The following is a 56,428-nucleotide window of genomic DNA, read 5'->3' as shown; positions in this document are numbered from 1 at the left end:
ATCTTGTTCCAGCGCAGCATGCCCTTGGCGCAATCCTGCGTGTAGTCGTCGCGCAGGCGCATGTTGAGCGCGGTCAGTGCCGGTTCGTCGACGCGCTTGATCACACCGTCAACCAGCTTGAGCACAGGATAAGTGCTGTTCTGCAGGCGATGGTCGTCGTCGATCTGGGTTTCCTTGTAACGGCCCTTGATGCCGGCGTTGAAGGCGTTCGCGGCGTTGGTCGAGACCTCCGAGCCGAACAGATCCAGCGACAGCGAGTAGTGCAAGTGCAGCTTCTTCTGGATGGTCGGCAGATCGATGACGCCGAGCGCGCGGACTTTTGCGATGTCGGTGGGATCGGTGATGCCGGCTTCCTTCATCGCCTCGCAGGTGCGCTGCACGACGCGGCTGATGCCGGTCTCGCCGACGAACATGTGATGCGCTTCCTCGGTCAGCATGAAGCGGCAGGTGCGCGACAGCGGATCGAAGCCGGACTGCGCCAGCGAGTGCAGCTGCATCTTGCCGTCGCGGTCGGTGAAGTAGGTGAACATGAAGAACGACAGCCAGTCCGGCGTGGCCTCGTTGAAGGCGCCGAGCATGCGCGGGGAATCCGCATCGCCGGAGCGACGGCGCAACAAATCATCGGCCTCTTCGCGGCCATCGCGGCCAAAATATTTCTGCAACAGATAGACCATCGCCCAGAGATGGCGGCCTTCCTCGACGTTGACCTGGAACAGGTTGCGCAGGTCGTAGAGCGAGGGTGCGGTCTTGCCGAGGTGGCGCTGCTGCTCGACCGAAGCCGGCTCGGTATCGCCCTGGATCACGATCAGGCGGCGCAGCGTGGCGCGGTGTTCGCCCGGGACTTCCTGCCAGGCCGGCTTGCCAAAGTTCTCGCCAAAGGGAATGACGCGGTTTTCTTCCTGCGGCGCCAGCAGGATGCCCCAGCGGTATTCCGGCATCTTCACGTAGTCGAACTTGGCCCAGCCACGCGGATCGACCGAATAGGCGGTGCGCAGATAGACCAGCGACTGCTGGAAACCTTCCGGCCCCATGTCGCTCCACCAGTCCATGTAGCCGGGGTGCCAGCCTTCCAGCGCCTTGAGCACCTGGCGATCTTCACTGAGATTCACGTTGTTGGGAATCTTGGTTGAGTAATCGACGTTCATGAAGTTCATGGCGTGCTCCCTCTGTCTGTCTCGCGTCTGGCTCTGCCGTCATCCTGAGGTGCGAGCGCCACTTGCGCGAGCCTCGAAGGATGCTTGTCTGGCATTCTTTGTTTCAACCATCCTTCGAGGCTCGCTTACGCTCGCACCTCAGGATGACGTCTGTGGTTGTTCTAAACCCGCGTCATATCGAACTGCGCCTTCTGGCCGGTACCGTAGCGGCGCAGCGCGCCGTCTTCGCCGACGGCGTTGGGGCGCTGGAAGATCCAGTTCTGCCACGCGGTGAGGCGCGAGAAGATCTTCGATTCCATGGTCTCGGGCCCGACGAAGCGCAAATTGGCTTCCATGCCGGTGAGGCCGTCGGGCGAGAAAGAAGTGCGCTCCTCGAGGAACACCCGCACCTCGTCGTCCCAGTCGATATCGTCGAGCGCGAAGGTGACGAGGCCGAGTTCTTCGGCCGCCTCGGCATCGAGCGTGGTGCCGACGGTGGCCTCGGCGCGCTCGAGATCGGACGGATCGGCCTGGAAGCGCGACTGCAGCCGCGTCAGGCCGTGGCTCATCGGATACGGCCCGAAATTCATTGCCGTCAGTTCGATGGTCGGCGGGGCGCGGTTGTCGCCCTGCTTCTGGCCGATCAGCATGTAGGAGCGGTCGGCGGCGAACACGAGTTCGGCCAGCGTGCCGACGAAGCAGGAGCCCGGCTCGACCAGCGTCACCAGCGTGCGCGAGGTGACGTCGATGCGCTTGAGCACCCGCTTCCAGTATTGCCTGATCTCGTTGACCAGCCAGTGCGCCTTGTTGGCTTCGAGGAACGCGTCGCAGGCGACGACATTGGCGCGGTCGCCATGCGACTTGAACAGCAGCATGGCGGTCTCGAGTTCGTTGATGCGCAAATGAAGGATCGCATCATCGAGCTCGCGCGCAACCTGCAGCGGCCAGAACGACGCGCCTTGCGCGATCAGGCCGTCGATGTCCGCGGGCGGGGTTTCTTCCGGCGCCTTGATCGAAATGGTGGCGATGCGCTGCGCGCGGTCGATGTCGACGCTGACAAAGCCGTAGCGGATGCCCGCCTCGGTGATGGTGCGGCGGAGCGGCGTCAGCGTGACGCCCTTGCCGGTGCCATTGCGCTTCGAAACGGCGGCGAATTCCCTGGCGCGGTCGGCGACCTTGGCCTCCAGCTTGCTGTTCGGCACGATCTCGTCGACCAGGCGCCATTGCACGGCGCGCTTGCCCTTGATGCCTTCCTCGATGGTGCAGAAATAATCGGCGTGGTCGCGGCGCACCTTGCGCTTGTCGACCACGCGCGTCAGGCCGCCGGTGCCCGGCAGCACCGCGAGCAGCGGCACTTCCGGCAGCGACACGGCGGCTGAACCGTCATCGGCGAGCATGATGTGATCGGTCGCCAGCGCCAGCTCATAGCCGCCGCCGGCCGCGGTGCCGTTGACGACGGTGATGAAGCGCTGCCCGGAATTTTCGGAAGAATCTTCCAGCCCGTTGCGGGTCTCGTTGGTGAATTTGCAGAAATTGACCTTATGGGCGTGGGTGGCGCCCGCCAGCATGCGGATGTTGGCGCCGGCGCAGAACACGCGGTTCTTGCCCGAGCGCATCACCACGACTTTTACTTCCGGATGCTCGAAACGCAGCCGTTGAACGGCGTCCGCCAGTTCGATGTCGACGCCGAGATCGTAGGAATTGAGTTTTAACTGATAGCCCTCGAACAGGCCGGCATTTTCGTCAACGTCCATGGTCAGCGTCGCGATATCACCTGCGACATCAAGCTTCCAATGCCGGTAGCGCGACGGCTCGGTCTGGAAATCGATGTATTTTGCACCGCCCGCGAGGACGCGATCTTCGCCAGCCATTGGGCCACCCTGACGTTTGTTTTGCCTTACCTGATATGCACAATAGTGCATGTTTTTAATCAGGTCCAGCCTAAAACGTCGGAACATGCATTTTGTTTCATGTTCGGTTGACAGCCCCAAAGGCCACCCAATCGGCCTTGGCCAGCTGCGGCCGCGCCAGTTTGGCCTCGATCAGTTCGCTTAAGCCCGCGACCGGAAAGCCGTCGGCAAAACCGTCGCCGCCGGCGTTGCGCATCCCGAGCGCCTTGAGTTCGCCGAGCGCCTCGCCGAGCAGCCTTGCCGCGGCGTGCGGCTTTTGCATGCGCAGGCGCAAATTCGCGGTCGCGATCTGGATGCAGGCGCGCAGCAGGATGCGTTCGCGGCCGCCTTGCGGTGCGGCCGCCCACACCGCCTCAAGGATCTCCTGCGATTCCCAGAAATAGCCGTGGTCGTTGAGCCGCAGCGCGTAACGCAGCGCCGGATGCCGCCCCGGCACATGGCCGCCGAACCGCGACGGCACCAAGGCGGTGATTTGGGCCAGCGTTTCGTAATCGGCGTGGGCCTCGTCAGCCTCACCCGGCACATAGGCCCATCGCGGCAGCGGAAGATTGCCTGTGGGCAGAGGTGGTGCGGTCATCGGGGCGCTGCCCGATGACGGAGAGTCTCAATCAACGCAGGAAAAAATAGCTTAAGCGGCCCGTCCCTGCGAGCCGTCATCGACACGCAACACCGCGTTTGCGAATTCCTGGACCGCATCCAGCGTCGCCCCCGGCGCCTCCCGATGCGGCTGGTGTCCCGCCCCCGGAATCACCGTCACATCGACCGGACAATAGCACTCTTCCTGGGCGATCTCGATCTGGCGCATTGTCCCATACTGGTCATCGGCCCCCTGCAGGATCGCCACGGGAACGCGGATATAGGCGAGGTATTCGGAAATATCCCAATTGCGGAAGGCCGGATCGAGCCAGGCCCCATTCCAGCCATAGAAGGCGTTGTCGACGTCCTGGTGCCAGCGCGCGAGTTTTGCCTTCAGGTCCGAGGTCTCGTAGGCGGTCTTGATCTTGGCGATCGACGCCACCGAGATGTCCTCGACAATGAAATGCGGCGCGATCATCACGACGCCTTCGACGCGGTGATCCTGATGGCTACCGGCATAGATCGCCGCGATCGAGGCGCCATCGGAATGCCCGACCAGCAGCCCGCGGCGAAAGCCGATTTGCGTGAGCAGTTTTGGCAGCACGTCGAGCGCCTCGGTGTGCATGTAATCGACCGGGCGCGGCAACTTCGTCGGTGTGGACGCGCCGTAGCCGCTGCGCGAATAGGCGAACACGCCGGCGCCGGTCGCGGCTTGAAGCTTGTCCGGGAAGTCACCCCACAGGCCGGCCGAGCCGAGGCCCTCATGCAGCATCACGATGGTCGGCGCGTCCGCAGGTGACGGACCGATCATGCGATATTCGAGATTGGCAGTGCCGATGGTGAGGAAGCCGGTGGGGGGAAGGGTTGTCATCGAGTAGTCTCCACTAGCACCGTCATTCCGGGATGCGCTTCTTGGCGCAGGCCCGGAATCCATACTCACGATCGTGGTTATGGATTCCGGGCTCGCCGCTTTGCGGCGCCCCGGAATGACGGCGTTATTTGTTATCGCCATCCCGCAACTTGAACCGCTGAATCTTTCCCGTCGCCGTCTTCGGCAGGCTCTCCACCACATCGATCCAGCGCGGATATTTCCAGGGGCCGATCTTCTGCTTGACGTGCTCCTTCAGTGCCTCATGCAGTCCGTCGGTTTTGGTGTCGGGGCGCAGCACCACGAAAGCTTTTGGTTTCAGCAGGCCTTCCGGATCGGCCTCCGGCACGACCGCGGCTTCCAGCACCGCCGGATGGGTGATCAGCGCGCTCTCGACCTCGAACGGCGACACCCAGATGCCGGATACCTTGAACATGTCGTCGCTGCGGCCGCAGAACGTGTAGCGGCCATCGGCATCCCGGATGTATTTGTCGCCGGTGCGGGTCCAGTGGCCCTCAAACGTTTGCCGGCTCTTGCTGCGCTGGTTCCAGTAGCCTTCTCCGGCCGAGGGCGCGTCGACCAGCAACTCGCCGACCTCGCCATTCGGCACATCGGCGCCGGCTTCATTGACCAGCCGCACGCGGTAGCCGGGCACGGGACGGCCGGACGAGCCGTATTTGATGTCGCCCGGCGCGTTGGAAAGGAAAATGTGCAGGAGCTCGGTGGAGCCGACGCCATCGAGAATGTCGACGCCGAACCGCGCCTTCCAGGCATTGCCGACCGATTCCGGCAGCGCTTCGCCCGCCGAGGTGCAGACGCGAAGCCGCGTGCCGGCGCGCGCATCCTTCAGCGTTTCGTCGTTGAGCATCGCCGCGAACAGCGTCGGCACGCCGAAGAAGATGCTGGGATTATACTTGTTCATCAGCGCGAACATGGTCGCGGGTGTCGGGCGGTCGGAATTGAGCACCGTTGACGCGCCGACCGACATCGGAAACGTCAGCGCGTTGCCGAGGCCGTAGGCGAAAAACAGTTTGGCCGCCGACAGGCCGACGTCGTCCTCGCGGATGCCGAGCACCTGCTTGGCGTAGGTTTCCGCGGTCGCGGCAAGATTGGAATGCAGGTGGCGCACGCCCTTGGGCATGCCGGTGGAGCCGGACGAATAGAGCCAGAACGCGGGCTCATCAGGATGAGTCGCCGCGGTCGCAAACGTGTCGCCCTCGCGCGCGAGTTCGTCGGAGAGTTTTTTGTGGCCGCGCGAATCCTTGCCGGAAACGATCACATGCTCGAGGTCGGGCATCCGCCCGACCATGTCTTTCACGACAGGCAGCAGCGCCTCGGAGACGAACAGCACGCGCGCGCGGCAATCCGCCAGCACATAGGCGTATTGATCCGACGTCAACAGCGTGTTGAGCGGCACCGGCACGATGCCGGCGCGGATCGCGCCGAGAAACACGCACGGAAAATCCACCGTATCGAGCATGATCATCGCGACGCGCTCTTCGCGGCGGACGCCAAGCCGGCGCAGCATGTTGGCGACGCGGCGGCTCTGCCGTTGCAGCTCGCCATAGGTCAGTTCGGAAACGGTGTCAGTGAAGGCGAGTTTGGCGCCGCGGCCTTCGTCGACATTGCGGTCGAGCAGCCAGGTCACCGCATTGTACGAACCGGACGTGCCGCTCACGACGCTCCTCCCAGATTTTAAGAATTATAATTCATATAAAGACCACCGAGCGTGCTTGCTGTCAATCCTCATCGGCATTATGTTTCCGAAACGCGCCGATTTGCAGTCAGGGCTACTTGAGGGAAATGTCCGAAACCAGCGATCCCGAAACCGGCTTTCTCGAGCAGCTCGGCCAGCGCGTGCGCACCATGCGGGCGCTCCGCGGCATGTCGCGAAAAGTGCTCGCGAAGGTTTCCGGCATTTCCGAACGCTATATCGCGCAGCTCGAAAGCGGCAAGGGCAACGTCTCCATCGTGCTGCTGCGCCGGGTGTCGAACGCGATGGGCGCGCATCTGGAGGATCTCATTCCCTCCACCGAGCCGGCCCCAGATTGGGCCGTGATCCGCGATCTCGTGCGCAAGGCTGCGCCGAGCCAGATCGAGCAAGCCAAGAATGTGCTCGCGGGTGGCAGTGCCGCGGCGCATCGGAAAATGGCGTTCGCGGGCATCGCGCTGATCGGCCTGCGCGGCGCCGGCAAATCCACGCTCGGCAAAATGCTGGCGAAGAAGATCGGCTGGAGTTTTGTCGAGCTCAACAAGGAGATCGAGGCGCAGAACGGCTTGTCCGTCGCCGAGATCATTGCGCTCTACGGCCAGGAAGGCTTTCGGCGCATGGAGCAGGCCGCGCTGGGGCAATTGCTGGCGCGTAAGGAGCTGATGGTGCTGGCAACCGGCGGCGGAATCGTTTCCGAGCCGCTCACGTTCGATCTGATCCTGTCGTCGTTCTACACGATCTGGCTGAAGGCGAGGCCCGAAGAACACATGGCGCGCGTGCGCGGCCAGGGCGATCTGCGCCCGATGGCGGACGATCGCTCCGCGATGGCCGAGCTGCGCACCATTCTGGTCAGCCGCGAACCGCTTTACGCGCGGGCGTCAGCCGTGGTCGATACCGCGGGGCTCAGCGTCAACGACGCGGCCGCACGGCTGAACGATGCTGTGGCGCCGATGCTGCACGACGAAGCGCGGATGTTCGCCCGGGGCTGACTGGCTCAAGAACTGCCAGCGTTAACCATGGCCGATTAACCACCGTCACAGTTCCATGCGGCAACACACCCTCTAATAGTGTTACCAAAGCATTAAACGCATGGAACACAGAGCATGTTGGAGCGCCGCAAACTGCCGAGAAGCCGCGTCTATTACGGCGGGATGGTCGCGTTCAACGCCCGCAGCTCGACGCTCGCCTGCGTCGTGCGCAACTTCAGCCAGTTCGGGGCGAAGGTCGAATTCGAGAACGCGGCGCTGATGCCTGACGAGGTGGATTTCGAAATCGAACGCAAAGGAATCTCCTGTTCGGCACGCCTGATCTGGCGCGGTCATCTCGCCGCAGGTCTGGTATTTTCAGGTGCAAGCGAGGCGGGAGGCGTGATTCCGCTGAACTGGGCGCGCAAGCTGCGCGCCAGCGAACGCGCCAACCGGCAGCTGCAGTCGCGCCTCGATCAGCTGCGATCGGAATACTGATGCGATCGACGCGGGATGGAATCGCATGAGTACCGTTGAAGACGATGATGCTCTCCTCCGTGTCGCCGCGCGCATGCCGAAGCGACGGCGGCGTCCGTTTCGCGCGATACTGGCGGTATTGACGGCGCAATACACGATCGTCGCGATCGTCGTAAGCGTCTCGGTCGCGGGCACGCTTCGCTATCTTGTGACACCGCAGATCGTGGCCAAGTTCGAACTGATTGCCGCCGCGCTCAAGCGCTAGATCAGATGTCGGCGGTCCGGCAGACTTCCTCGTGAAACACGAGGTAGCGCTGCGGCGCGATCAGATGTGGCATGTTCTCGCGCCACCATGCGGCGGCCTCGGGACTCACTTTGGCGAGAATTCCGACCGCGGGCGCGGCTGCCACCACATAGCCGGCGACCAGCGCGGCCTGACCGCGGAAAATCGTCGCCCATTGTGCCGGCCATGAATGCGGCCGCGACAATACGCCGAACGCGTGCGATTTCCGGTGCGCCACATAGCGCCTGACCGGCAGGTCGAGACCGACCCATTTCTGGCGCACCCATAGCGGGGCCTCGCCGGGAGGAACGGCGACGATACGGACAGCCCAGTCGGGATTGTTCATTTCAGTTCTCGCGGCATCTGCATCGAGTTCGTGCATGCCGGAGGGAATTGCGTTCACTTGAGATCGCGGAAAAATTCAGTTGTGCGGCCGTAGGGTGGGTAGAGCGAAGCGAAACCCACCGCCGACAGGCGACAAAGATGGTGGGTTACGCTTCGCTAACCCACCCTACGCAGCAAAGCTTACAGCAACATCGACTTCACCGACTCCGCCCCTTCCCGCAGCAACGGCAGAAACCGGTCGATCATCTCATCCGTTGAAACCCGATCGACATGCGCGCCCATGTTGATGGCGGCAATGATGGCGCCGTCGTAGCGGCGAACCGGCACGGAGATCGATCGAAAATGCGGCTCGGCTTCGCGATCGACCAGCGAATAGCCCTGTTCGCGATCGCCGCGCACGGAAGCGAGCAATCGTTTGGGATCGTTCACGGTGTGCGGCGTCATCGGCTCGCGCCGCATGGCGGCCAACCGCGCAGTGAGATCGCCATCGTCGAACTGGCCGAGCATGACGCGGCCGACCGAGGTGCAGAACGCCGGCAGGCGATAGCCGATGTCGAGGCCGGCGGAAAACACCCGCGTCGGACTGCCGCGCGCGATGAACACGACCTCCTCGCCATCGAGCACGGCCAGCGAGCTTATTTCCTGCGCCTCCAGCGCGATGCGGTCGAGCACCGGCTGCAGCACCGTCACCACCTGGCTCGATTGCAGATACGAGGCTGCGAGCGTCAGCACGCGCGGCGTCAGCATGAACAGTTTGCCATCTGAGGTGACGAAGCCGCCGTGCTCGAGCGTGAACAGGATGCGGCGGGCGGTGGCGCGCGGCAGACCGGCGGCGCGCGCCAGATCGCTCAACGTCGCGGGACCGCCAATCGTGCCGAATAGCCCGAGCAGGCGGATGCCGCGGTCGAGGCTTTCGACGAAGTCGGTGACGCGCTCTTCTCCCTCGGCGCGTTTCAGCTTTGGCATTGGCCCTTCCGATTGGAAGCGTTCAAAATTGTGCTTGCCGTCATCTCCAGCCATGGCATAATTCGCCCATTCGTTCAATAGGCGAACAAACTGCCTCCGACGAAAGGGCAATCCGCGATGATGAGCCAGGAAGCGAACGACCTGATCACCCGCACCGGGGCCAAAGACCCCTGCGGAAAACTGATGCGGATGTACTGGCAGCCGGCCGCGCTGGTCGACGAGTTGCAGGGCCCGCGCCCGGTCAAAGCCGTCAAGCTGCTCGGGGAAAATCTCGTGCTGTTTCGCGACGAGAACGACCGCTATGGCCTCATCGACCGCCATTGCGCGCATCGCGGCGCCGACCTCGCGTTCGGCCGGTTAGAGCATGGCGGCCTGCGCTGCGCGTTCCATGGCTGGCTGTTCGACACGTCAGGCCAGTGCATCGAGACGCCGGCGGAGCCGAAGGGCTCGAACCTGTGCAAGGGCATCAAGCAGCGCGCTTATCCCGTGGTCGAGAAGAGCGGCATTCTCTGGGCTTATTTGGGCGAAGACGAGCCGCCGGCGTTTCCGGAGATCGACTGCTTCATCGCGCCCGACAGCCACACGTTCGCCTTCAAGGGCCACATCAATTGCAACTGGCTGCAGGCGCTCGAAGTCGGCATCGATCCGGCGCACGCTTCTTTCCTGCATCGCTTCTTCGAAGACGAGGACACGTCCGGCGCTTACGGCAAGCAGTTCCGCGGCGCTTCCGCAGGATCAGACATGCCGATGACAAAGATCCTGCGCGAATACGACAATCCGATCATCAATGTCGAACATACGGAATATGGCCTGCGGCTGATCGCGCTGCGCGAGATCGACGAGGAGCGCACCCATGTGCGCGTCACCAACCAGTTATTCCCGCACGGCTTCGTCATCCCGATGAGTCAGGAGATGACGATCACGCAGTGGCATGTGCCGGTCGATGACGAGAACTGCTACTGGTACGCGATCTTCACCTCCTACACGACGCCGGTCGACAAGAAGAAGATGCGCGACCAGCGCCTCGAACTCTACGAACTGCCCGACTATAAATCGCGCAAGAACAGGTCGAACGATTACGGCTTCGATCCGCACGAGCAGGTGACCGCAACCTATACCGGCATGGGCGCCGACATCAACGTGCACGACCAGTGGGCGGTCGAATCGATGGGCGCGATCCAGGACCGCACCAACGAACATCTCGGCACGTCCGACAAGGCGATCGTGCAATATCGGCGCCTGCTGCGGCAGGAGATCGAAAAGGTCGGCGGCGGCGAGAAGCCGTTCATGTTCCTCGATGCATCCCGCGCCCGCAGCATTCAGGGCCCGGCCACCATGGACGGCATCGGGCCGACCCGGGGATGGGAAATCTACTGGATGGAAGTCGACGTCAAGCGCCGCCGCGGTGCGCCGTGGGCGGCACCGGTGCCGGGCGAGATATCGGATAAGATACGTCATCTGACGGCGGCCGAGTGATGGGATTGCTGGAATTGAATAGACGCCGAGGTTTCGGTTCACCTCGCCCCGCTTGCGGGGAGAGGTCGGATTGCCTCGGCGATGCCAAGGGCATCGTCCGGTGCGATCCGGGTGAGGGGGTACAGGTCTTTCAATTGACACCAGCTTCGCGGAGAGTCCCCCTCACCCCGACCCTCTCCCCGCAAGCGGGGCGAGGGAGAAGAAAGGGAGTGACGCGTTGAGTTTCGTAGAGCGTCACGGCCTGTGGTCGGCGGAGCAGAAAGACGCGGCGGGCCGCCTGCGCCGCATCGTCGAGGAGCAAAAGCTCGAAGTGATCCGGCTGTCGTTTCCGGACCAGCACGGCATCCTGCGCGGCAAGACGCTGGTCGCAAGCGAGGCGCTGGCCTCGCTGGAGAGCGGCTGCTCCATCACAACGACCATGCTCGCCAAGGACACCTCGCACCGCACGGTGTTTCCGGTGTTCACATCCGGCGGCGGTTTTGGCATGCGCGAGATGGAGGGCGCCGCCGATGTATTGATGGTCGCGGATCCCACCACGTTTCGCGTGCTGCCCTGGGCGCCCACGACAGGCTGGCTGCTGTGCGACATCCATTTCAGCGATGGCCGCCCGGTGCCGTTCGCGACGCGAAACCTCTATCGCGGGGTGATCGATCAACTCGGCCAGCGCGGCTATGATTTTGTCGCGGGCCTCGAAGTTGAGTTTCACATCTTCAAGCTCGAAGACGCACACATGGCGCCGGAAGATGCCGGCCAGCCCGGCCAGCCGCCTTCGGTGAGCTTGCTGTCGCACGGCTATCAATATCTGACCGAGCAACGCTACGACCAGATGGAGCCGGTGCTGGAAATCATCCGGCGCGACGTGCTGGCACTCGGCCTGCCCCTGCGGTCGGTCGAGGTCGAGTTCGGCCCGAGCCAGTGCGAGTTCACCTTCGCGCCGACCGGGGGGATGACCCCTGCCGACAACATGGTGCTGTTTAGGTCCGCCGTGAAGCAGATCGCACGCCGCCACGGCTACCACGCCACCTTCATGTGCCGCCCAAAGCTGCCGAACGTGTTCGCGTCCGGCTGGCACCTGCATCAATCGATCGTGTCGCGCGCAAGCGGCGCGAACGCGTTCATGGCTACGAGCGACGGCGAGGTGCTCAGCTCGTTTGCGCGCAACTATCTCGCGGGACTGCTGACGCACGCCCGCGCCTCCGCCGTGTTCACGACGCCGACCATCAACGGCTACAAGCGCTACCGCGGCTACTCGCTGGCGCCGGATCGCGCGATCTGGGGCCGCGACAACCGCGGCGTAATGATCCGCGTGCTCGGCGGCCCCAACGATGCCGCGACCCGCCTCGAAAACCGCATCGGCGAGCCCGCGGCGAACCCGTATCTCTACATGGCCTCGCAGATTCTCTCGGGCCTCGACGGCGTCGACCGCAAGCTCGACCCTGGACCGTCAGCCGATACACCCTATGAGACCAAGGCGGCGCTGTTGCCGAAAACGCTGCGTGAAGCGGTGACGGCACTGAGCGACGATCCGTTTTTCCGCACAGCGTTCGGCCAAGAGTTCGTCGACTATTACGTCTACATCAAGAACGCCGAGATCGAACGCTTTCAGGCCGAAGTCTCGGAATGGGAACATCGCGAATATTTCGAGATGTTTTGAACAACGGTCTCGCGTCGTCCCTGCCTAGTGCGCAATTGCGCACGGGCGCAGGGACCCATAACCACAAATGCTTTTGGTTACGACGGGTCGTCGAACAGCGTTCTCAAATCGACGGATCACGCGGTATGGGTCCCTGCGTTCGCAGGGACGACAGCCAAGGCCAGCAGGCCGCATCACACCACCGCGTTCTGCCTGATCACTTCACGATAGAACGACGCGCTCAGTTTCGGCGTGCGGCGCTGGGTGTTGAAATCGACATGGTAGAGGCCGAAGCGCTTCTGGTAGCCGTCCATCCATTCGAAATTGTCGATCAGACTCCACAGGAAGTAACCGGCCACCGGGACACCCTCCGACGTCGCGCGCTGCAGATGGAGCAGATAGTTGCGCAGATACATGACCCGGTCGGTATCATAGATATTGCCATCGGCGGCCGGTTGATCGGTCGACGATGTCCCGTTCTCGGTGATGTAGATCGACTTCACGCCCCAAATCTTCGACGCGTGACGCGGCGCCCAGTACAGCGCCTCCGGCCCGACCCTCAGCCAGGCCGCATCCATATGCGGGAACGACGCCGGAAACGGTGCCAGCGTGTAGCCGCGCGAATTGTCCGCGGCCAGCACGTAGTGATCGGGCGTATAGACATTCAGCCCGACGAAATCGATCGGCGATGAAATGATGCTGACATCGTCGGCGGTATGCTTCGGCGCGTCGGCCTGCGCCAGATAGGCGTCGGTGAATTTTCCCTCGAGGATCACGGTCAGATAGCCGGCATTGAGCTCCCGCGTCGCGATCTCCGCCGCGCGGATGTTGGCCGGCGTTTCGATCGCGGGGATGCCGTTGACCATGTTCTCGGCGAGGCCGACTTTGGTTCCGGGCTTCGCATAGGCGCGGATCGCCTGCACGGCAAGGCCGTGTCCAAGGGCGACATGGTGACGAACCTGGTTCAATTCGCCTTGCGACAATTTTAATCCCGGCGCGTCTAATCCAAGACCGTGGCCGAGTTGGACGAGCCTCGAACATTCGTTGATCGTGAAAATGTGCTTGACGCGATCGCTCAGGCGCTCGCTGACATAAGCGGAATAATCCGCAAACGCTTTCGCGGTGTCGCGCGACATCCAACCACCGGAGCGATCCTGCAGCGCCTGGGGCAAGTCCCAATGGTACAAGGTGGCAAACGGCTCGATGCCGTTGGCCAAGAGTTCGTCGAGCAGCCGATTGTAAAAATCGAGGCCTTTCGGATTGGGCGCGCCTGTTCCTTCCGGAAAAACACGCGGCCACGCGATCGAGAAGCGATAGGTTTTTGTGCCCAGCGCCTTCATCAGTTGGACGTCGTCCTTGTACCTGTTATAGTGGTCGTCAGCGACATCGCCATTGCTGTGATCCGCAATTTTCCCGGGCGTGTGCGCGAAACGATCCCAGATCGACGGGCCTCGACCGTCCTCGTTGACGGCGCCTTCGATCTGATAGGACGAGGTTGCGGTGCCCCATCGAAAATCAGCCGGAAAGGCCGCGATAGATTTATGGTCGCTGGATCTGCTTTGAGCATCGGCCGATTTGACCGACCCCGTCGACAGGCCAAGCGCCGCCCAGCCTGCAAGCTTGCCAAGATGGCGCCGAGAAAATCCGTTCGACCACATGCGTTCGTTCCCGGGACCAGAGACCTCGTCAGCGCAAAGCTATTTGTCGCATTCGACCTTTGACGTCGCTGCCACAATGCCGCCGGCGCCGGCCTCCGGCTTTGGCGGCGGCAGAGAGGCGATGGCGACCGGTTGAACGACGAGTTCTTGCCTGCGAAGCGTATTCCGGAACCCGACCGGCATATGCGAGACCATGCCCCGGACGGCAGCGGAATGCGGCGGCCACAGCGCCGCACCAAACAGGACGAACGCCGCCGCGGTCCACAGCGATTGCCAGTTGTGAACGCCTTCATTGAAAAAGAGGAAAATTGCCGCCGCCACGAGCAAGCCTGCGAACACCGCCTCGGCGGTGACGCCGACGTCCGACTTGCGGCGGCAGAGCCGCGCCACCACCCAGACCGGCACCGCCGCCATGGTCACGCTGGCAAACGGAAAATCGCGCGAACGCGGATCGAACACGAGGCCAAGCGCGATTTCCAGGGTAACCAGCGCGGTGACCATCAGCACAAAGCCCAGGACCAGCGCAGGCAGCGACGAGGGCCAGCCCTCGCGTGGACCGAACAATTCCTGAAAAGCCGGCAGCGGTCGTCCGGCCATCAACGCGTTGGCACACAGTGGCGGCAACGTGATTGCCGCGGTCAGAAGCCATCCCTGGTTTAGCCAGCCGGCGGCGCCGTAGTTTTCGTAAAGCGCCTTTTCGGCGGCCAGTCCCAGCAGGATTCCGCCTGTCGTCGCGCATGCCGACACGGCAAGCCACGGCGCCCATCCGGTTGGCGATGGCCGCCGCCAGGGCGTCAACAACGCGACCAGGAATATGCAAACACCAAAAGCGAGGCCAGCTCCCAGCTGCAGCTTCCAGAACGGATAATTGCTGACGGCCGATCCGTGCGCATGCTTGATCTGACGGCTATCGCCATCGAACAAACCCCAATGGGCGCCGACGGTGCCTTCCCACTGACGCTTCCAGGGTTCGTCGTAGGCCTCGAACAGGTTGACGCGAATTTTTTCCCGCCCCGCCCGGTCGCGGAGCTCGGAAATGAAACGGGCCTGATTGATGCGCGACGGCAGCGAAACCTCACGCATGCGTCCCTTGCTTGGCCAGCCGGCTTCGCCGATCAGGATACCCTTGCCGGGGAAGGCAGACTCAACTTTCCTGTAGATATCGATGACATGTGCCGCCGCATCGTCCGCGCGGATCGGCACGTCTTCCCAAAACGGCAACATGTGGACCGTCACGAAATCGACGTCGTCGGCCATCTCCCGGTGGCGCAGCCAAAAATCCCAGGAATCGGCGTAGGTCACCGGCGTATCGATGCGCGCCTTGACCGAGCGGATGATCTCTCGAAGATCCCCCACCGTCATTTCACCGCGGAGCAGCACTTCGCTGCCGGCGACGACCGATGTAACCGTGCCGGGATATCCCTTGGCCAGCGCTACCGCGGTGTCGATGAGATCCGCATTCTTCGCGCGGTCGCGGCCGAGCCAGATGCCGAGAATGACTTTCAGCCCGACCTTCGATGCCAGCTGTGGCACCTTGTCGAGCCCGTTCTCGACCGAATAGGTGCGGATGCAGTTCGATACCCCGGCCAGCTGGCCGAGATCTTCCGCGATCTGCTCCGGGCTGATGACGATGTCGGAATTCCACGGCGTCTGTCCGCTCCGGAACGGCGCGTAGGACACGCAGTCGAGCTTTTTTGCGGGATCGATCGGCGCATGATCCAGCAGCACCGGCGCCGCCAGCCAGTGCCAGGCCGCAACGATGATGCTCATGGAGAAAAGAAAAAGCAGCAGCGGCACGCGCCTGCGGGAGACGCCGGTCGTCCGGGTCGGCAAACCGGATCGCAACGCGGCGGGAGCATCGAGGGACATCGCGCAATGCCTTGAGCTAGATCAGGACCAAGGGTTGCTCAACGTCGTATCGGGCGCAGTGATCGCAGCACCGACAATCGTGAAAAGCCGCCCCGGTCGACAAAGAAAGCAATTGAATACATTGTTAGACATACTTTAGCCTGAAGTGGGTCACGATCTGGCTTGGCCCATTTGATCGCACGCGCACACAGTAGAACACGCGAGCTTGCTGGAAGTGTATACCAGCGTTCTCCATCTTCCAACAATCCGGGACCCACGTAGCATGTCCGTGATCGCTCTGGCTGATCTGCACGCTGCGCGGGCTACCCGACCGATCTTAAGTGAGCTGCGCCAGCCAGACCGTATGACCGCCGCACGCCGGATCTTCAACGACATGCGTCACCATTTCGAAGCCGTTCGCGTGCAGCAACGCGCAGTATTCAGTCGCGTCCAGGCTCGCATGATAGAGCGGCTCACCCTTGTAGCTGCCGATCGCTTCGCCATACGCCGGACCGCTCGTGAACATCAACGCTGCGCGCGGAGCAGCGTGCTGCCGGAAGATCGGAAACATACGGCGCTGGTCATCGGGACAGAGGTGGAAGAAGCTGTCCCAAGCCAGCAAACCGCTGAAGCGCCGCGTGAGGGCGAGCGTGCGCATATCCGCGACGTGCCAGGCAAGATCTGGAAAGGACGCCATGCACAAGGCAATCAGTCCCGGCGAAGAATCCACGCCAGTGACGTTGCAGCCCTGCTCGATGAGGTAACGGGCGATTGGCTCACCCGAGCCGCTGCCGATGTCGAGCACGGTAGCTCCGGCCGGCAGCAGCGCGCGAAATCGGTCGAGCCACGCGCGCTCCACCAGCCGGCTTCCCCGGTCCTGCGCCCACGCGCTCGCGTGGCGTTGATACAGTCCGATGATGCGGTCGGCGTCAGGGTTCATGGCGATAGTTTGCTGCGGGCGTTTGCCATTCTGTCGTCATGCCCGGGCTTGTCCCGGGCATCCACGTCTTTGGTCACCGTGAAGCAAGCAAGACGTGGATGGCCGGGCATAGGCGAGCGTAAGCGACGCCGTCCTTCAGACGGCTATGCCCGGCCATGACGGAGAAATCAAATCCCGAGATAGCGGTGCTGCAAATCCGGCTCGGCGATCAATTGCTCCGACGTGCCTGACCACACCGTGCGGCCGCGCTCGATGATGTAATGCCGGTCGGCGATGCGCGAGAGGTTGGCGACGTTCTTGTCGATGACCAGCACCGATTGCCCGCGTCCCTTCAGCATCGACAGGCAGTTCCAGATTTCCTCGCGGATCAGGGGCGCCAGGCCTTCGGTGGCCTCGTCGAGGATCAACAGTTTCGGATTGGTCATCAGCGCGCGGCCGATCGCCAGCATCTGCTGCTCGCCGCCGGACAGCGTCACGCCCATATTGCCGCCGCGCTCGGCGAGGCGCGGAAACAGCGCGTGGATTTTTTCGATGGTCCAGGGATCGGCATTGCCGGCGCGGTTGCCGGCCGCCGCGACGAGATTTTCGTACACGGTGAGATTGGGGAAAATCTGGCGGCCTTCCGGCACCAGGCCGATGCCGAGTTTGGCGATTCGGTACGACGGCAGGCTGCGCACTTCCTCACCTGCGAAACGGATCGTGCCGGCGCGCGCGCTCGTCATGCCCATGATGGAGCGGATGGTCGTGGTCTTGCCCATGCCGTTGCGGCCCATCAGGGCGACCATTTCGCCTGACCGAACCGACAGCGACAGGCCAAACAGCACCTGGCTGAGGCCGTAGCAGGTTTCGATGCCGTCGACTTCCAGAAGCGCTTCAACCATGGGCGACCACCACGTGCTGATCGCCGAGATAGGCGCGCTTGACTTCCTCGTTGTTGCGGATCGCATCGGGATCGCCCGACGCGATGACGCGGCCGTACACGAGGACGGTGATGCGGTCGGCGAGCACGAACACCGCCTCCATGTCGTGCTCGACCAGCACGATGGTGACTTCCTTGCGCAGTTCCTTGAGCAGCGCCACCATGCGCGCCGACTCGGTGACGCCGAGCCCCGCCATCGGCTCGTCGAGCAGCAGCAATTGCGGTTTTGTCGCCAGCGCGACCGCAAGCTCCAGTTCGCGCTGCTCGCCGTGGCTGAGTTCGGACACCAGCACGTCGGCGCGCGCCCCGAGCCCGACCCGCGTCAGCGCGGCCTGCGCGGCATCGCGCAGATGCCTTTCCTTGCGCGCATTGCCCCAGAACCGGAACGAGTGGCCGTCATGGGCTTGCGCCGCCAGTGCGACATTGTCGGCCGCGGTAAAATCCGGCAGCAGCGAGGTGATCTGGAACGAGCGCGCCAGCCCGAGCCGGCTGCGCTGGTAGGACGGCAGTCCGGTGACGTCGCGGCCGCCGAAATGAATGGTGCCGGAGTTGGGCGCCAATTGACCCGTCAACTGGCTGATCAGCGTGGTCTTGCCGGCGCCGTTGGGGCCGATGATCGCGTGCAGTTCGCCGGGCATGACGTCGAGCGACAGATTGTCGGTGGCGAGGATGCCGCCAAAACGCCGCACCAGATTTTCAACACGAAGCAGGGGATCGGCCAAAGGATCAACCACGGCTAAACCTCCCGAGCAGGCCCATGATGCCGCCGCGCGCGAACAGCACGATCAGCAGCAACAGCGGCCCCATGATCAGCGCCCAGTATTCAGTGAATTGCGACAGCACTTCTTCCAGCACCAGGAAGAAGATCGTGCCGATCACCGGGCCGAACAGCGAGCCCATGCCGCCGAACACCACCATCACCATCAGTTCGCCGGAGCGGGTCCAGTACATTCCGGCCGGGCTGATGAAGTCGGTGTTGTTTGCCAGCAGCGCGCCGGCCAGACCGCAGATGGTGCCGGAGATCACGAAACAGACCAAACGATATCTGTTGGCATGAAAGCCGATCGCCTGCATGCGCTGCTCGTTGGAGCGAATGCCCTGCACCACCAGGCCGAAGCGCGAATTGATGATCCGCCAGATCAGATAGATGCCGCCGAACAGGCAAGCCAGGCAGAGATAATAGAACTGCACGCGGTTCGACAGGTCGATCAGGCCGCCGAAAGTGCTGCGCTTGTAGATGGTCAGGCCATCGTCGCCGCCATAACGCGACATGCCCGAGGCGATGTAATAGGCCATCTGCGCGAAAGCCAGCGTGATCATGATGAAGTAGACGCCGCGGGTGCGCAGGCTGAGCGCACCGATCACCAGCGCGTACAGCGCCGACGTCACCAGCGCCACCGGCCACTGGATGAAGCCGGAGCCGATGCCCTCAAAGGCAAGGATGCCGACCGCATAGCCGCCGATGCCGAGATAGGCGGCATGACCAAAACTCATCATGCCGCCATAGCCCATGATGAGATTGAGGCTGGCCGCGGCCAGCGCAAAGATGATGATGCGGGTGAACAGCGTCAGGATGAAGATGCTGCCGGTGAGCTGCGAATAGAGCGGCAGCAATACCAGTCCGGCAGCGACCAGCACCACGACGACGTTGCGGGCATTGATTTGAAGTTTCATCGCTTGGCGGCCGGGAACAGCCCCTCCGGTCGCACCACCAGCACGATTGCCATCAAAAGATAGATCAGCATCGAGGACAGTGCGGGCGCGGCGGTGGAAGCGGCGGCGGAACTCAGCACCATGCGCAAGAGGTCAGGCAGGAAGGCGCGACCCAGCGTATCGATCATGCCGACAAAGATCGCGGCCAGGAACGCGCCGCGGATCGAGCCGATGCCGCCGATCACGATGATCACGAAGGCGAGGATCAGGATGTTCTCGCCCATGCCGATCTGCACGGTGAGGATCGGCGCCTGCATCAGCCCGGCAAGACCGGCCAGCGCCGCCCCGAGCCCGAACACCAGCGTGAACAGCAGTTTGATGTTGATGCCGAGCGCGCCGATCATTTCGCGGTTGGAGGCGCCGGCGCGGATCAGCATGCCGATCCGGGTCCGCATCACAACGACATAGAGCAATGCGGCAACCGCCAGCGCGACCACGATGATCGAGAGCCGGTAGGCCGGATAGTACACGCCGGGAATGATCTGCACCGGCACGGTCAGCCAGGCCGGCAGCGGCAGCGCGAGGCCGGCCGGGCCCCAGATCAGCCGCACCGCGTCATTGAAAAACAGGATCAGTCCGAACGTCGCCAGCACCTGGTCGAGGTGGTCGCGGCCGTACAGGTGTCTCAGCGCGATGAATTCCAGCGCGATGCCCAATAGCAGCGTGGCGCCGAGCGCCAGGATCACGCCGAACACGAAGCTTCCGGTCCATGCGGTAAAGGTCGCGGCGAAATAGGCGCCCATCATGTAGAGCGAGCCGTGCGCCAGATTGACGAAATCCATGATGCCGAACACCAGCGTCAGCCCGGCCGCCAGCAGGAACAGCAGCAGGCCGAACTGCAGCCCGTTCAGCGATTGTTCGACAAGAACCAAACTCGACCCCTAACCTCGAAACAAAACAGCGGCAGCGCCCTTCGCGCCGCCGCTATTTTTATTGGGCGATAATCTTTGCCGAAACACTCATACCGCGACAAATCATGCGCCGGAAGTACCCGCGATCACTTCATCGGGCATTTATCGTGGAAGCTATCCTGGCTGTCCTTGACGATGGTCGCCACCGTCTTCAGCGCGAGCTGGCCGTCGGCATCCTTGACCACGTCCTGCAGGTAGAAATTCTGGATCGGGATGTGGTTGTTGCCGTATTTGAACGGGCCGCGCACCGATTTGAAGTTAGCTTTCTCCATCTCGGCCTTCATCGCGTCCTTCTTGGTCACATCGCCCTTGACTGCAACCACCGCGCTGTTGATCAGCTGCGCGGCATCATAGGATTGTGCGCCATAGAAGGTCGGGCGCAGGTTCGGATATTTCTTGCGGTAGTCCTCGACGAACTTCTTGTTCTCGGGGTTTGGCAGGTCGTTGACCCACTGCTGGGCGCCGGGAACGCCGAGCGCGTTCTCCTTCTGCAGCGGCAACGACAATTCGTCGATCGTGAACGCCGTATAGAGCGGGATCTGCGCCTTGATGCCGGCCTGCGCATACTGGTTGAGGAACTGCACGCCGGCCGCGCCCGGATAGAACACGAAGATCGACTCGGCCTTGGAGTTCTTGGCCTTGGTGAGTTCGGCGGAAAAGTCGAGCTGGCTCGGCCACACCGTATATTCCTCGCCGACCACCTGGCCCTTGAACGTGCTCTTCACGCCGGCCAGCATGTCCTTGCCGGCGGCGTAGTTCGGGCCGATCAGGAACACCGACTTGACGCCCTTCTGGTTCATGTAGGTGCCCATCGCCTGCGGCGTCTGGTCGTTTTGCCAGGAGGTCGAGAACACGTAAGGCGAGCACAATTCGCCGGCGAGCTGCGAGGGACCGGCATTGGCCGAGATCAGGAAGGTTTTCGAATCGACCGCGGTCTTCAGCGAGGCCAGCAGCACGTTCGACCAGATGTAGCCGACGATGAAATCGACCTTGTCGGACTGGATCAGCTTTTCAGTCTTCTGCTTGCCGACATCCGGCTTCTGGCCGTCGTCCTCATAGATCACCTCGACCGGCTTGCCGCCCATCTTGCGGCCGAGGTGGTCGAGCGCCAGTTCGAACGAGTTGCGCATGTCGTTGCCGATGGCGGCCGTGGGGCCGCTGAAGGTCGAGACAAAACCGATCTTGATGCTGTCGGCGCCGAGCGCGGGCTGCGCCAGCGCCAGAGCCATTGCGCCCGCCAGCCAGAATGTCTTTTTCATATTCACTCCCCTCCTCACTATTTGAATGTTTCGCCCGCCAAAAAGCGGCCGCCGTTCGAGGCCTGCGCCTTCGTCAATTCTCGTTTTTTCCTGACGTATTTTGTGCGCGAAATCCCTCACCGGCAGCAAGCACGAACCGAAAGCCCCGATTAGAACCTTCGGCCCATACCCCAGCGGCCTGCACCATAGTTCGCTGACGGCGCGGATGGCAAGAACTATAGTTCCGGTTGCCGGGGCAACAAATGTCGCAGGGACGACGGCTGCGCTGCAGCAAGGAAGGGGAAGCGCCACTTTGCTCATGGCACCCGAGACGGTTCGGACGCGGCGTTCTGCTGCCAGTCCGCCCAGACCGGCCGGTCGAGCTGAAACAGATCGGTGCAGCGGGCGTACCAGCCGCTGCCGTGCATGCGGCCGATCAATTGCAGCGCAGGCGTGTCGATGTGGCAGCGCGCTTTGTCCTGAACCGCCGAGCCATCGACATGGGCGCAGAGGATGCGGCCTATGACTGCGGTCTGGCGCGGTCCGGTCACCATCGAACTCAACACCCGGCACTCGAAGGACACCGGGGACTGCGCGATGCGCGGCGGCCGTATCTTGTAAGACGCAACCGCGGTGAGGCCGGCCAGCGCCAGTTCGTCGACATCGGGCGGCGCATCGATGCATGTGACGTTCATGGCCGCGGCGTTCGCCTCGGAAACCAGGTTCACCACGAACTCCCCGGTGCTAAGGATATTGGTCGCGGTATCCTTGAAGCGCCCCGATCCAGCGAGCAAGCCGATCGCAAGGGTCGGCGGCTCATGGCCCAAGACGTTGAAGAAGCTGTAGGGAGCTGCGTTGATGACGCCATCCTCCGACAGGGTCGTCACCCAGGCGATCGGCCGCGGCGTCACTGTGGCCGTCAATATCTTGTAGCGTTGTTGAGCCTCCAGCGTCTCCATGTCGAACAGCATCGCCGGCTCCACGCTTCAGACCGCCACCACCGGATGGCGCAACCGGCCGATGCCGGCCACTTCGGCCTCCACCACATCGCCCGGCCAAAGCCATTCCTGCGGCGTCCGCCCCGCGCCCACGCCTTCCGGCGTGCCGGTCGCGATGATGTCGCCCGCCTCCAGCGTGATCGCGGCTGATATGTCCGAGATCAGCAGCGGCACCTTGAACAGCATGTGGCGCGTGTTCGAACGCTGCTTTTCGACGCCGTTCACCGTGAGCCAGAGATCGAGGGCGTGCGGATCGCCGATCTCGTCCGCGGTCACGATGCATGGACCGAAGGGCGCGTAGGTGTCCTGGCCCTTGGAATAGATCCACTGGCCGGCGCGGCGGTTGTCGCGGGCGCTGACGTCGATCATCACGCTGTAGCCGAAAACGAAATCGAGCGCCTGCGCTTCCCTGACCCGGCGCGCCGTTCGCCCCATCACAACCGCGAGTTCTACTTCCCAGTCGAGCTGCTGCGTGATCGTCCGGTCGTGCTCGATAGCCTCATTGGGCCCGATCACGCTGGTCGGAGGCTTTGAAAAGATGATCGGCTGCTTCGGCAATTCCTTCGCGGTGTCCAGCGCGCGCGACGATTCCGCGACGTGCTCGACATAGTTCAGCCCGATCCCGAAGATGTTCTTGCGCGGCCGCGGTATCGGCGCCAGCAGCCTGACATTGGCGAGCGGCAGAGCCGTGCCGACCGGCCAATGGCTGCCGTGGTCGCCCAAAATCTTCTTCAGCGCCATCGTCGCCGGCGGCCCCAGATCGATGAGATCGAGCATCGACGCCGGAAGTGCGACGCCGGCCTGCGCGCCGATCCGTTCGACGTCCACGACCAGTTCGTCGACGATGGCGCCGAGACGGGCCGCTGCCTCGACGTTGGCGCGATAGGTAGCAAGACGCATGGCGGTCTTTCCTAGGGTGTCAGCGGCTGCCGGCCCTGATTGTCGCCATAAGCTTCCTCCCGATACAAACCGAGAGAATTCATGACCGGCAGATCGTTGAAGGCGAACAGGCAGGCGTCGTCGCTTTCCGATCCGTTCACATGCTCATGCCAGGCCCAGGACGGCAGGCAGAAAATGTCGCGCTCCTTCCAATCGAAGCGCTTGCCGTCGATGATCGAGTGACCGCTGCCCTTGGCGACCTGATAGATCACGCTGCCGGTGTGGCGATGAGCCTTGGTGGCCTCGCCTGGCCTCAGCATCTGCATCGACGCGCCGATCGTCTGCATGACGGGGCCGCCGGTCACGGGGTTCACGTAGTTCATGAGAATGCCGTCAAAGGGCGAACCATCGGTCGATTTGGCGTAGCGCTGCAGCGCTTCGTAGGTCGGCCCCCACTCATATTTGAGGAGCGGTGAGTATCCGCGCGCCCATTCGGTGCCCGCGGGGCGCAGGCCCGGATTGCCCCAAGTGTGGGACATGTCGTCGACGGGATAGCCGACCTCCTGCTGCATCTTCGGATGCACCGTGTAGAAGTTGGCTTCGAGTGCATTGACGAGCGGGATGTCGAGACCATCCTGCCAGATGCAGGGCGAGCCATCGCTGGAGACACCGTGCTCGTGCCACGTGCCGTTGGGCGTCAGCACGAAATCGTTGGCCCCGAGCGTGAGCTTGTGACCATCGACAATGGTGTAGGCGCCCTCGCCTTCCATGATGAAGCGCAGCGCGGAAGCCGAATGGGCATGGGCGGAGGCGACCTCGCCGGGGTGCATTACCTGCAGCCCGGAATAGAGCCAGCCGACGGCGGCGGCGTGGTCGCGACGGCCCGGGTTGTTCAGATAGATGACGCGTCGGCCGGCCTTTTCGGGAGACACCAGTTCGACGGACCGCAGCACGTGCTTGCGCAGATCCTCATAGCGCCAGAGCACGGGGACGGACGAAGACTTTGGCTGCCAGGGCTCGATCTTGTTGGCGACCGTCCACAATGCGCCCGCGTCCAGATTCTCGAGTTCGTCGTAATAGGCGAGCAGCTCCGGGGTGTCCTCGACATTGGCGCGCCCCGCGATGTCTTCCCGATGGTTCTCCCGGCGTCCTGTTGCCATTTCGCTCTCCTAGGGTTGCCATTCATATAAAATGGATTATATCTTCGAAGCAAGATAGAATTTTCGAAAGAATCGATTTCTATCGAATCCTGGATTGGCACAGGCTGGAAAGATCAGAACATGGCAAGCGTGGCTGGAGACCGCCGAACCGTCAGCGAGGGAAGCGGCGAGCCTGCAATGCTGAGCGAAGTCGCCTATCAGCGCCTGCGTGCCGACATCGTTTCCGGCGCGCTCGACGCGGGCAAGCCGCTACGGCTCGAAGCGCTGCGGCAACGCTACGGCCTGAGCTTTTCGCCGCTTCGCGAGGCGTTGATGCGATTGCAATCCGAGCGTTTGGTGCTTTCGACCGCGCTGCGCGGATTTTCGGTCGCACCGCTATCCCTCGAAGAAATGAAGGACGCGACCGAGACCCGCATTTTGATCGAATCCGAAGCGCTGCGCCGATCGATGCAGGGCGGCGACGATGATTGGGAAGCCGGCATCGTGGCCGCCTTCCATGCGCTCAGCCGGCAAGTCGAACGGCAATCGCGCCTTTCCGGCGAGGTCGACGCGAGCGACATGCGCGCAATGGAAGAGCGGCATTATCAATTCCATCGCGCACTGATCGCGCATTGCGGATCGCCGCGGCTGCTCGAACTGGCGGACCAGCTTTACATCGAAACGCAGCGCTACCGGCTGCCAAGCCTGGTCGGCAAGGTGGCCGGTGCGCCCCCCCGCGACGTTTCTGCCGAGCATCAGCAAATCATGGACGCCGCACTGCGCCGAAGCGAAGATGCCGTTCGTCACCTGGCCGAACACTACCGGCGAACCGCCGAGGTCATCGAGGCGTCGATCGCGTGGCCGTTACCCGCGTAGCCGGATTGTTCAAATCAAATATTCGGCGCCATCGATGATGTAACGCGCGTGGCGGAAATCCCTGATGGTGGCGACCTTGTCGGCAGCCCAGTTCAGCAGCATGAAATATTTCGGCTTTGAACCCGGCTCGTTCGGGTCGAACACCAGAACAGCGGGATGTCGCTCGACGAGGCCAGGCACCAGATGCCAGTCGCTGACCTTTGCATAGTTGCCGAAATAACGCGACACTTCGACCTTGCCGGTCATGCAGGTCTTGTTGACGAGATCGAGCCGTACGTCGTCGGCGATCATGGAACGGATGGCGTCGAAATCCCGCGCATTGAAATGGGCAACGTAGGCGCCGAGCCGTTTACGGTCGGCGTCGGACAGTTTCGGCAGCGGCGCGTCATCCGGCTCATCGGCATATTTACGCAGCTGCGCGCGGCCGCGAACCAGCGCGGCTTTGGCGGCGGCAAGGCTCACATCCATCACCGCACAAATTTCCGCCAGCGAACATCCGAGCACGTCCATCAGGATCACGGATGAGCGCTGCGTCACATTGAGGCGCATGAAGGTGCGCAGACTGGCGCTGGCGATCTGGCGGCTGGTAACGGCATCGAGCTGGTCGGCCATCATGTCCACCTCCGCAACCGAATAAAGCGCCTCTTGGCGGCTGCGCTTGCGCAGAAAATCCAGCGCGGTGTTGTGCGCGATCCGGAACAGCCAACCCTCGGGATTGTCGATCTGCCCTGCCGCGGCGAACGCCTCCATCGCCTTGATCAGCGCATCCTGCAGCACGTCCTCGCCGTCGATCACCGAACCCACCATGCGCGCGCAGTAGCGATGCAGCTTGGGCCGCAGTGCGGCCAAAAGCGCATCGATATCCGTCACGGCTGGCGAGGTTTCAGGGGCCGATGTCATTCTTTCTCCGTTGTCGCGAATGCCGCCTCAGCCCTCGCCCAGCATCCGATAGTTACCGACGATGGTAACGCCGCGGGCCAGCGGCGGTTCAGCGCAACGCTCCCGAATACCACTCTGGAAGGCCGCAAACGACGCCAGTTTGGGCAACGCGCTGGCGCCGTCATCGGCCGTGGTCTCGACGACATGGATGAAGGTATCGTCTTCGAGGCGCAGCGAGAGATAGCGCGTGCCCTCCGGCTGCAGCGCCTGCAATTCGGCAAATACCGCCGCCACCAGTTCGGCGTTCTTCTCGGTCATTTCAGGTTTTGTCCTATATCTGATCAGGGTCCGCTTCATCTCTCGTCTCCATGGCTTGGGGTCTCGAGCCAAGGACGTTTGGCAGGGGCCAAAGGATGCAGGCGCGCGAAAATATTTCTCAGCCGTCCAGCTAGCCCCCGACGATGCGCTTTCGCTATCGGTCGATTGGCAAACATGCCTTGAAGCTTCTCTTGGAAGCAGCGCACAAATAACTACATAATGAGGGCACGGAGACATCTCGAACCGAGGCTGGATTCCATGACGACAGCGCCGCAACAACCGCACCACGTGGTGATCGTCGGCGCCGGTTTCGGCGGGCTGGAAGCCGCCTTCGGGCTTGCCGGCGCACCGGTGAAGATCACGCTGGTCGATCGGCGCAACCACCATTTGTTCCAGCCGCTGCTCTATCAAGTCGCCACCGCCTCGCTGGCCACCTCCGAGATCGCCTGGCCGATCCGCTATCTCTTGCGCGACCGGCCCGATGTCACGACGCTGTTCGCCAACGTCAATGGCGTCGACGCCGCAGGCAAGCGTGTGCTGCTCGATGACGGCGAGGCGCTGCCCTATGACACGCTGATCCTCGCCACCGGTGCGCGCCACGCCTATTTCGGCCATGACGAATGGGAACCGTTCGCCCCCGGGCTGAAAACGCTGGAGGATGCCACGACGCTGCGGCGGCGCATCCTGGTCGCTTTTGAGCGCGCCGAACGCGAAACCGATCCGGCGCGGCGTGCGGCGCTGCTGACGTTCGTCATCATCGGCGCGGGTCCCACCGGCGTCGAACTCGCCGGCACCATTGCCGACCTGGCAAAGGACACGCTGCCACGGGATTTCCGTAACATCGACACCAGCAAGGCGCGTGTGGTGCTGATCGAGGCGGGATCCCGCGTGCTCGCGGGCTTTCCCGACGATCTCTCCGCCTATGCACAAACCTCGCTCGAGGGACTCGGCGTCGAAGTAATGCTGGGAAAGCCCGTGACGGAATGCAGCATCGATGGCGTGGTCTATGGCGACAACAAGCTCGACGCGAAGACCATCATCTGGGCCGCGGGCGTGCGTGCCTCGCGCGCGGCCGAATGGCTGGGCGCGCCCGCCGATCGCGCCTACCGCGTGCAGGTGCTACCGGACCTTACAGTACCCGGCCATCCCGATATTTTTGCCGTAGGTGACACCGCAACGATAGCAGATGCGAGCGGAAATCCGGTGCCCGGCATTGCGCCGGCGGCCAAGCAACAGGGCCGTTACGTCGCAGCCCTCATCAAGGCGCGGCTGAGCGGCGGCACGCAGCCGCCCTTCCGCTACAAACATGCCGGCAGCCTGGCGCAAATCGGCAAGCGCAAGGCGGTAATCGATTTCGGCTGGATGAAGCTGCGCGGCAATCTCGCCTGGTGGATCTGGGGCATTGCCCACATCTATTTCCTGATCGGCCTGCGCCACCGGCTCAGCGTCGCCATGAGCTGGCTCTGGATCCACGCCAGGGATCAGCGCGCGGCGCGGCTGATCACGCAGGGCTCGAGCAAGGTGACGGGGTGAGCGAAGCGTCATTACCTCGCGGCACCCCTTCTGTCCGTCATGGCCGGGCTTGACCCGGCCATCCACGCCTTACTTGCTGAACGTGAACAAGGACGTGGATGCCCGGGACAAGCCCGGGCATGACGAGATTTTTGGTGAGCCTAAGCCAAACTACTTCACCAGCGAGCACCCGCCGTCGGCCATCGGCCGGAACGCCTGATCGGCAGGAATCGTCGAAACCAGCTTGTAATAATCATACGGATATTTCGACTCCGCCGGCTTCTTCACCTCGAACAGGTACATCGGGTGGATGACGCGGCCGTCCTGCCGGATGGTAACGTCGCCGAACAGCTTGTCCTTGCCCTTGAACTTTTTCATCTCGGGCACGGCGTCTTTGGCGTGGTCGCTGCCGGTTGCCGCCACCGCCTTGAGATAAGCGAGCGTGGAGGCATAGACGCCGGCCTGGTTGCCGCTCGGCATCTTGCCGTTCATGCCGGGGCGGGCCGCAAAGCGTTTGGCGAACGCGCGGGTGTCGTCATCCATGTCCCAGTAAAACGCTTCCAGCAGCTGCAGCCCTTGCGCGACCTTCAAACCCATGCCGTGCACGTCGTTGACGAACAGGAGGAACGCCACCATGGTCTGGCCGCCCTGCTGGATACCGAACTCGGCCGCCTGCTTCACCGCGTTGATGGTGTCGCCGCCGGCGTTGGCCAGCCCGATCACCTTGGCCTTGGAATTCTGCGCCTGCAGCAACAGCGAGGCGAAGTCGGACGTGCCGAGCGGATGCCGGGCCGAACCCAGCACCTTGCCGCCGTGCTTTTCGATGTAGCTGGTGGCCTCGGCTTCGATGCCCTGGCCGAGCGCAAAATTGACCGTGACGAAATACCATTCCTTGCCGCCGCGCCCCACCATCGCCGCCGCCGTGGCGTTGCCGGTGGCCCAGACGTCGTTGACCCACTGAATGGTGTTCGGCGAACAGGCTTTTCCGGTGAGATCGGAACTCGCTGTCGACGACGCCAGAAACGTCATGCGGGAATCGCGCAGCAGCGAATTGATGGTGAGGCCGACGGCCGAATTGGGCACGTCGACGATGGCGTCGACGCCGTCGACATCGAGCCATTTGCGCGCGATCGCCGAGCCGACGTCGGCCTTGTTCTGGTGATCGGCATAGACGATCTCGACCTTGATGTTCTTGGCCCCGCCGTTGAAATCTTCAGCGGCCATGCGTGCGGCTTCCACCGACCCCATGCCGTTGGTGTCCTGGAAGATGCCGGAGATGTCGTTGAGCACGCCGATCCGGACGACGTTGTCGGAAATCTCCGCGCGCGCCGTGATGGATGCCGCACATGACAGCGCAAGTGCCAGGCAGACCTTGAAGCTTTTCATCATTCTCTCCCTATGGATTTGATTGTTGTTCCCGGACTGCGCCGGGTTTGAATCAGATCTGCCGGTCCGGCAGCCGTACGACGAGACCATCAAGCTCCGGTGTGATCCTGATCTGGCAGGACAGCCGGCTGTTGCTCAGCCGCTCGGCGGCGACGCCATGGAGCAATTCATCTTCTTCCTCGCCCATGGGCGCGAGCCGTGCGGTCCAGTTCTCATCGACATAGACATGGCAGGTCGCACACATGGCGTTGCCGCCGCACTCGGCCACGATCTGGTCGACGCCGTGCGTGGTTGCGACCTGCATGACGCTATCGCCGGCGCTCGCATCGATGCGCTGGGAGCGATCGTCGGCATGAATGAAAATGATGACCGGCATGATCTGGCTCAAGCTGCTTTGATTGTGACGGGCAGGCTTTCAAGGCCGCGCAGCGTGTTGTTGAAACGGCGCGTCACCGGGCCGGTGATTTCAATGGCGCTGACCCGTTTTGCCAGCGCCGAAAGCACCGCCTCACCCTCCAGCCGCGCGACGAGCTGACCGACGCACATGTGGATGCCGGAGCCATATCCGACGTGGCCACTGGTCTTGCGCGTCACGTCATATTCGTCGGGCCGGTCCCAACGTCGCGGATCGCGGTTGGCGGCGGCGAGGAACATCAGGATTTTCTCGCCCTCGCCGATCGGCACGCCGCTGATCTCGACGTCCCGTGTCGTGGTCCGGAAGAAGGTCTGCACCGGGCTTTCGAATCGCACCGCCTCCTCGAAGGCGTTGCGTGCCAGCGTCGGATCGCTGCGCAGCCGCGCCCATTGCTCGGGAAAACGCGCCAGGCAGTAAACCGCGGCGCCAATGCCGTTGACGGTGGTATCGAGGCCGGCGCTGAGCAACGAGCGCACCAGCAATGGCGCTTCCGCCGCCGTGATGTCGCCGGCGTCGGCGCGGGCATGGATGCAGGCGCCGAAACCGCCGGGCGCGAGGTTTTCGCGCTGGCATTGTTCGGCGACATAGGCCTGATGCGGCGCAGAGCGCTCGATCGCGTCCTGGCGCAGCTTGTTCGGCGGTCCGAACGCGTTGAACACAAGCCCCGCATAGGGCAGCAGGTTTTCGCGGCCCTCCTGCTTGAGCCCGAGCGCATCGGGAAATACTGACAGCGGATAGGCTTCGGCCAGGTCAGCGATGGCGTCGAAGCTGCCCTTGGCGAGCAGCGCGTCCACGCGTGATTCGGCGGCTGCGACAAAGCTGCCGCGAAGCTGCTTCATCACCGTTGGCGAAAGCACCCGGCTCAGCACCGCGCGCGTGCGCGTGTGTTCCGGCGGGTCGGCCTCCAGAATGATGCTTTGCGGCCGCCACGCCTTCTCCTTCGCAAAGTCGCTCAGGCCGACGCCGCGGCGGGAGCAAAAGGTCAGGGGATCGTTGAGGACGGCGTGGACCTCCGCGTAACGGGCGACGCCGTAGACGCTCCATTTGTCGAACCAGACGACCGGCCCGGCTTCCCGAAGCACCTCGTGGACGGGGTGCGGGTCTTCGAAGAACTCGATCGAGAACGGATCGATGTCCAGATGCGGCACGGCGGCCGATGGCGTGAAGCCTGATGCACTCATTCCGACCTCCCGAAGTTTGCTCTTGTAAAGCACTGGCGCATGTCTCTATCTCTCGGGCCTAGCGTTCGCAGCGATGACGAGGGACATGAGCAGTCAACCACCCGCCAGGAAAGCGCACCGGCCGAGGCCGGCGGAAATCGTAAGTGCCGATGACGGCCCGACCCTCGATCTCGAGCGTTACGTCCCGGCGATCATCACCTTCATCGCCAACAAGCTCTCGAACAGCGCCACCGCGTTCTATCAGCGCAATTTCGGCGTCAACGTCACGGAATGGCGGATCATGTCGCTGCTGGCGATCGAGCCTGGCATTCCGGCCTCGCGCATCTGCCATGTGATCGGGTTCGACAAGGGACCGGTCAGCCGCACGCTGTCGATGCTGCAGAAACGCGGCCTGGTCACGATCCGCACCGCGCCGGACGACGGACGCACCCATTCGATTTCGCTGACCGCAAAAGGACGGGCGACCCACGACAAGGTCATCGTCGCCGCGCTCGAACGCGAGCGACGGCTGCTGTCGGTCCTCAAGAAGGACGAACGGGAAGTGCTGATCGATCTGCTGCGCCGCGTCCACGGCAATCTCGATGCCGTCAAGGGCGTCGGCGGCCCGCGCGGCGACGCGTAGGCGGCCCGGCACCGGCGGCGAGGCCACGCTCGCGCACGACGTGTTGTGCCAATACCCGTTGCTGCTCTCGCGCACAGAACCTCCCCTGAAAAGACCCGACAGTTGAACTGCTTCCGTGGCCAGGCCGTCGTTTGATCCGACACTGGCACAAATTAGTTGCCTAGGCAACAAATATCCGACGAGGAACCGGCAAGCCTTTTCAAAACAAAAAAGAGCGTCAAAGCAGGAATTTAAGGCGTGCTCTCAGCCGGCCAGAAGCACGTCAGGATGGTTGCCGGAATAAAGGGCGGCGACGAGGTCGGCGCGGCGCTCGCGGATCAGGCGGGCATTCAGCGAGCCTTTTTCGGTGATTTCGCCGGAATCGAAGCTCGGCGGCTGCCGCATGACGATCGCGCGGGTGACGCGCTGCGACGCGCCAGACGCCCCCTTGTTGAGATCGGCGAGCGCGGCAAGGAGCTTTGCCCGAAAGGTCGCATCGTCGGGGTTATGTGCTGCGGCGCAGATCAGCAACAGGCCGACCTCGTTCCGATCGGCGCCGGTCACGACCACGTCGGTGATCAGGCCAACGAAAGCCGCGTGGGCGCGCAGCCGGATGGCGGCGGCATCGACCCATGTTCCCGTCAGCAGTTTGAAGTCTTCCATCGTGCGCCCGTCGAAGATCAATCCCTGGGTGGCATCATCGGAATCGGCGAACACAACGGCGTCCCCTGTGCGGAAGAAGCCTTCCTCGTCGAACGCGGCTGCGCTGGCCTCCGGCGCATTCCAGTAACCGGTCGTCACGTTCGGCCCTCGCACGCGCGCCTCGAGCTTGCCTTGATGCGGCACCAGCTTCAGCTCGAGGCCCGGCATCGGGATGCCGATGTTGCCCGGCGCCAGCGCGGCGCGATTGGTGATGGTGATCGAGGGCGCGGTTTCGGTGAGGCCCCAGCTCGTGGTCATCGGAATGTCCCGGCCGGTGGTCCGCCGTCCCAACGTCACCAATTGCCGCCACAGCGGCGCCGGCAAGCTGGCGCCGGCATAGAGCATCAATGCGAGGGCGCCGTAGAAATTCTGACACGCCGCGCTATCGGCTTCCAGCAGCGGAAGCAGGAGCTCGTAACCCTTGGGAACGTTCCAGTACAGCGTCGGCCGCACCTCGCGCAGATTGCGATGGGTCCGCGCGATCTCGCCGGGAACCGGCTTGCCGTCGTCGATATAGAGCGTGCCGCAGTAGCGCAGCACGGTGTTGACGCTGAACGATCCGCCGAACACGTGGCTCCATGGCAGCCAATCGAGAATGACCGGCGTGCGGTTCCGCATGAAGGGCCACAGCGTCTCGATCTGCGACAGCGACGTGCACATCATCCGGTGCGTCGTCGGCACGCCCTTGGGCGTCCCCGTCGAACCCGAGGTGAAGAGAATTTTTGCGATGGTTTGCGGCGGCAGTTTTGCGGCGCGATCCAGCACGGCATCATCGATCGGCGTCGCAAGCAGCGACGCCAGCGAAACAGCGCCGTTGATGCTTCCATCATTCCGCCCGATCACGACTTCGCGGCCGCCCATCTCATCGATGGCGAGCGCACGAGCGAATGGCGCGGCGTCGGCGGCAAACACCAGTCCGGGATCGAGCACCTTCAGGATCGCGCGGAGCTTGCCGAGATCGCCACTCATGGTGGAATAGGCCACCGAAAGCGGCGTATAGGGCACACCGGCCATCATGGCCGCGAGTGCCACCAGTTGATGGGTGATGCCGTTGCCGGAAAGGATCAGGATCGGGCGCTGGTCGCCCAACCCTCGCGCGGAGAACGAAGTCGCCAGCCGCGACGCCGCTTCAAAGGCTTCGCCATAGCTGATGGCCTGCCAACCAGCGCCGTCGGCGCTTCGTTCGGCGAGAAATTTCTGATGCGGCCGGCTCAGCGCCCACTGGCGCAAATAGCCATGCACCAACGCATCTGACGGTTCGAACGGCACCTCGGTACGCAGAACCATCGACGCATCGGGGCGCCGCTCGACGCTCACACCGGCATCGAGAAATCGAAGGTCAAGCCCGGCCGAAACGGGAGAGACGTCTGGCATATGGAAGCCTCCGCCGGAATGCGGTGCTGGACGGCGAACCGAAAGGCTATTTCAACAGCGGACAGCCGCCGTCCTTCTCGGGCCGGAACGCATCCTCGCCGCTGATCGTGCCGACCACTTTCAGGAGGTCCCATTTCGATTGCGACTCATCCGGCCTCTTGACCTCGAGCAGATAGAGCGGATGAATCTTACGCCCGTCGGCGCGAATGAAACCCTTGCCGAACAGTGGATCGTCGGTCGGCATCGCCTTCATCGCCGCGACCACGGCCTTGCCGTCGGTGGCGCCGCCGGCCTTGTCGACCGCCTTGAGGTAGTGAATCACCGAAGCGTAGACCCCGGCCTGCATGTCGTTTGGATAGTTCTTCTGCGGGTGGCGCTCGGAGAACTTTGCGGCGAAGCTACGGGTGCCGGCGTTCAGATCCCAGTAAAACGGGTTCATGATCTGCGCGCCCTGCGCCGCCTTCAGCGTCAGCGCCGGCAGCCCGTTCATGCCGAGGATCAATCCGACCAGCTTTTGCTTTGCCGTCAGACCGAACTCGGCGGCCTGCTTCATCGACGTGATGGTGTCATCGCCGGCATTGGCGATGCCGACAATATCGGCGCCGGAAGCCTGCGCCTGCAGCAGGAACGACGCGTAATCGGCGGTCCCGAGCGGGTGACGGACGGCACCGACCACCTCGCCGCCGGCGGCCTTGACCGCTTCCATCGCCTGCTTTTCGAGGTCGTGACCGAACGCGTAGTCGGCGGTGATGAAGAACCATTTCTTGCCGCCCTTCGCCACCACCGCCTTGCCGAGACCGTGCCCATAGGCATAGGTGTCGTAGGTCCAATGCACGGTGTTGGGTGTGCATTTTGCACCGGTCAGCAGCACGGTTCCGGCGCCGGAGCCGATGAACACCTTGTTCTTTTGCTCGCTGATGGCGGCGACGGCGAGCGCGATCGCCGAGTTCGGCAGATCGAAGATCGCATCGACGCTTTCGTTTTCATACCAGCGCCGCGCGATGCCGACGCCGATGTCGGGTTTGTTCTGGTGATCGGCCGCGACAACTTCCACGACCTTGCCGGCGGCCTTGCCGCCGTAATCCTCGACCGCCATCTGCGCGGCGACCACCGAACCGATCCCCTGGTAGGTCGCAAACACGCCGGACTGATCGTTCAGCACACCGATGCGGATTTTTTCCTGCGCTTGCGCACCTGATATGAGCAGTACGGCGGCCGCAACAACGAGCGGCATCTTCAGCCGCGAAAAAACATGGCCCATCCGGACCTCCTTACGTTTACAACTCCAAAAGGCAATCTTAGCGCTGCCGAAATTACTTATATAATATAAGTATTTTTCGGAGTGTCAATCTCGACCGGGAATACCGAACAAATGCAAAAGCCCCGCAGCCGCGCCGCGGCCAAAACATCTCCGCTGCTGGAAACCGCCGATGAAAGGAAAAAGAGCCTCGATCTGAGCGCGTTACAGCAGACGCCTGGGTTCATGATCCGGATCCTGCAACTTCTGAATTTCGAAGCTTTCTTCCGGCACTTCCAGCCGCTCGGACTTTCGCCGGTCGAATATTCCATCCTCATGACGGTGCGCGACAACGAGAGCGTGACGCAGAGCGAACTCGCCGCGGTGCTGAAGATGCAACTGCCCAACCTCGTCAAGATCCTGGCCGTCATGGAGGATGTCGGCATCGTGAGGCGCAAGCGATCGTCGCGCGACAAGCGCGCGGTCGAATTGTCGCTCAGCGCGGCCGGGCATCGGCGGGCCGATCAGGCAAGCCGGCTTGGCGAGATCTTCAATGAGCGCACGCTCGCGCCGCTCAGCAAGCCTGAGCGGGCGGCATTTCTCCAAATGCTGACGCGGCTGGTCGAGGCCTACAGGCGCGAACTTTCCCCAAAACTCCTTGACGGCTAGCCGGCGCAGCCGATCCATTCGGCCGACGCGTCGTTGTCCAACACCGCCACCGCGCTTGCCCGCCTTGTCAGCACCGCGCGCTGGTTGATGTAGCCCTTGTCGGTGATCTCGCCGCCGTCCACTGAAGCCGGCTCGGCCAACAGTAACGCGCGCGTGGCGTGGCCGGATGAATTGCCGCCTTGCGCTTTCAGTCTGGCGAGACCCTGCCCGATCGCGGCGCGAACTTTTTCGTGGCCGATGACTTCATCGGCGCCGGCATTGTCGGGCAAACCGGCACAGGCACGGCAGGCGGCGATGTTGGGAAATACCAGGAAGCGGACTTCATCACCGCCATGGCCGGTGACGACAATGTCCTGCGCCAGCGGCGCCAGCGCTGCGATGCCGGCGACGCGCAAGGCTCCGACATTGACCCAGGTGCCAGAATTGAGCTTGAAGTCCTCGGCGACGCGCCCGTCGAAGAACAACCCGAGTTCAGGACGTGCAGGATCGGCAAAGATCACGGCATCGCCGATCAGGTAAAAACCTTCCGCATCGAACGCCTGCGCGGTCAGTTCCGGCGCCTTCCAGTAGCCGGGCGTGACATTCGGTCCGCGCACGCGCACTTCGAGCTTGTCACCCGACGGCACCAGTTTCAGTTCTGTCCCTGGTATCGGCACGCCGATATTGCCGGAGCGCTTGGCCTGGAAATGGCAGTCGGTCGCCAGCGGCGAGGTCTCGGTCGAGCCCCAGGCCGACACCATCGGCAGTGCGCGGCCGACCGTCTTGACCGAGAGCTCTTCCAGCGCATCCCAGAGGTTCTGCGGCAGCGCCGCGCCCGCATAGAACGCGAACTTCACCTCGCAGAAGAATTTCTGGCGCAGTTCCTCGTCACCGCGCAGCGCCGCGATCAGCATATCGAAACCGCGCGGCACGTTGAAATAGACCGTCGGCATCACGCTGCGCAAGTTCGCCAGCGAAGTCGCGAACAAACCCGGCGCGGGCTTGCCGCCGTCGACATAGAGCGTGCCGCCATTGCGCAGCACCAGATTGAAATTGTGGTTGGCGCCGAACGTGTGGCTCCACGGCAGCCAATCGAGGATCACGAGATCGTCGCGCGCGTCGAGGAACGTCCAGGTCTGTGCCTTGGCCTGCTGGCTCGAGGTCAGCATGCGTTGGGTGTTGACGACAGCCTTCGGCGTGCCGGTCGAACCCGAGGTGAACAGGAATTTGGCGATGGTGTCCGGCGTGACGGCCCTGAAAGCCGCTTCAACGGCCGGCGTTTCCGGCGTCGCCGCGATCTCGCGAAACGGGAAGACGTCGCTATCGCTGGATTCGCTGCAAATGATCTTTGCCTTATGCAACGGTGCGATCGCCGCCAGCGCTGCCGCGAAGGGCTTGGTGCCGGACAGATAGATCGCGCCGGGCCCGAGCAGAGTGATCATGCCCTTGAGCTTGTCGAAGTCTTTCGACATCAGCGAATAGGCCGGCGAGATCGCCGCCGAGGGCACACCGACATGCTGGGCGGCCAGCGCGAACAGCGCGTGATCGACGCTGTTGTCGGACAGAATCACCAATGGCCGTTCCGCGCTCAGTCCCTGCGCAATAATCCAGGCAGCGGCCGCGCGGACCTGTCGCAGCGCGTCGGCGTAGGTAACGGTGCGCCATGGCGCTTCGGCCGTCTTGCGGTCGGCGAGAAAAACCCGCTCCGGCGCCTGCCGCGCCCAATGTTCGAGCCAGTCGCCGACGCAGCGCGCGCCTGGCTGCAATGGCACCGTCGATTTCACGATGATGCTGCCGTCGGAACGGCGGTCGGCAGAGATCGCGGGCTTCGCGAACAGCGCCTCGGTTGGGTCGCGGCCAGTGGTGGCGGCTGTCGTCATCGGTTTCCTCCTCGCGCGGCATCCGCCGCCGGCCTCTTCGGGCCGCCTTTTGCGCATATTGTTGGGCGCAACAATTGTTGTCGTCAACAACAATATTTCCTTCCCGCGCGCAAAGCGCTAGAGCAAAGCGCTAGAAGGGAAGCGACCACGGGAGAAACGACGTGTCCAACCGAGCAGCCTTGAAGCGCCCCATTGCCGCGAACGCCAGGCGAAGCGGCAATGGCAAGGCGCTTGCCGGGGAGCGGGATGTCGAGATTGGCCTCGACGGGCTGGTCGGCCATGCCGGTTACGCGGTGCGGCGCTTCCAGATCTGGATTTTTCAGGACTTCATCCGGACGCTCGGGGCGGTCGATATCAAGCCGACGCAGTTTTCGGTGCTGACGGTGATCGGCGCCAACCCGGGCCTGAGCCAGATGGCGGTCGCCAAGCGGCTCGGGATCGAGCGCGCCCGGCTGGTGCACCTGCTGGACAGTCTCGAAGACCGCAAGCTGGTGCGGCGCGTCCCATCCCGGACCGACCGGCGCTCCCATGCGCTCCATCTGACCGCGCGGGGCGAGGTATCATTGCGGCAATTCAAGCTGCTCGCGGCCGAACACGAGCGTCATGTGGCCGAGAAGATCGGCGCCGAGAATCGAGAGCAGTTGCTGCGGATTCTCTCGGCGTTCGCCTGAGCGCGGCAGCCGCGCCCGTTTGCGTCAGGTCTCGGCGCTATCCTCGATCACAATCGCGCCCTCCGGGCAATTGGACTGCGCGGTAAACGCCTTGTCCTCGAGTTCGCGCGGGACAAGCGTACGGCTCGTCGCGCGCGCATTGCCGAACTCGTCGAGTTCGAACAGTTCCGGCGCGAGCGCATGGCAGCGGGCATGGCCCTGGCATTTCTCCGGAACGATCCGCACGGTGATGCGCGCGTTCATGTAGGCTGGCCCGCCGAGCGCTGCTCGACCAGCCGCTTGATGTTGGCCAGGCCGATCATGGCTTCTTCATCCATGCGCTGGAGTTGCGCCTCGCTCGGCGCGCAGGGCCGCGCAGGGTTGCGCAGCTGCCTTGTATACTTGGTGACGTCGCCGGCCCGTTCGAAGGTGTAGCGAATCACGATCGGACCGATGAAATCGGTGGCGGCCTGCACGGTCCAGGCATTCGGGCGATCGCTCTCGATGACGATCCAGTCCAGCACCACCTCGCCGCGGCGGATATGCCATTGCTCGCGAAAGGTTTCGCCAGTCGCCAGCGCGCGGTCTGCACCGTCGATGCGATGCGACGCGGCCAGCCACTCCGGCCAGGAATTCGGATTACAGACGTAGTCGTAAACCGTCTCCGGCGGTGCCGCGATCAGGATATCGTGGCGGCGCTCGAACGAAATTGACATTGTTAGCTCCAGTTCCTGACGGCTTAGCCAAACACGATCGGCAGCAGACGCGGCCCGCGCACCGTTCCCTGCGACCAGGTCATCGGCCGGGCCGGATCCAGCCGAAATTCCGGAATCCGCCGCAGCCACTCCTCCACCGCCACCCGCATTTCCATCCGCGCGAGGTTGGAGCCGATGCAGCGGTGGATGCCAAGGCCGAACGCGACGTGCGGATTTTCCTTGCGATCGATCACGACCTTGTCCGCGTCGGCAAACTTGCCGGGATCGCGATTGGCCGCCGGGAACGACAGCAGCACCATCTCTCCCCGTTTCATCGGACAGCCGCCGACCGCGACGTCATCGACAATCTCGCGCGCCATGGTGACCGGCGCATACGCGCGCAGCAGCTCTTCTATCGCCGTCGGGATCAGCTCCGGCTCCCTGACCAGCCGCTCGCGATCGGCCGGCACGGTCGCCAGATGCCAGATCGCCGAACCGATCGCGCTCCAGGTGGTATCGGTGCCGGCGACCAGCAGCAGGCGCAGCGCGCCGAGCACTTGATGGTCGGAGAAGGCGTCGCCGTTCGGCTGCCGCGCCTGGATCAGGAAGCTGACGAGATCCTCGCCCAACGCGCCACGACGCCGCTTGATCTGCTCGGCGAAATAGGCGGACATCTCCTCCTCCGCCTGCTTCAATACAGCCTCGTTGGTGATGCCGTCCTGCAGCGCCATCGTGATCCAGCCGCGAAAGCGGTCGCCGTCGCTCGCGGGTATTCCGAGCATGTGGGCGATGATCCGAACCGGAATATGCTGCGCATAATCGACCGCGCCGTCGCCGACCCCGTTTTCAATGAAAGCATCGATCAGTTCGTTGCAGACAGCTCTGGTCCGGCCTTCCAGCGCGGCGACAGCCTGCGGCGTGAACGGTGGAATCAGCACCATCCGCAGCGCACGGTGGTCCGGCGGATCGGACGTGATCGGCGGCGCGTTCACGCGGTAGTCGCCTTCACGGACCACGACCCGGCGCGAGGAGAAATGCGCGGGATCATAGGCGATCTCGCGGATGTCGCTGTAGCGGGTCGGGAAATACACGCCGCGATAGCGGCCGGTGTGCGCCACCGGGCAGGTTTCCCGCAAGTCGCGCCAGATCGAATAGGGATCGGACAACCAGGGCGGATCGAGATGATCCCAGTCGCTGGTCCAATCGGTGACCGGAGGCCGAAGCGTCATGTTTTCGTTCTCCCCGGCCTGCAGTGCATCGCCGCGATGGATTTCAGTATCTGATATATCAGTAGTATATCAATCGACGACCGTCAACTGGCGTGCTAGGCAAGCAGTATGCGCCGCCCCAAAAAGCCTCCCCCCAAGCGAACCGACCTGGCGAACCTGACCGAGCACGCCTATCGCGCGCTTGAGGAAATGATCGCGACGCTGGCCCTTGCCCCTGGGACCGTGGTCTCCGAAGCGGCGCTGTCGAAGCAGCTCGGCATCGGCCGCACGCCGGTTCGCGAGGCCATGCAGCGACTCGCCCGCGAGCGGCTGCTGCAGATCCTGCCGCGGCGCGGCTGCATCGTCGCGGACAGCCGGCCCGACGAGGAGCTGAACGTAATCGAAGCGCGCCGGCCGATCGAAATCCTGGTGGTCCGCACCGCGGCCATCCGCGCCAATGCCGAAGAGCGGCAAGGATTCGAGCGGATCGCAGTCGCGATGGCCGCGTCGCTCGCGAGCGGAGATTTCGATGGCTTTGCCCGGCTGGACGCGGAATTCAATGATCTCTGTCTCGCGGCATGCCGCAATCCGATCGCGGCTTCGATGATGCAGTTGATCACGACGCTAAACCGCCGCTACTGGTTCATGCATCATGGACGGACCTTGCCGGCCGAAGGCGTCGAGCATCACGTCGAGATCGCGCGCGCCATCGCCCGCGGCGACGCCGAAGCGGCCGCTGGCTCGACGGAACGCTTGCTCGACTACATTGAAAGCTGGCCCAGGAAGGCGCTCGCCCCGGTTCACTTTCGTCGGTGAGGTGATGGGGACCCAAGCGGTCCACTGCAGGTCGACGTCGCAGCCTAAAAATTAGGCAACCGCAGGGCGGCAGGTGTTAACGACGAGCCATCGCTATTGCGCGATAATTCGTCTAAGCGACAGACATTACATGGCTATTTTTATCCGCACCGACTACGCCGGCAATGTACACAATGGCACATCGCTTGCTTCGATCCGGATGAACGCCTCGCTTTGGTAAGTCGATCGTGACGGACCGCAGCCAACCCAGGACGGGCATCAAGTGACTGAAACCGTTGCCGCGATCGTCGCAGCGCACCGCGCCGGGACCAGGACGCCGGCTCAAACCGTCGCGCGCAGCTATCAGCGCATCCGCGACCACAACGATCCTGCCGTGTTCATCTCGCTGCGCGACGAAAACGACGCGCTGGCCGAGGCCGAAGCGCTGAGCGCACGGGATCCGGCGACGCTTCCGCTGCTTGGCGTGCCGGTCGCGGTAAAGGACAATATCGACGCGCTGGGCTTGCCGACCACCGCCGCCTGCCCGGCTTTCTCCTATTCGCCGACACATGATTCGACCGCGGTCGCAAAACTGCGCGCGGCCGGCGCCATCATCATCGGCAAGACCAATCTCGACCAGTTCGCGACCGGCCTGGTTGGCGTGCGCTCGCCTTACGGCATCCCGACAAATCCGATCCGCGCCGATCTCGTTCCGGGCGGATCGAGTTCGGGTTCGGCCGTCGCCGTGTCATCGGGATTGGTGCCGCTGGCGCTCGGCACCGACACCGCGGGAAGCGGCCGTGTGCCGGCGATGCTCAACAACATCGTCGGATTGAAGCCGAGCCTCGGCCTGATCTCCAATGCCGGGCTGGTGCCGGCCTGCCGCACGCTGGATTGCATTTCGGTGTTCGCGCTGACGGTAGACGACGCCATGACGGCGCTGGCTGCGATGGCCGGCCCCGACGGCGCCGATCCGTTTTCGCGCGACCGTCCGCTCGGCGCGGTCACATCTTTTCCCGCACAGTTGCGGCTCGGCGTTCCCCGCAGCGGCCAGTTGATCTTCTTCGGCGACAAGGCCTCGGAGAGAGCTTATGGCGAAGCGTTGAAGCGTTGGACATCGCTTGGCGCCACGCTGGTCGAATTCGATCTCGAACCGTTTTATGAGACCGCGCGGCTGCTTTATGAGGGACCGTGGGTCGCCGAACGCTTTCTGGTGATCCGCGATCTCCTGGCCTCGTCGCCGGATGCGATTCATCCCGTCACCCGCGAGATCACCGTTGCCGGCGCACGGCTGACTGCAGCCGATACCTTCGCGGCGCTGTATCGCCTGCAGGCGCTGCGGCGCATCGCCGATCGCACTTTTACCAATATCGATGCACTGGTGCTGCCGACCGCGCCGACCGCCTACTCGACGGCGCAGGTGCTGGCCAGTCCGATCGAACTCAACTCCAGGCTCGGCACCTACACCAACTTCGTCAACCTGCTCGATCTTTGCGGGCTGGCGCTGCCTTCGGAAATCCGGCCCGACGGGATTCCGTTCGGCATCACACTGCTGGCACCCGCCGGCCACGACGCGCAGCTCGCCAGCATCGGCCGCGTGTTCCATACCGATACCGGATTGAAGATGGGCGCCAAGGGCCTGACGCAGCCGCCGCTCGTGGCTCCCTCATCGGAACTGAGCGGCGACGAAATCGCGATCGCGGTGGTCGGCGCGCATCTCTCCGGCATGGCGCTGAATGGTGAGCTGACGACGCTCGGCGGACGGCTGCTGGAAGAAACCACGACCGCGCCGGACTACAAGCTCCATGCGCTCGACACCACGCCGCCCAAGCCCGGCATGCTGCGTATCGAGCCCGGCGCCGGGTCTCCGATCAAGCTGGAATTGTGGGCGCTGTCAGCGGCCTCGTTCGGAAAATTCGTCGCCGCTATCCCGCCGCCGCTGTCGATCGGCACCATTCGCCTCGCTGACGGCCGCGGCGTGAAGGGGTTTTTGGTCGAACCCGCGGCCGTGAACGGCGCAAGGGATATTTCCGCGTTCGGCGGCTGGCGCGCGTTCATGGCGCAGAAGATCTAACGCTCCCTCGCCCCGCTCTTGCGGGGAGAGGGTTGGGGTGAGGGGCCTCTCTCCCAGCAAAGAGTGTCGAGAGACCTGCCCCCCCTCACCCGGATCGCACCGGACGATGCTTTCGCATCGCCGAGGCGATCCGACCTCTCCCCGCAAGCGGGGCGAGGTAAACAAGAGCGCAAGCTCAGGGATGCGACACCGCGTAAAGTTCATACTCGCCGCGCACCAGTTCGATATGGTCGCGCATCGCGGCCGCGGCGCCGGTCTTGTCGCCACGCATGATCGCGACCACGACGCGGTCGTGCTCGGCGTGCGATTTTGCGAGCCGGCCCAGATTGCGAAATTGGGCGCGGCGGAACGGCTGCACCCGCACCCGCGTCGCCAAAGTCATCTCGGCGATATAGCCGTTTTGCGAGCCCGCATAGATCGCGTTGTGGAAGCGTTCATTGACTTCGTGGAATCGCTCGGGATTGCCGGCATAGCTCAGGACCCGCAACTCCTCGTGGACCGCCTCCAGTTTCTGGCGCTCCACCGCCGGCATCCGTTCCGCCGCGAGCCCCGCGCACAGCGCTTCGAGTTCGGCCATCGCTTCGAACATTTCAGTCAGGCGCTCGATCGATGGCTGCGCCACGACAGCGCCGCGATGCGCGCGGGCTTCCACCAATCCGCTCGCCACCAATTGCCGCAGCGCCTCGCGCACCGGCGTCCGCGACACGCTGAAGCGCCGCGCGATATCGGTTTCATCCAACCCCGATCCCGGCGCCAGCACGCCGCGCACAATCTCGTCGGCGAGTTGCAGTCGCAATTCCTCCGCGCGCGTGACCTTGTCCGCTTGCGGCGAGGCGCGATCGACACGCCGGACCACCGACTCGGAATCGGCGCCGGATGGCGCAATGCGCGGGGAAACGTCGTCAAGGCTCATGTGTTTTGATCCAGGATTTTTTGAATCGGGTGCTCTCAAGATCCGGGCTCGTCGATGATGCTGACATGGGCGGCGACAATTCTCCACCCTTCAGCAAAGCGCACCCAGGTTTGCATCTGCCGCCCCACCTTCTTGCCACTCCACACGTCACGATAGAACAAGGTCGAGGCGACCGCGGTATCGCGGCCATAGGTGGTAATGACGGTCTTGTCGGTCTTGCGCATCAGCCCCACCGGCGAGCGCCCGGCGCGAAACGCCATGATCGCCTCATAGCCGTAGAGATTTTCATTGATGCCATAACGCAACGTGCGGGGATCGTTGCGGAACAGCTCGTCCAGCACCGCGACGTCGTTCGAGACCAGCGCCGCTTCGTAACGCGCGAATTGGGCGGTGACCTCGGCGAGCACGTCGGGAAGATCGATATCCATGGCTAAATTCCTCGTGGCGCGGGCGCAGCGGCGACGCCAGCCTGCTCCAGCGCATGAGCCACGCGCAGCGCGATATCCTCGCGCCAGGGTGCCGCAATGATCTGCACCCCGATCGGCATCGGCTCCAGCGGCACCGGCACCGCGACCACGGGCAGCCCGATGAACGAAATCGGCTGGGTGTGGATGCCGATATTGGCGCGCACCGGCAGTTCGACGCCATCGAGCTTGAAGGTCACCTGCCCGAGTTTTGGCGCGGTGCAGGGCGTGGCCGGCGCGATGATCACATCGACCGATTTGAACAACTCCAGCACCTGCGCGCGATACCAGCGGCGGAATTTTTGCGCGCGGTCGACCAGCGGTGCCGGCACCATCGCACCCGCGATCAGGCGATCACGCACCGCCGGATCGAAATCATTCGGGCGCTTGCGCAGGCGATCGAGATGCAGCGAGGCGCCCTCGGTGGTGGAGATCACGTAAGCCGCGGCGCGGGCGCGAGCGGCCTCCGGAATTTCGATCGTCTGCGTTGCGCCAAGCGCCTTGGCAACGCGTGCCACCGCCTCGACGGCCTCCGGGAAAACGTTCTTCTGGAAATATCCCCCGGCAATCCCGACCCGCAGGCCGCCGATACCCTGCGCCAGTTGCGACGTCACCGGCTCGACCGGCCGCGTCGTGCACGCGGCATCGTCGGCATCAGGCCCCTGCATGGCGTCATAGGCCAGCGCGAGATCGCCGACGCTGCGCGCAAACGGCCCGAGATGATCGAAGCTTGCGACGAACGGAAACGAGCGCGCGCGCGACAGCCGGCCATAGGTCGGCTTCAGGCCAAAGATCCCACAGAACGACGACGGCACCCGGATCGAGCCGTTGGTGTCCGAGCCCAGCGCGATCGGCACCAGGCCGCCGCCGACCGAACTGCCGGAGCCGCCCGAGGAGCCACCCGTCATGCGGGTCGGATCGTGCGGATTGCGCGACGGGCCGTCATGCACATTCTCGCCGGTGAAGTCGTAGGCGTATTCGCCCATGTTGAGCGCGCCGACCAGCACTGCACCCGCAGCTTCCATGCGCTCGATCAGCGTGGCATCCCGCGAGGACGGCGCGAGGTCGCGGTTGATCTTCGAGCCCGCGCGCGTCGGCAGGCCCTTTACGTCGAACAAATTCTTCACTGCGAACGGCACGCCGGCGAGCGGGCCGACCTTTTTTCCTGCCGCAATCGCCTCATCGACGGCGCGGGCTTTCGCGCGCGCGCGATCCGCGGTGACGTCGGTGAATGAATTCAGCACGGAATCATGCTTTGCGATCCGCGCCAATGCGGCCTCGGTCGCGGCGAGCGCGGTCATCTTGCCGCCGGCCACGGCCTGCGCGATCTCTTGAGCAGTCATGGCGTGATCAGGCTGCGAAGACACTGGCGGGCTCGGTTTCGTCGGGCAACGGGAATTCATCGACCAGCCGCGCCAGCCTCAGCGATACTTCGAGGTTCGCACGCACTGCGGGCCGCCAGGATTCGTCCACCGGCAGCGCCAGCGCTTTGGCGACGGCGTCGATATAATCGTCCAGGGGTTCAGTCGATTTGTCCGTCACGTTCTCTCCCTAGCTTGTCAACGCCCGGCTCGACCGGGCGATCCAGTAAACGCCGGCGACTACTGGATGCCCCGCTTTCGCGGAGCATGACAGCAAAATCAAACCGGCAACGGCGGATGCGGAATCGCCGTCAGCAGCTCCTTTGTATAGGCGTCCTGCGGATTGCCCAAGACCTGATCGGATGGCCCCTGCTCCACGATGCGCCCAGCGCGCATCACGATGACACGATCGCACAACAGGCGCACCACATTCAAATCATGGGAGACGAACAGATAACTCATGCCCATCGACGCCTTGAGGTCCTGCAGCAGATTGAGCACCACCGCCTGCACGGAAACATCCAGCGCCGCGGTCGGCTCGTCAAGGATCACGAGTTTCGGGTGCAGCGCAATCGCGCGCGCGATGCCGACACGGGCCTTCTGACCGCCCGACAATTGATGAGGAAAGCGGTCGAGCAGATTGACCGGCAGACCAACCAATCCTGCAAGTTCCTCGCAGCGGGCACGCAGCGCGTCGCGGCCTCTGATATCGCCGAGCTGCATGATCGGATCGACGATGGCGCGCGCCGCGGTAAAGCGCGGATTGAGGCTGTCGGTCGGATCCTGGAACACCATCTGGATGCTCTTGCGCAGCGGCAGCCGCGCAAAGGCATTGGGCAGCATGGTGCCGATTTCGTCGCCGTCGAACATGATGCGGCCCGAGGTCTGGTCCAGGAGCCGCATCACCATCATCGACGTCGTGGATTTGCCGCAGCCGGACTCGCCGACCAAACCGACGCTCTCGCCATGACCGACACTGAAGCTGATGCCGTCGACGGCGCGGAACTGTTCGGCCTCGATCGGCGGCTTGCGCGAGAACAGCTTGCCGAGCACCGCCGTGGCGCCCTGGCGCGGATACTCCTTCACCAGTTTTTCGACCAGCAACAGCGGTTTCGCTTCACTGTCGACCGGCGCTTCGGCAGTCACCGCCGGCAGCAGTGCCGCTTCCTCCTCCGGCAACAGATCACGCAGGGAGACACCGAGCCGCGGCGTCGCGCGCATCAGCTTCTTGGTGTAGGCGTGCTCCGGGTTGGCGAAGATGTCAGCGGATTTCGCGGTCTCCACCACGCGGCCCTTTTCCATGACGACCACGCGGTCGCAATAGGCGGCGGCCAATCCAAGATCGTGCGTGATCAGGATGGTCGACATGCCGCGCCGTTTTGTCAGTTCGACGATCAGATCCATCACGGCTTTCTGCGTCGTGACGTCGAGGCCGGTGGTCGGCTCGTCCGCGATCAGAAGCTGCGGATTGCAGGCCAGCGCCAGCGCAATCACCACGCGCTGGCACATGCCGCCGGAAAGTTCGAACGGATAGGCGTGGTAGCGTTCGCGCGGCCGCGCGATCTTGACCTGTTCCAGCGCCTCGATCGCCTTTTCGCCGCGATCACTTGCCGCCGATTGCACATGCTGGCGCAGCACATCCTCGATCTGGTCACCGACTTTTCGGATCGGATTGAGCGCCGCGCGCGGGTTCTGGAAGATCATCGAGATTTCGCGGCCGCGCAGATCGCGCATCTGGTTCTCGGTCGCGGCCTTGACGTCGATGCCGGAAAACATCACCGAACCCTCGGCGATCTTGCCGGCCCGGTCGAGGATCCGCATCACGGCATATGACGTCACCGACTTGCCGGAACCGGATTCGCCGACGATGCCGAGCGTCTCGCCTTTCGCGACGGAGATGCTGACATGCTGCACGGCTTTCACGATGCCGCGCCGCGTGGCGAATTCCACCGTGAGATCGCTGACTTCGAGCAAGGGCTGCGCAGTCATTGGCCCTGCCCTCAGGTTCTTCGCTGCGGATCGACGATATCGCGCAGACCATCGCCGAGGAGGTTGAAGCAGAACACCGCGATCATCAGCGCGAGGCCCGGAAACAGCGCGATCCACCATTCGCCCGAGACCATGAAGCCGGCACCTTCCGCGACCATGATGCCCCATTCCGCGGTCGGCGGTCGGACACCGAGGCCGATGAACGAGAGGCCGGCGGCGTTGAGGATGGCGTAACCCATGGTCAGCGACATCTGCACGATCATGATCGGCATGATGTTGGGCAGGATGTGCACCAGGAGAATCCGGAATTCGCCATTGCCCGACAGCCGCGCCGCCTGCACGAAGCCGGCGTTGCGGCGAACATTGGCCTCGGCCCGGGCGACGCGGGCATAGAGCGGGAAATTGACGATCGCGGTCGCGATGATGATGTTCTGCACGGTATTGCCGAGGGCCGCGACGATGCCCATCGCCAGCACGAACAGCGGGAACGCCATGATGGTGTCGGCGATGCGTCCGACGATGCGGTCGGTCCAGCCGCCGAAATAGCCGCCGGCGATGCCGGCAAGGCCGCCCATCAGGAACACCAGCGCCACGGAGGCCACCGCGATGAACACATCAAGCCGTGTGGCCACGATGACGCGGCTGAAAATATCGCGGCCCAATTGATCGGTGCCGAACCAGTGCGCCGCCGACGGCGCCTTCAATGCCGCCGCGGTATCGCTGGCGAGCGGATCGTAGGGCACAATATAAGGACCGAACACCGCAGCGAACAGGATCACGACCAACAGGGCGAAGGCAAAGGCGGTGACGCGGTTCTCGCCGAGCACATAGCGGGTGTGTTCGAAGATCGCGACAAGTCCCGAGGTTCGCACGGGACCGACAGGCTCAACGGCAGGCGCAACGGTGCTCATGCTTACCCTTCCAGCCTAACTCGTGGATCGATCACGCCATAGAGAATGTCGATGACCAGATTGAGCAGCACGTACATGACCGCCATGGTCAGCACAAAACCCTGCACCGGCGCGAAGTCCGACGAGATCAGCGCTTCCACCGCATAGGAACCGATGCCGGGCCAGGCGAAGACTTTTTCAACCAGCACGTTGGCCCCGAGCAGGAACGAGAACACCATGCTCAGCGTGGTGATAACCGGCAGCATCGCGTTTCGAAATGCGTAGGTGACGATTACGGTGCCCGGCGAAAGGCCGGACGCCCGCGCGGTGCGCACGAAATCCGACGCCAGCACCGCCAGCATCGAGGCCCGCGTCATGCGCGCGATCGGCGCCAGCGAAAACACCGCCAGCGTCGTTGCGGGGAGGATCAGCTGGCTCAGCGCGGAACGAAACGCCTCGAGGTCGCGCGCGATCAGGGTATCGATCAGATAAAAGCCCGTCACCGTCGGCGGCGCGCTATAAAACACATCCAGCCGGCCAAGCGGCGCCGGCGACCAGCCGAGCCGGAAATAGAAGACATAGACCAGCACCAATCCGGTAAAGAACACCGGCAGCGACACGCCGGCCGTCGTCGTGATCCGGCAGAGATGGTCGATCCACGAGCCAGGGCGGGTGGCCGCGAGCACGCCGAGCGGAATCGCGATCACGATGGAAACGACGAGGCCGAGCAGTGTCAGTTCGGCGGAGGCCGGCAGGCGATTGCGGATTTCGGCGGCGACCGGCTGGCCTGTGGTCAGCGAGTTGCCGAAATCGCCATGGGCGAGATCGTTGCTATAGCGGAAGAACTGTTCGATCAGCGGCTTGTCGAGCCCGAGCTTCTTGCGGATCTGCTCGACCGCCTCCTTGGTCGCGGCGGGCCCGGCAAAATACGCGGCGGGATCACCGGGCAGCGCCCGCGTCAGCAAGAACGTCACGATCACGACCCCGATCAGCGACGGGATCGCAAACATCAGCCGCTTGCCGATCATGGAGAGCATGATGGCCCCAATATTTGCTGAGGCTCAGTGTTCGCCGCACGGCTTGATGCGCTCCCTCCCTCCTTGCGGGGGAGGGCTGGGGAGAGGAGTAAACCGGGAAAGCGGTGCCCGTGGTCACCCCTCTCCCTGCCCCTCCCCCGCAAGGGGGGAGGGAATGATAAAGCCGTACTTCCCTCACCGCGCAGGCCCATCACGATGTTACGCCTTCACCAGCGCACGATAATCCAGCCGGCGGTGGAACCAGTATTGGTAGCCCGAGATGTTCTTCTGCATCGCGACGTTGACGAAGGGCTGATACAGCGGAATCCGCGGGATGTCCTTGTAGGCGAGATCGACAAAACCCTTCACATCGGTGTCGTAGGTCGCCTTGTCGCCGCTCGAAGCCGCATTGCGGGCGCCGTCGATCATCTTGTCCATCTCCGGCGACTTGTAGCTCATGGTGTTGAACACGGAATTGTTGCCGTGATAGCACCAGTAGAAGAAGTATTCGGGGTAATCGAGCCAGCCCGAGAACACGTTGGTGTAGAGCGGCATTTCCTTCTTGTTCAATTCGGTGCGCCAGTTGGCGCCGGGAATCTTGTTGATCGTGGTCTTGATGCCGATCTGGGCGAGGCTCTCCTGCACCAGCACGCAGAGCGGCTCGTTGACGCCGGCAAAATTGAGATCGAACGAGATCGTGGTCTCGAAACCGTTGGCGTAGCCGGCTTCAGCAAGCAACGCCTTCGCCTTGGCCATGTCGGTGGAGAATTTGGTCGGCTGCGGCCACGCCACCTCGGTCGGCTTGTCGGCGGAGGCGCCGAACATCGGATTGGCGAGGCCGAACAGCACCACGTCCATGATTTTCTGATAGGGAATCGCGTAGGCGATCGCCTGGCGCACCTTGGGATTATCAAACGGCGGCTTGGTGACGTTCATGCCGATATACTGGATGCCGTTGCTGAACGGCAGCGACACCACGTTGAGCTTGCCGTTGGCTTTCATCTCCTGGAAATCCTTGAACGGCAGTTCATAGGAGATGTCGGCATCGCCACGCTCCAGCAGCGCGCGGCGGTTGCCGGCCTGCGGCACCATGCGCCAGATCACGCGCTTGATCTTCGGCAGGGGACCGCCGACCCAGGCGTCGTTGCGCTCCATGATGACTTCGGTGCCGGCGGTCCATTTCGTCAGCTTGTAGGCGCCGGAGCCCGCGGTCTGCTGTTTTGTATATTCGAGACCCCAGGGATCCTTCTCGGTGGCGCTCTTCTTCACCAGTTCGGAATTGACGATGCAGGGCACGATGACGGCGAGATCGGGGATCGTAAGACGATCTTTCTTGGCAAAGTCGACGCGCAGCGTGGTGTCGTCGACGATCACGAACTGCTCGGGCTTGGTCAGCGAGCCCGCGCTCATCTGGAAAGTCGGGAAGCCGCCGACCGAGACCGCGCGATCGAGCGACCATTTGACGTCCTTCGACGTGACCGGCGCGCCGTCGTGGAATTTCGCGTTCTTCTTCAGCTTGAAGGTCACCGACATGTCGTCGATCTTCATGTCGTCGGCGAGTTCGCCCTTGAACTTGTCGCGGTCGTAATACGGCACGCCGCCGGGACCGCTCTTCATCTCGTGCGTGATCAGGCGGTCGTAGCAGTTCCACGACACTTCATAGCCGGGCACGTTGGTGCCGACGCCGTGGATATCGAGGTTGTTGGGGCCGCCTTCCGAGACGATCAGCAGCGTCTCCGACCGCGCATCGGCCTTGGCGGGGGAAAAAATCGCCGGCGCCGGCACCAGGGCGCCGGCGGCGACCCCGGTGACGGATTTCAGGAAATCGCGACGCTTCATGTGATGCTCCAACGCCTGAGGGGAACGGCTTTGGAACCGGGAATCGCAAGGTTCGTGCCAAATCTTAATGGAAGGCTAGATTTCAGTTACCAGACTGATAATACGCTTGAATATCGATTTTACGCGGCAGGCGGCTTCGGTGAAAGATATCCAGATTGCATACAAAGAGGCATATTTGCTCATTTAATGAGCAAATCTTTCAGAACGCTTCTCTACTATGCGGCGGCTTCGCAACTATGCGATTTGGCCGCGCCCTCAGGTCGGCCACAGCGATTCCTGCAATTCGATGAGGTTTTCGGCCTTCTGCTGCCAGCCCGCGAGGCAGACGTGCCGGGCGGGATCGCTGACGCGGTGGAGCAGGAGCAGCGCCATCAGCCGGCGCTTCAGGGCGAAATCCATCTCCGCGCTGGCATAGCCGAACCCCTCGAGCAGGCTGCGAACCCGCCGCCGCATCCCCGCGGCCATGAACGCGCTCGGACCCATCAGGTCATACTCGCCAAAACCCGTCATCACGTCGCCGAAATCAAACAACCCCGACAGACGCCAGTCATTACCGTCGCAGCTCAGCAGGAAGTTTTCCGGAATGTATTCGCCGGTGAGGATGACCGGCGGCCCGTCCATCGGAATCAGCGTCGCCGCATCGCGCAGCAGATCGTCGAACCCATCGAGAAATTTTTGCGGCAATCCAAGACGCGTGTGCCGCGCACGACAGCCCTCGATTTGCCTGGACATGAAGTCCGCCCAACGCGGCTCGATGCGGGAAAGCTCGCCGGGCGGAACGCGCTGCACTTCGGCGATGGTCGCGCCGATCTGCGCAAGCACGCGCTCCTTCTGGTCTTCCGGCAGCGCCGGCCAGACCTCGGAGCCGACGACGCCGGATAGCCGCGTGATGACGAGATACGGCCAGCCGTCGCGCTCGCCCTCGAACAGGATTTCGGGAATCGGAATGCTCAGCTGTCCGCGCAATTGCCTCAGCGAAGCGCGCTCGGAGATGAACTGGCCGCGAAGCATCGGCGGAAACAGTTTCAGGATCACTTCATCGCCAAGACCGACGACGAGGTTGGTGCCGGTCGTAAAAACATGCGGCGCGGCGGTTTTCAAACCATGGCCGTGCGCGATGTCTGACGCCACCGGCAGCCATCGCGAGGTGTCGATGCGCCAGGCATGGAAGGCTTCGAAATCGGAATGCGTCGGGAGCGACAGAGTCATTTTCAACCGTCATTGCCTGCGACAAATGCAGCGTTTGAAGGGCGCGATAGCGATGTCGCAATCCATTCTTTTCATTATCGCGGCGAAAATGGATTGCTTCGCTTCGCTCGCAATGACGGAGATCGTACGCGACTACCTGTCCGGGTTCGCCCGTTCGAACTGGCGCAGCAGGCGGTTGCCGCGTTCAACGGCGAGGTCGAGGGCGGCTTGCGCGGTCCGCTTGCCGCCGAAGACCTGCTCCAGCTCCTCGTCGATCGCATCGCGGATCAGCACGAACGAGCCGAGCCGAATTCCCCTGGAATGCTCGGTCGGCGGCTTCAAGGTCATCTGTTCGATCGAAATCGCCGCACCGGGATTGCGATCATAGAATCCCTGCGCACGCGACAGATCGAAGGCGGCGCGGGTGATCGGCAGGTAACCGGTGTTCTGGTGCCAGGCTGCCTGGACTTCCGGCTTTGACAGATACGCGAAAAACTTCGCGACGCCGGTATATTCGGCGACCGGCCGGCCCCGCAGCACCCACAAGGTCGCGCCGCCGATGATGGTGTTTTGCGGCGCGCCTTCCACCTCGGGCCAATACGGCATCAGGCCATAGCCGACCTCGAATTTCGAATTGGCCTTGATGTCGGCGCGCGTCGCCGACGAGCCGATGAAGATCGCGCATTCGCCCTTTTGAAACCGCGGCTCGGCCGACTGGCCGCGGCCGCTATAGTCGTACACTTTCGTGGCCTGCCATTCCGCAAGCTGGGTGATGTGGCGCACCACGGTCGGGTTGTTGAAAGTCAGTTCGGCGTCGAGGCCGCCAAACCCGTTGCCCCTGGTCGCCAGCGGCAGGTTATGGAATGCCGAGAAATTTTCGACATGGATCCAGGAAGGCCAGGAGGTGGTCAGGCCGCAGACCGCGCCGGCTCCGCGCAGCCGCTTCGCCGCGGCCCCGATTTCGGGCCAGGTTTTCGGCGCGACTTCCGGATCGAGGCCGGCGGCGCGAAACAGGTCCTTGTTGTAGTAGAGGATCGGCGTCGAGGCGTTGAACGGAAACGACAGCATGTTGCCGGCGACGTCGGAATAATAGCCGGCAACGGCCGGCAGATATGCGGCCGGCGAGAACGGCTCCGACTGGTCGCGCATCAGCTCGAATACCGGATAGATCGCGCCCTTCGCCGCCATCATGGTCGCCGTCGCGATCTCGTTGACCTGGACGATGGCGGGCTGGCTGCGCGAACGGAAGGCGAAGATCGCCGCCGTCACGGTTTCGGTATAATTGCCCTTGTAGGTCGGCACGATCCGGTAGTCGGATTGCGAGGCGTTGAAATCGGCCGCGAGCTTCTCCAGCTGCTTGCCGAGTTCGCCCGACATCGCGTGCCACCACATGATCTCGGTAGCTGCCTGCGCCGGAGATACCAGCACGGTGAGCGCGAGCGCGACGAACTGCAATAGCCTCGAGACCAACTTCACTGCCGAATCACTTTGCCAAAACCGCTTGTCGGGACCTGCGATCAAATCTGCGCGCTGCGCCCTCATAGAGGCCCGCGACCGCGGTTTCAATCCGCTACCGCCGTCGCAGCGCACAATTAACGATTGCAACGGCTGCGGATAGCCAAGTGCAAGAACCTTCTGCTAAAACAAATCCCTTCTGCTAAATAGCTTTGAACCTTTTCCTCCCGCCGCAGACTTCTTCCCAAGGGGATTTGTTGCCTGTGTACCGCCGCGCCGACCTTTCGCGGACCATGATGCTTGTTCTGGCGCTGTTCCTGACGGCCGCCTCAACGAGCGTTTTCGCACGCGAATTTCGTGCCGCCGATACCCAGAACGAGGGATATCCGACCGTGCAGGCGCTGCACTACATGGGCAGCCTGGTTGCGGAGCGCACCGGCGGCCGCCACGCGATCAAGGTGTTCCATTCGCGCCAGCTCGGCGAGGAAAAGGAAACCCTCGAACAGACCCGCGTAGGTGCCATCGACCTCAATCGTACCAACGTCGCATTGATCGGGACCATGGTGCCGGCGATGAATGTGCTGGCGATGCCGTTTCTGTTCCGCTCCATCGAGCATTTGCAGAAGGTGCTGGATGGACCGATCGGCAATGAGATGCTGGACAGTTTTGAACCTTACGGATTCGTCGGTCTGGCGTTCTACGATTCCGGCGCCCGTTCGATTTACAACAACGTCCGCCCGGTCACCTCGATGGCCGACCTCCGGGGATTGCGGATCAGGGTGCAGCAATCCGAGCAGATGGTTGAGATGATCCGCGCGCTCGGCGCCGATCCGGTCGCACTGCCCTACGGCCAGGTGCTGACCGGCCTGACCAACAAATTGATCGACGGCGCGGAGAATAACTGGCCGTCCTTTGTCACCACCGATCACTACAAATTCGCCGGCTTCTACACCCTCACCGAACACACGATGAGCCCGGAAGTGCTTGTGATGTCGAAGAAGGCCTGGTCCGATTTGTCGTCTGACGACCAGAAGGTCTTTCGTGAAGCCGCCCAGCGTTCGAGCCGCTTCATGCGCGAGAAATGGCGCGACCTCGAAGAGCGCTCGCGCAAGCAGGCCGAAGACGCCGGCGTCAGGATCGTCACCGATTTCGACCGCAAGCCGCTGGAGGCGGCGATGGCGGGGATTTACGCCAAGGCGCAGCAGGACCCCGCGATCGCGCAATTGATCGAACGAATTCGCGGGGTGCAGTGAGTTGGCCGCAACCTCGCAACAGAACGGATCAGTGGAACGGCCGGCGAGTTTTGCCGTGCGCGGCCGGATCCGCATCGTCCAGGTGCTGCGCGCGGTCCCGATCCGCTGGCGCATCCTGTCGATCGCGGCCTTGAACTCCGCCGTGGTCGTGGTGCTGGCCGTGCTGATATGGAACGGCGCCAAGGTGCTCGGCTCGGCCTGGGAAGACGTCCGCCATGTCCGGGAATCCGACAAGATCCTGGCCTTGCTCGAAAGCGAAACCAGCCGGCTGCAGAACCTGATCCATCGCTACATCAACCAGCCGAGCCCGGAACTGTTCGCGGAAATCCTGTTGCTGCGCGAAGCCGTGCTCGGCACGCTGACCAATCGCGCCGCCAACGACCCCATGCTGTCGGGGTCGGTGGCGCAGCTGGAGCAGGTCACCGATCGCTTCCTCAACGGTTTCGGCGAACTGCGCGCGGTGCAGGCGACGATCGCGAAAACCTACGAGCAGCAGGTGCTGGCCCCGGCCAAGGACATGGCCGGGCTCTATTCCATCATCGAGGGCGCCACCGGGCATCGCGACGCGCTGATCTGGCCGTCGCTCGGAAAATCCCGCGAGGCGTTTACCGGCATGCTGGTCGCCGCCAACGCCTATTACCTTTCGCTGGCGTCGGCTTCGGCCGAGGATGCCCGCCGCAATACCGAGACGATCGAAAAAACCATCCCGGTGATGTCCGACCTCGCTGACAATGATTTGCAGCGCATGGCGCTGACGCGGCTGCATGCCAAGACCCTGGCGTTGCGCGAGGGGCTGGCGAAGCTGACCGAGCAGCTTGCGATCCGCACCGAATTGTTGCGCAACACCATCGACGCCAGCCAGGCCGATGCGATCGGCGTGATCGACCGCCTGTCGGTGAAGATGCGCCAGCGCGAGCAAAAGGCGCAGGAAACCTTCGACCGCACGCTGGCGGGCATCTCGCGCCGGGTGCTGTCGATCGCCGTGATCTTCCTCGGCATCATCCTGTCCGCGGGCGTCTTGATCGCGCTGTCGATCCGGCTGC

At 63.2% G+C, this 56,428-nt stretch carries 54 protein-coding genes (2 of these 54 only partly in view); 15 read left to right on the top strand and 39 right to left on the bottom strand.

Annotation, left to right across the window (positions count from 1 at the left end; genetic code table 11):
- The 5 genes from boxB to ACSQ84_RS28125 all read right to left on the bottom strand — a co-directional run.
- On the bottom strand, window positions 1–1,145 hold the 5' portion of the coding sequence (gene boxB / locus ACSQ84_RS28145) for a benzoyl-CoA 2,3-epoxidase subunit BoxB (RefSeq protein ID WP_436215153.1). The gene continues 292 nt to the left of window position 1, outside the view; the window shows 1,145 of its 1,437 coding nt (coding positions 1–1,145); its start codon is at window positions 1,143–1,145; its stop codon lies off the left edge, out of view.
- A gap of 170 nt (window positions 1,146–1,315) precedes the next feature.
- Window positions 1,316–3,004, bottom strand: coding sequence for a 2,3-epoxybenzoyl-CoA dihydrolase (boxC, locus tag ACSQ84_RS28140; RefSeq protein WP_436214986.1), 1,689 nt, complete (start codon window positions 3,002–3,004; stop codon window positions 1,316–1,318).
- Window positions 3,005–3,101: 97 nt separating this feature from the next.
- Window positions 3,102–3,620: a DUF309 domain-containing protein gene (locus tag ACSQ84_RS28135; protein WP_436214985.1), complete on the bottom strand. Its 519-nt coding sequence runs from the start codon at window positions 3,618–3,620 to the stop codon at window positions 3,102–3,104.
- A gap of 51 nt (window positions 3,621–3,671) precedes the next feature.
- Window positions 3,672–4,490 carry an alpha/beta fold hydrolase gene (locus ACSQ84_RS28130; RefSeq protein WP_436214984.1) on the bottom strand — a complete coding sequence of 273 codons (819 nt, stop codon included), beginning with the start codon at window positions 4,488–4,490 and terminating at the stop codon, window positions 3,672–3,674.
- Window positions 4,491–4,614: 124 nt separating this feature from the next.
- The gene (locus ACSQ84_RS28125; RefSeq protein ID WP_436214983.1) at window positions 4,615–6,165 is read right to left on the bottom strand and encodes a benzoate-CoA ligase family protein; all 1,551 of its coding nucleotides are present in this window, start codon (window positions 6,163–6,165) and stop codon (window positions 4,615–4,617) included.
- A 125-nt stretch (window positions 6,166–6,290) separates the two neighbouring features.
- On the opposite strand from ACSQ84_RS28125, the gene ACSQ84_RS28120 reads away from it, so the two are divergent.
- The 3 genes from ACSQ84_RS28120 (at window position 6,291) to ACSQ84_RS28110 (ending at window position 7,905) form a co-directional block, all read left to right on the top strand.
- Window positions 6,291–7,187, top strand: coding sequence for a helix-turn-helix transcriptional regulator (locus tag ACSQ84_RS28120; RefSeq protein WP_436214982.1), 897 nt, complete (start codon window positions 6,291–6,293; stop codon window positions 7,185–7,187).
- A 114-nt stretch (window positions 7,188–7,301) separates the two neighbouring features.
- Complete coding sequence (locus tag ACSQ84_RS28115) at window positions 7,302–7,661, top strand: PilZ domain-containing protein (RefSeq protein WP_436214981.1); 360 nt, start codon at window positions 7,302–7,304, stop codon at window positions 7,659–7,661.
- Window positions 7,662–7,686: 25 nt separating this feature from the next.
- The gene (locus ACSQ84_RS28110) at window positions 7,687–7,905 is read left to right on the top strand and encodes a hypothetical protein (protein WP_436214980.1); all 219 of its coding nucleotides are present in this window, start codon (window positions 7,687–7,689) and stop codon (window positions 7,903–7,905) included.
- Window position 7,906: 1 nt separating this feature from the next.
- Here ACSQ84_RS28110 and ACSQ84_RS28105 read toward each other — a convergent pair whose 3' ends face one another.
- The gene (locus ACSQ84_RS28105) at window positions 7,907–8,269 is read right to left on the bottom strand and encodes a hypothetical protein (protein ID WP_436214979.1); all 363 of its coding nucleotides are present in this window, start codon (window positions 8,267–8,269) and stop codon (window positions 7,907–7,909) included.
- 179 nt (window positions 8,270–8,448) lie between these two features.
- Window positions 8,449–9,234: an IclR family transcriptional regulator domain-containing protein gene (locus ACSQ84_RS28100; protein WP_436214978.1), complete on the bottom strand. Its 786-nt coding sequence runs from the start codon at window positions 9,232–9,234 to the stop codon at window positions 8,449–8,451.
- Window positions 9,235–9,351: 117 nt separating this feature from the next.
- On the opposite strand from ACSQ84_RS28100, the gene ACSQ84_RS28095 reads away from it, so the two are divergent.
- The gene (locus tag ACSQ84_RS28095) at window positions 9,352–10,710 is read left to right on the top strand and encodes an aromatic ring-hydroxylating dioxygenase subunit alpha (protein WP_436214977.1); all 1,359 of its coding nucleotides are present in this window, start codon (window positions 9,352–9,354) and stop codon (window positions 10,708–10,710) included.
- A gap of 217 nt (window positions 10,711–10,927) precedes the next feature.
- The gene (locus tag ACSQ84_RS28090) at window positions 10,928–12,364 is read left to right on the top strand and encodes a glutamine synthetase family protein (RefSeq protein WP_436214976.1); all 1,437 of its coding nucleotides are present in this window, start codon (window positions 10,928–10,930) and stop codon (window positions 12,362–12,364) included.
- Window positions 12,365–12,537: 173 nt separating this feature from the next.
- Here the strand turns inward: ACSQ84_RS28090 and ACSQ84_RS28085 are convergent, their stop codons facing one another.
- Window positions 12,538–14,001: a GH1 family beta-glucosidase gene (locus ACSQ84_RS28085; protein ID WP_436214975.1), complete on the bottom strand. Its 1,464-nt coding sequence runs from the start codon at window positions 13,999–14,001 to the stop codon at window positions 12,538–12,540.
- A 39-nt stretch (window positions 14,002–14,040) separates the two neighbouring features.
- Window positions 14,041–15,771 carry a glycosyl hydrolase family 17 protein gene (locus ACSQ84_RS28080; RefSeq protein ID WP_436214974.1) on the bottom strand — a complete coding sequence of 577 codons (1,731 nt, stop codon included), beginning with the start codon at window positions 15,769–15,771 and terminating at the stop codon, window positions 14,041–14,043.
- Between ACSQ84_RS28080 and ACSQ84_RS28075 the strand changes: the two genes are divergently transcribed.
- Window positions 15,770–16,009: a hypothetical protein gene (locus ACSQ84_RS28075; RefSeq protein WP_436214973.1), complete on the top strand. Its 240-nt coding sequence runs from the start codon at window positions 15,770–15,772 to the stop codon at window positions 16,007–16,009. The genes ACSQ84_RS28080 and ACSQ84_RS28075 overlap by 2 nt on opposite strands.
- A gap of 177 nt (window positions 16,010–16,186) precedes the next feature.
- Here the strand turns inward: ACSQ84_RS28075 and ACSQ84_RS28070 are convergent, their stop codons facing one another.
- From ACSQ84_RS28070 to ACSQ84_RS28030, 9 genes are all read right to left on the bottom strand, one after another.
- The gene (locus tag ACSQ84_RS28070; RefSeq protein ID WP_436214972.1) at window positions 16,187–16,789 is read right to left on the bottom strand and encodes a class I SAM-dependent methyltransferase; all 603 of its coding nucleotides are present in this window, start codon (window positions 16,787–16,789) and stop codon (window positions 16,187–16,189) included.
- A 167-nt stretch (window positions 16,790–16,956) separates the two neighbouring features.
- Window positions 16,957–17,670, bottom strand: a complete 714-nt coding sequence (locus ACSQ84_RS28065; protein ID WP_436214971.1) for an ABC transporter ATP-binding protein — start codon at window positions 17,668–17,670, stop codon at window positions 16,957–16,959.
- Window positions 17,663–18,430: an ABC transporter ATP-binding protein gene (locus ACSQ84_RS28060; RefSeq protein WP_436215152.1), complete on the bottom strand. Its 768-nt coding sequence runs from the start codon at window positions 18,428–18,430 to the stop codon at window positions 17,663–17,665. The genes ACSQ84_RS28065 and ACSQ84_RS28060 overlap by 8 nt, the downstream gene beginning before the upstream one ends.
- Before the next feature lie 4 nt (window positions 18,431–18,434).
- Complete coding sequence (locus ACSQ84_RS28055; protein WP_436214970.1) at window positions 18,435–19,382, bottom strand: branched-chain amino acid ABC transporter permease; 948 nt, start codon at window positions 19,380–19,382, stop codon at window positions 18,435–18,437.
- A complete protein-coding gene (locus tag ACSQ84_RS28050; RefSeq protein ID WP_436214969.1) occupies window positions 19,379–20,293 on the bottom strand; it encodes a branched-chain amino acid ABC transporter permease in 915 nt (304 codons plus the stop codon). The genes ACSQ84_RS28055 and ACSQ84_RS28050 overlap by 4 nt, the downstream gene beginning before the upstream one ends.
- A 125-nt stretch (window positions 20,294–20,418) precedes the next feature.
- Window positions 20,419–21,591, bottom strand: a complete 1,173-nt coding sequence (locus tag ACSQ84_RS28045; RefSeq protein WP_436214968.1) for an ABC transporter substrate-binding protein — start codon at window positions 21,589–21,591, stop codon at window positions 20,419–20,421.
- A gap of 296 nt (window positions 21,592–21,887) precedes the next feature.
- The gene (locus ACSQ84_RS28040) at window positions 21,888–22,541 is read right to left on the bottom strand and encodes a flavin reductase family protein (protein ID WP_436214967.1); all 654 of its coding nucleotides are present in this window, start codon (window positions 22,539–22,541) and stop codon (window positions 21,888–21,890) included.
- A 15-nt stretch (window positions 22,542–22,556) separates the two neighbouring features.
- Window positions 22,557–23,468, bottom strand: a complete 912-nt coding sequence (locus ACSQ84_RS28035) for a fumarylacetoacetate hydrolase family protein (RefSeq protein WP_436214966.1) — start codon at window positions 23,466–23,468, stop codon at window positions 22,557–22,559.
- A gap of 11 nt (window positions 23,469–23,479) precedes the next feature.
- Entirely contained in the window at window positions 23,480–24,607 is a 1,128-nt protein-coding gene (locus ACSQ84_RS28030; protein WP_436214965.1) for a cupin domain-containing protein, read from the bottom strand.
- 177 nt (window positions 24,608–24,784) lie between these two features.
- Between ACSQ84_RS28030 and ACSQ84_RS28025 the strand changes: the two genes are divergently transcribed.
- A complete protein-coding gene (locus ACSQ84_RS28025) occupies window positions 24,785–25,462 on the top strand; it encodes a GntR family transcriptional regulator (protein ID WP_436214964.1) in 678 nt (225 codons plus the stop codon).
- 9 nt (window positions 25,463–25,471) lie between these two features.
- Here ACSQ84_RS28025 and ACSQ84_RS28020 read toward each other — a convergent pair whose 3' ends face one another.
- Together ACSQ84_RS28020 and ACSQ84_RS28015 are read right to left on the bottom strand one after the other, a co-directional pair.
- Window positions 25,472–26,362, bottom strand: a complete 891-nt coding sequence (locus tag ACSQ84_RS28020; RefSeq protein ID WP_436214963.1) for an RNA polymerase sigma factor — start codon at window positions 26,360–26,362, stop codon at window positions 25,472–25,474.
- A 27-nt stretch (window positions 26,363–26,389) separates the two neighbouring features.
- A complete protein-coding gene (locus tag ACSQ84_RS28015) occupies window positions 26,390–26,698 on the bottom strand; it encodes a hypothetical protein (RefSeq protein ID WP_436214962.1) in 309 nt (102 codons plus the stop codon).
- Window positions 26,699–26,917: 219 nt separating this feature from the next.
- On the opposite strand from ACSQ84_RS28015, the gene ACSQ84_RS28010 reads away from it, so the two are divergent.
- Window positions 26,918–28,192, top strand: coding sequence for an NAD(P)/FAD-dependent oxidoreductase (locus ACSQ84_RS28010; RefSeq protein ID WP_436214961.1), 1,275 nt, complete (start codon window positions 26,918–26,920; stop codon window positions 28,190–28,192).
- A gap of 150 nt (window positions 28,193–28,342) precedes the next feature.
- On the opposite strand, the gene ACSQ84_RS28005 is transcribed toward ACSQ84_RS28010, so the two are convergent.
- From ACSQ84_RS28005 to ACSQ84_RS27995, 3 genes are read right to left on the bottom strand one after another with little or no spacing between them, the layout of a single operon-like run.
- Window positions 28,343–29,557, bottom strand: coding sequence for an ABC transporter substrate-binding protein (locus ACSQ84_RS28005; protein WP_436214960.1), 1,215 nt, complete (start codon window positions 29,555–29,557; stop codon window positions 28,343–28,345).
- 52 nt (window positions 29,558–29,609) lie between these two features.
- Window positions 29,610–29,933 (bottom strand): 2Fe-2S iron-sulfur cluster-binding protein, encoded by a 324-nt coding sequence (locus ACSQ84_RS28000; protein ID WP_436214959.1) that lies wholly within the window; start codon window positions 29,931–29,933, stop codon window positions 29,610–29,612.
- 8 nt (window positions 29,934–29,941) lie between these two features.
- On the bottom strand, window positions 29,942–31,153 hold the full coding sequence (locus tag ACSQ84_RS27995; protein ID WP_436214958.1) for a cytochrome P450: 1,212 nt from the start codon (window positions 31,151–31,153) through the stop codon (window positions 29,942–29,944).
- 85 nt (window positions 31,154–31,238) lie between these two features.
- On the opposite strand from ACSQ84_RS27995, the gene ACSQ84_RS27990 reads away from it, so the two are divergent.
- The gene (locus tag ACSQ84_RS27990; protein WP_436214957.1) at window positions 31,239–31,775 is read left to right on the top strand and encodes a MarR family winged helix-turn-helix transcriptional regulator; all 537 of its coding nucleotides are present in this window, start codon (window positions 31,239–31,241) and stop codon (window positions 31,773–31,775) included.
- 243 nt (window positions 31,776–32,018) lie between these two features.
- On the opposite strand, the gene ACSQ84_RS27985 is transcribed toward ACSQ84_RS27990, so the two are convergent.
- Window positions 32,019–33,830, bottom strand: coding sequence for an AMP-binding protein (locus tag ACSQ84_RS27985; RefSeq protein WP_436214956.1), 1,812 nt, complete (start codon window positions 33,828–33,830; stop codon window positions 32,019–32,021).
- A gap of 46 nt (window positions 33,831–33,876) precedes the next feature.
- On the bottom strand, window positions 33,877–35,091 hold the full coding sequence (locus ACSQ84_RS27980; RefSeq protein WP_436214955.1) for an ABC transporter substrate-binding protein: 1,215 nt from the start codon (window positions 35,089–35,091) through the stop codon (window positions 33,877–33,879).
- Between the two features lie 111 nt (window positions 35,092–35,202).
- Between ACSQ84_RS27980 and ACSQ84_RS27975 the strand changes: the two genes are divergently transcribed.
- Window positions 35,203–35,736: a MarR family winged helix-turn-helix transcriptional regulator gene (locus tag ACSQ84_RS27975; protein WP_436214954.1), complete on the top strand. Its 534-nt coding sequence runs from the start codon at window positions 35,203–35,205 to the stop codon at window positions 35,734–35,736.
- Here the strand turns inward: ACSQ84_RS27975 and ACSQ84_RS27970 are convergent.
- Entirely contained in the window at window positions 35,733–37,595 is a 1,863-nt protein-coding gene (locus ACSQ84_RS27970) for a feruloyl-CoA synthase (RefSeq protein WP_436214953.1), read from the bottom strand. The genes ACSQ84_RS27975 and ACSQ84_RS27970 overlap by 4 nt on opposite strands.
- Before the next feature lie 191 nt (window positions 37,596–37,786).
- Here ACSQ84_RS27970 and ACSQ84_RS27965 point away from each other — a divergent pair, with 191 nt between their 5' ends.
- Window positions 37,787–38,266 (top strand): MarR family winged helix-turn-helix transcriptional regulator, encoded by a 480-nt coding sequence (locus tag ACSQ84_RS27965; protein ID WP_436215151.1) that lies wholly within the window; start codon window positions 37,787–37,789, stop codon window positions 38,264–38,266.
- A gap of 24 nt (window positions 38,267–38,290) precedes the next feature.
- Here ACSQ84_RS27965 and ACSQ84_RS27960 read toward each other — a convergent pair whose 3' ends face one another.
- From ACSQ84_RS27960 to ACSQ84_RS27950, 3 genes are read right to left on the bottom strand one after another with little or no spacing between them, the layout of a single operon-like run.
- On the bottom strand, window positions 38,291–38,509 hold the full coding sequence (locus tag ACSQ84_RS27960) for a ferredoxin (protein ID WP_436214952.1): 219 nt from the start codon (window positions 38,507–38,509) through the stop codon (window positions 38,291–38,293).
- Complete coding sequence (locus tag ACSQ84_RS27955) at window positions 38,506–38,961, bottom strand: SRPBCC family protein (RefSeq protein ID WP_436214951.1); 456 nt, start codon at window positions 38,959–38,961, stop codon at window positions 38,506–38,508. Before ACSQ84_RS27955 ends, ACSQ84_RS27960 begins: the two co-directional genes overlap by 4 nt.
- 23 nt (window positions 38,962–38,984) lie before the next feature.
- The gene (locus ACSQ84_RS27950; protein WP_436214950.1) at window positions 38,985–40,169 is read right to left on the bottom strand and encodes a cytochrome P450; all 1,185 of its coding nucleotides are present in this window, start codon (window positions 40,167–40,169) and stop codon (window positions 38,985–38,987) included.
- A gap of 108 nt (window positions 40,170–40,277) precedes the next feature.
- On the opposite strand from ACSQ84_RS27950, the gene ACSQ84_RS27945 reads away from it, so the two are divergent.
- Both ACSQ84_RS27945 and atzF read left to right on the top strand, forming a co-directional pair.
- Window positions 40,278–40,964: a GntR family transcriptional regulator gene (locus ACSQ84_RS27945; protein ID WP_436214949.1), complete on the top strand. Its 687-nt coding sequence runs from the start codon at window positions 40,278–40,280 to the stop codon at window positions 40,962–40,964.
- A 262-nt stretch (window positions 40,965–41,226) separates the two neighbouring features.
- Window positions 41,227–43,017 (top strand): allophanate hydrolase, encoded by a 1,791-nt coding sequence (gene atzF / locus ACSQ84_RS27940; protein ID WP_436214948.1) that lies wholly within the window; start codon window positions 41,227–41,229, stop codon window positions 43,015–43,017.
- 175 nt (window positions 43,018–43,192) lie between these two features.
- On the opposite strand, the gene ACSQ84_RS27935 is transcribed toward atzF, so the two are convergent.
- From ACSQ84_RS27935 to ugpB, 10 genes are all read right to left on the bottom strand, one after another.
- A complete protein-coding gene (locus ACSQ84_RS27935; protein WP_436214947.1) occupies window positions 43,193–43,930 on the bottom strand; it encodes a GntR family transcriptional regulator in 738 nt (245 codons plus the stop codon).
- Between the two features lie 35 nt (window positions 43,931–43,965).
- Window positions 43,966–44,358 (bottom strand): oxalurate catabolism protein HpxZ, encoded by a 393-nt coding sequence (gene hpxZ, locus ACSQ84_RS27930; RefSeq protein ID WP_436214946.1) that lies wholly within the window; start codon window positions 44,356–44,358, stop codon window positions 43,966–43,968.
- Between the two features lie 2 nt (window positions 44,359–44,360).
- Window positions 44,361–45,737 (bottom strand): AtzE family amidohydrolase, encoded by a 1,377-nt coding sequence (locus ACSQ84_RS27925; protein WP_436214945.1) that lies wholly within the window; start codon window positions 45,735–45,737, stop codon window positions 44,361–44,363.
- A gap of 7 nt (window positions 45,738–45,744) precedes the next feature.
- Window positions 45,745–45,936 (bottom strand): DUF4089 domain-containing protein, encoded by a 192-nt coding sequence (locus ACSQ84_RS27920; RefSeq protein ID WP_436214944.1) that lies wholly within the window; start codon window positions 45,934–45,936, stop codon window positions 45,745–45,747.
- Window positions 45,937–46,034: 98 nt separating this feature from the next.
- Window positions 46,035–47,744 carry a dipeptide ABC transporter ATP-binding protein gene (locus ACSQ84_RS27915; protein WP_436214943.1) on the bottom strand — a complete coding sequence of 570 codons (1,710 nt, stop codon included), beginning with the start codon at window positions 47,742–47,744 and terminating at the stop codon, window positions 46,035–46,037.
- An 11-nt stretch (window positions 47,745–47,755) separates the two neighbouring features.
- On the bottom strand, window positions 47,756–48,655 hold the full coding sequence (locus ACSQ84_RS27910; protein ID WP_436214942.1) for an ABC transporter permease: 900 nt from the start codon (window positions 48,653–48,655) through the stop codon (window positions 47,756–47,758).
- A gap of 2 nt (window positions 48,656–48,657) precedes the next feature.
- Complete coding sequence (locus ACSQ84_RS27905; protein WP_436214941.1) at window positions 48,658–49,671, bottom strand: ABC transporter permease; 1,014 nt, start codon at window positions 49,669–49,671, stop codon at window positions 48,658–48,660.
- A gap of 198 nt (window positions 49,672–49,869) precedes the next feature.
- Window positions 49,870–51,489 (bottom strand): ABC transporter substrate-binding protein, encoded by a 1,620-nt coding sequence (locus ACSQ84_RS27900; protein ID WP_436214940.1) that lies wholly within the window; start codon window positions 51,487–51,489, stop codon window positions 49,870–49,872.
- Between the two features lie 255 nt (window positions 51,490–51,744).
- Window positions 51,745–52,698: an aminoglycoside phosphotransferase family protein gene (locus ACSQ84_RS27895; protein WP_436214939.1), complete on the bottom strand. Its 954-nt coding sequence runs from the start codon at window positions 52,696–52,698 to the stop codon at window positions 51,745–51,747.
- Window positions 52,699–52,830: 132 nt separating this feature from the next.
- Entirely contained in the window at window positions 52,831–54,147 is a 1,317-nt protein-coding gene (gene ugpB, locus ACSQ84_RS27890) for a sn-glycerol-3-phosphate ABC transporter substrate-binding protein UgpB (RefSeq protein ID WP_436215150.1), read from the bottom strand.
- Window positions 54,148–54,389: 242 nt separating this feature from the next.
- On the opposite strand from ugpB, the gene ACSQ84_RS27885 reads away from it, so the two are divergent.
- Window positions 54,390–55,385, top strand: a complete 996-nt coding sequence (locus tag ACSQ84_RS27885) for a TRAP transporter substrate-binding protein (protein ID WP_436214938.1) — start codon at window positions 54,390–54,392, stop codon at window positions 55,383–55,385.
- 55 nt (window positions 55,386–55,440) lie between these two features.
- Window positions 55,441–56,428, top strand: partial view of an ATP-binding protein gene (locus ACSQ84_RS27880; protein WP_436215149.1) — the 5' end (the start) only. 1,046 nt of this gene lie beyond the right edge of the window; 988 of the gene's 2,034 nt are visible here — the first part of the coding sequence; its start codon is at window positions 55,441–55,443; its stop codon lies beyond the right edge, outside the window.

Origin of the sequence: Bradyrhizobium sp. LjRoot220, from assembly GCF_964252915.1 — a bacterium.
Lineage (GTDB): Bacteria > Pseudomonadota > Alphaproteobacteria > Rhizobiales > Xanthobacteraceae > Bradyrhizobium.
Note: the sequence above shows the minus strand (reverse complement) of the source record. Positions and strands in the feature narration are given on the sequence as shown.

Excerpts from the sequence above, each read along its gene's own strand:
- boxC (WP_436214986.1), bottom strand. The coding sequence starts at position 3,004 with ATGGCTGGCGAAGATCGCGTCCTCGCGGGCGGTGCAAAATACATCGAT.
- ACSQ84_RS28135 (WP_436214985.1), bottom strand. The coding sequence starts at position 3,620 with ATGACCGCACCACCTCTGCCCACAGGCAATCTTCCGCTGCCGCGATGG.
- ACSQ84_RS28130 (WP_436214984.1), bottom strand. The coding sequence starts at position 4,490 with ATGACAACCCTTCCCCCCACCGGCTTCCTCACCATCGGCACTGCCAAT.
- ACSQ84_RS28120 (WP_436214982.1), top strand. The coding sequence starts at position 6,291 with ATGTCCGAAACCAGCGATCCCGAAACCGGCTTTCTCGAGCAGCTCGGC.
- ACSQ84_RS28115 (WP_436214981.1), top strand. The coding sequence starts at position 7,302 with ATGTTGGAGCGCCGCAAACTGCCGAGAAGCCGCGTCTATTACGGCGGG.
- ACSQ84_RS28110 (WP_436214980.1), top strand. The coding sequence starts at position 7,687 with ATGAGTACCGTTGAAGACGATGATGCTCTCCTCCGTGTCGCCGCGCGC.
- ACSQ84_RS28105 (WP_436214979.1), bottom strand. The coding sequence starts at position 8,269 with ATGAACAATCCCGACTGGGCTGTCCGTATCGTCGCCGTTCCTCCCGGC.
- ACSQ84_RS28100 (WP_436214978.1), bottom strand. The coding sequence starts at position 9,234 with ATGCCAAAGCTGAAACGCGCCGAGGGAGAAGAGCGCGTCACCGACTTC.
- ACSQ84_RS28095 (WP_436214977.1), top strand. The coding sequence starts at position 9,352 with ATGATGAGCCAGGAAGCGAACGACCTGATCACCCGCACCGGGGCCAAA.
- ACSQ84_RS28085 (WP_436214975.1), bottom strand. The coding sequence starts at position 14,001 with ATGTGGTCGAACGGATTTTCTCGGCGCCATCTTGGCAAGCTTGCAGGC.
- ACSQ84_RS28075 (WP_436214973.1), top strand. The coding sequence starts at position 15,770 with ATGGAGAAAAGAAAAAGCAGCAGCGGCACGCGCCTGCGGGAGACGCCG.
- ACSQ84_RS28080 (WP_436214974.1), bottom strand. The coding sequence starts at position 15,771 with ATGAGCATCATCGTTGCGGCCTGGCACTGGCTGGCGGCGCCGGTGCTG.
- ACSQ84_RS28070 (WP_436214972.1), bottom strand. The coding sequence starts at position 16,789 with ATGAACCCTGACGCCGACCGCATCATCGGACTGTATCAACGCCACGCG.
- ACSQ84_RS28065 (WP_436214971.1), bottom strand. The coding sequence starts at position 17,670 with ATGGTTGAAGCGCTTCTGGAAGTCGACGGCATCGAAACCTGCTACGGC.
- ACSQ84_RS28055 (WP_436214970.1), bottom strand. The coding sequence starts at position 19,382 with ATGAAACTTCAAATCAATGCCCGCAACGTCGTCGTGGTGCTGGTCGCT.
- ACSQ84_RS28045 (WP_436214968.1), bottom strand. The coding sequence starts at position 21,591 with ATGAAAAAGACATTCTGGCTGGCGGGCGCAATGGCTCTGGCGCTGGCG.
- ACSQ84_RS28040 (WP_436214967.1), bottom strand. The coding sequence starts at position 22,541 with ATGCTGTTCGACATGGAGACGCTGGAGGCTCAACAACGCTACAAGATA.
- ACSQ84_RS28035 (WP_436214966.1), bottom strand. The coding sequence starts at position 23,468 with ATGCGTCTTGCTACCTATCGCGCCAACGTCGAGGCAGCGGCCCGTCTC.
- ACSQ84_RS28030 (WP_436214965.1), bottom strand. The coding sequence starts at position 24,607 with ATGGCAACAGGACGCCGGGAGAACCATCGGGAAGACATCGCGGGGCGC.
- ACSQ84_RS28025 (WP_436214964.1), top strand. The coding sequence starts at position 24,785 with ATGCTGAGCGAAGTCGCCTATCAGCGCCTGCGTGCCGACATCGTTTCC.
- ACSQ84_RS28020 (WP_436214963.1), bottom strand. The coding sequence starts at position 26,362 with ATGACATCGGCCCCTGAAACCTCGCCAGCCGTGACGGATATCGATGCG.
- ACSQ84_RS28015 (WP_436214962.1), bottom strand. The coding sequence starts at position 26,698 with ATGAAGCGGACCCTGATCAGATATAGGACAAAACCTGAAATGACCGAG.
- ACSQ84_RS28010 (WP_436214961.1), top strand. The coding sequence starts at position 26,918 with ATGACGACAGCGCCGCAACAACCGCACCACGTGGTGATCGTCGGCGCC.
- ACSQ84_RS28005 (WP_436214960.1), bottom strand. The coding sequence starts at position 29,557 with ATGAAAAGCTTCAAGGTCTGCCTGGCACTTGCGCTGTCATGTGCGGCA.
- ACSQ84_RS28000 (WP_436214959.1), bottom strand. The coding sequence starts at position 29,933 with ATGCCGGTCATCATTTTCATTCATGCCGACGATCGCTCCCAGCGCATC.
- ACSQ84_RS27995 (WP_436214958.1), bottom strand. The coding sequence starts at position 31,153 with ATGAGTGCATCAGGCTTCACGCCATCGGCCGCCGTGCCGCATCTGGAC.
- ACSQ84_RS27990 (WP_436214957.1), top strand. The coding sequence starts at position 31,239 with ATGAGCAGTCAACCACCCGCCAGGAAAGCGCACCGGCCGAGGCCGGCG.
- ACSQ84_RS27985 (WP_436214956.1), bottom strand. The coding sequence starts at position 33,830 with ATGCCAGACGTCTCTCCCGTTTCGGCCGGGCTTGACCTTCGATTTCTC.
- ACSQ84_RS27980 (WP_436214955.1), bottom strand. The coding sequence starts at position 35,091 with ATGGGCCATGTTTTTTCGCGGCTGAAGATGCCGCTCGTTGTTGCGGCC.
- ACSQ84_RS27975 (WP_436214954.1), top strand. The coding sequence starts at position 35,203 with ATGCAAAAGCCCCGCAGCCGCGCCGCGGCCAAAACATCTCCGCTGCTG.
- ACSQ84_RS27970 (WP_436214953.1), bottom strand. The coding sequence starts at position 37,595 with ATGACGACAGCCGCCACCACTGGCCGCGACCCAACCGAGGCGCTGTTC.
- ACSQ84_RS27960 (WP_436214952.1), bottom strand. The coding sequence starts at position 38,509 with ATGAACGCGCGCATCACCGTGCGGATCGTTCCGGAGAAATGCCAGGGC.
- ACSQ84_RS27955 (WP_436214951.1), bottom strand. The coding sequence starts at position 38,961 with ATGTCAATTTCGTTCGAGCGCCGCCACGATATCCTGATCGCGGCACCG.
- ACSQ84_RS27950 (WP_436214950.1), bottom strand. The coding sequence starts at position 40,169 with ATGACGCTTCGGCCTCCGGTCACCGATTGGACCAGCGACTGGGATCAT.
- ACSQ84_RS27945 (WP_436214949.1), top strand. The coding sequence starts at position 40,278 with ATGCGCCGCCCCAAAAAGCCTCCCCCCAAGCGAACCGACCTGGCGAAC.
- ACSQ84_RS27935 (WP_436214947.1), bottom strand. The coding sequence starts at position 43,930 with ATGAGCCTTGACGACGTTTCCCCGCGCATTGCGCCATCCGGCGCCGAT.
- hpxZ (WP_436214946.1), bottom strand. The coding sequence starts at position 44,358 with ATGGATATCGATCTTCCCGACGTGCTCGCCGAGGTCACCGCCCAATTC.
- ACSQ84_RS27925 (WP_436214945.1), bottom strand. The coding sequence starts at position 45,737 with ATGACTGCTCAAGAGATCGCGCAGGCCGTGGCCGGCGGCAAGATGACC.
- ACSQ84_RS27915 (WP_436214943.1), bottom strand. The coding sequence starts at position 47,744 with ATGACTGCGCAGCCCTTGCTCGAAGTCAGCGATCTCACGGTGGAATTC.
- ACSQ84_RS27910 (WP_436214942.1), bottom strand. The coding sequence starts at position 48,655 with ATGAGCACCGTTGCGCCTGCCGTTGAGCCTGTCGGTCCCGTGCGAACC.
- ACSQ84_RS27905 (WP_436214941.1), bottom strand. The coding sequence starts at position 49,671 with ATGCTCTCCATGATCGGCAAGCGGCTGATGTTTGCGATCCCGTCGCTG.
- ACSQ84_RS27900 (WP_436214940.1), bottom strand. The coding sequence starts at position 51,489 with ATGAAGCGTCGCGATTTCCTGAAATCCGTCACCGGGGTCGCCGCCGGC.
- ACSQ84_RS27895 (WP_436214939.1), bottom strand. The coding sequence starts at position 52,698 with ATGACTCTGTCGCTCCCGACGCATTCCGATTTCGAAGCCTTCCATGCC.